The sequence below is a fragment of the Methylobacillus sp. MM3 genome (genome assembly GCF_001645185.1).
Classification (GTDB): Bacteria; Pseudomonadota; Gammaproteobacteria; order Burkholderiales; family Methylophilaceae; genus MM2.
In genome coordinates this window covers 399,146-455,869 of record NZ_LXTQ01000011.1, presented here as the reverse complement: position 1 = coordinate 455,869, position 56,724 = coordinate 399,146, and the positions used below count along the sequence as shown (strand labels likewise).

The 56,724-nt window shown below is 59.1% G+C and carries 54 protein-coding genes and 1 riboswitch (1 of these 55 running past the window's edge); of the genes, 9 read left to right on the top strand and 45 right to left on the bottom strand.

Annotated features, from left to right (window positions below):
• The 6 genes from A7976_RS06455 to A7976_RS06430 form a co-directional block, all read right to left on the bottom strand.
• Positions 1-341 carry the 5' portion of a group II truncated hemoglobin gene (locus A7976_RS06455; RefSeq protein ID WP_067108862.1) on the bottom strand. The gene continues 82 nt to the left of window position 1, outside the view, so the window shows 341 of its 423 coding nt (coding positions 1-341); it begins with the start codon at positions 339-341; its stop codon lies beyond the left edge, outside the window.
• Between the two features lies 1 nt (position 342).
• A complete protein-coding gene (purT, locus tag A7976_RS06450) occupies positions 343-1,539 on the bottom strand; it encodes a formate-dependent phosphoribosylglycinamide formyltransferase (protein WP_067108859.1) in 1,197 nt (398 codons plus the stop codon).
• Positions 1,540-1,594: 55 nt separating this feature from the next.
• Positions 1,595-3,013 (bottom strand): sigma-54 dependent transcriptional regulator, encoded by a 1,419-nt coding sequence (locus A7976_RS06445; protein ID WP_067108856.1) that lies wholly within the window; start codon positions 3,011-3,013, stop codon positions 1,595-1,597.
• 27 nt (positions 3,014-3,040) lie between these two features.
• Entirely contained in the window at positions 3,041-5,353 is a 2,313-nt protein-coding gene (locus A7976_RS06440) for a TonB-dependent receptor (RefSeq protein WP_067108855.1), read from the bottom strand.
• 193 nt (positions 5,354-5,546) lie between these two features.
• On the bottom strand, positions 5,547-8,027 hold the full coding sequence (locus A7976_RS06435; RefSeq protein ID WP_240483814.1) for an ABC transporter permease: 2,481 nt from the start codon (positions 8,025-8,027) through the stop codon (positions 5,547-5,549).
• Between the two features lie 8 nt (positions 8,028-8,035).
• On the bottom strand, positions 8,036-8,722 hold the full coding sequence (locus tag A7976_RS06430) for an ABC transporter ATP-binding protein (RefSeq protein WP_067108851.1): 687 nt from the start codon (positions 8,720-8,722) through the stop codon (positions 8,036-8,038).
• On the opposite strand from A7976_RS06430, the gene A7976_RS06425 reads away from it, so the two are divergent.
• Positions 8,721-9,353: an arylesterase gene (locus tag A7976_RS06425; protein WP_067108849.1), complete on the top strand. Its 633-nt coding sequence runs from the start codon at positions 8,721-8,723 to the stop codon at positions 9,351-9,353. The genes A7976_RS06430 and A7976_RS06425 overlap by 2 nt on opposite strands.
• On the opposite strand, the gene tilS is transcribed toward A7976_RS06425, so the two are convergent.
• The 6 genes from tilS to A7976_RS06395 form a co-directional block, all read right to left on the bottom strand.
• On the bottom strand, positions 9,331-10,656 hold the full coding sequence (gene tilS / locus A7976_RS06420) for a tRNA lysidine(34) synthetase TilS (RefSeq protein WP_067108846.1): 1,326 nt from the start codon (positions 10,654-10,656) through the stop codon (positions 9,331-9,333). The genes A7976_RS06425 and tilS overlap by 23 nt on opposite strands.
• Positions 10,625-11,593 (bottom strand): acetyl-CoA carboxylase carboxyltransferase subunit alpha, encoded by a 969-nt coding sequence (locus tag A7976_RS06415; RefSeq protein WP_067108843.1) that lies wholly within the window; start codon positions 11,591-11,593, stop codon positions 10,625-10,627. Before A7976_RS06415 ends, tilS begins: the two co-directional genes overlap by 32 nt.
• Before the next feature lie 39 nt (positions 11,594-11,632).
• Entirely contained in the window at positions 11,633-15,082 is a 3,450-nt protein-coding gene (dnaE, locus tag A7976_RS06410; protein ID WP_067108840.1) for a DNA polymerase III subunit alpha, read from the bottom strand.
• Between the two features lie 233 nt (positions 15,083-15,315).
• Positions 15,316-15,861 (bottom strand): hypoxanthine-guanine phosphoribosyltransferase, encoded by a 546-nt coding sequence (locus A7976_RS06405; RefSeq protein ID WP_067108835.1) that lies wholly within the window; start codon positions 15,859-15,861, stop codon positions 15,316-15,318.
• The gene (gene galU, locus A7976_RS06400) at positions 15,858-16,739 is read right to left on the bottom strand and encodes a UTP--glucose-1-phosphate uridylyltransferase GalU (protein WP_067108831.1); all 882 of its coding nucleotides are present in this window, start codon (positions 16,737-16,739) and stop codon (positions 15,858-15,860) included. Before galU ends, A7976_RS06405 begins: the two co-directional genes overlap by 4 nt.
• Before the next feature lie 14 nt (positions 16,740-16,753).
• The gene (locus tag A7976_RS06395; RefSeq protein WP_067108819.1) at positions 16,754-18,637 is read right to left on the bottom strand and encodes a nucleoside-diphosphate sugar epimerase/dehydratase; all 1,884 of its coding nucleotides are present in this window, start codon (positions 18,635-18,637) and stop codon (positions 16,754-16,756) included.
• A 187-nt stretch (positions 18,638-18,824) separates the two neighbouring features.
• Between A7976_RS06395 and A7976_RS06390 the strand changes: the two genes are divergently transcribed.
• The gene (locus tag A7976_RS06390; protein WP_067108817.1) at positions 18,825-19,133 is read left to right on the top strand and encodes a hypothetical protein; all 309 of its coding nucleotides are present in this window, start codon (positions 18,825-18,827) and stop codon (positions 19,131-19,133) included.
• 39 nt (positions 19,134-19,172) lie between these two features.
• On the opposite strand, the gene rimO is transcribed toward A7976_RS06390, so the two are convergent.
• A complete protein-coding gene (gene rimO / locus A7976_RS06385) occupies positions 19,173-20,489 on the bottom strand; it encodes a 30S ribosomal protein S12 methylthiotransferase RimO (RefSeq protein WP_067108811.1) in 1,317 nt (438 codons plus the stop codon).
• 135 nt (positions 20,490-20,624) lie between these two features.
• On the opposite strand from rimO, the gene A7976_RS06380 reads away from it, so the two are divergent.
• The 3 genes from A7976_RS06380 to A7976_RS06370 are packed head-to-tail and all read left to right on the top strand — an operon-like array spanning position 20,625 to position 23,163.
• The gene (locus A7976_RS06380) at positions 20,625-21,665 is read left to right on the top strand and encodes a hypothetical protein (RefSeq protein ID WP_240483813.1); all 1,041 of its coding nucleotides are present in this window, start codon (positions 20,625-20,627) and stop codon (positions 21,663-21,665) included.
• Entirely contained in the window at positions 21,662-22,411 is a 750-nt protein-coding gene (locus tag A7976_RS06375) for a 1-acyl-sn-glycerol-3-phosphate acyltransferase (RefSeq protein ID WP_067108808.1), read from the top strand. Before A7976_RS06380 ends, A7976_RS06375 begins: the two co-directional genes overlap by 4 nt.
• Positions 22,405-23,163, top strand: coding sequence for a glycosyltransferase family 2 protein (locus tag A7976_RS06370; RefSeq protein WP_067108806.1), 759 nt, complete (start codon positions 22,405-22,407; stop codon positions 23,161-23,163). Before A7976_RS06375 ends, A7976_RS06370 begins: the two co-directional genes overlap by 7 nt.
• Here A7976_RS06370 and fabG read toward each other — a convergent pair.
• The 13 genes from fabG to A7976_RS06305 are packed head-to-tail and all read right to left on the bottom strand — an operon-like array spanning position 23,160 to position 34,212.
• Positions 23,160-23,879 (bottom strand): 3-oxoacyl-ACP reductase FabG, encoded by a 720-nt coding sequence (gene fabG / locus A7976_RS06365; protein ID WP_067108801.1) that lies wholly within the window; start codon positions 23,877-23,879, stop codon positions 23,160-23,162. The genes A7976_RS06370 and fabG overlap by 4 nt on opposite strands.
• Positions 23,876-24,337, bottom strand: coding sequence for a 3-hydroxylacyl-ACP dehydratase (locus tag A7976_RS06360; RefSeq protein ID WP_371440606.1), 462 nt, complete (start codon positions 24,335-24,337; stop codon positions 23,876-23,878). The genes fabG and A7976_RS06360 overlap by 4 nt, the downstream gene beginning before the upstream one ends.
• Entirely contained in the window at positions 24,331-25,128 is a 798-nt protein-coding gene (locus tag A7976_RS06355) for a beta-ketoacyl synthase chain length factor (protein ID WP_067108799.1), read from the bottom strand. Before A7976_RS06355 ends, A7976_RS06360 begins: the two co-directional genes overlap by 7 nt.
• Complete coding sequence (locus tag A7976_RS06350) at positions 25,125-26,321, bottom strand: beta-ketoacyl-[acyl-carrier-protein] synthase family protein (RefSeq protein ID WP_067108797.1); 1,197 nt, start codon at positions 26,319-26,321, stop codon at positions 25,125-25,127. The genes A7976_RS06355 and A7976_RS06350 overlap by 4 nt, the downstream gene beginning before the upstream one ends.
• Positions 26,322-26,349: 28 nt before the next feature.
• Positions 26,350-27,153: a polysaccharide deacetylase family protein gene (locus A7976_RS06345; RefSeq protein WP_067108791.1), complete on the bottom strand. Its 804-nt coding sequence runs from the start codon at positions 27,151-27,153 to the stop codon at positions 26,350-26,352.
• Entirely contained in the window at positions 27,153-27,803 is a 651-nt protein-coding gene (locus A7976_RS06340) for an alpha/beta hydrolase (RefSeq protein WP_067108788.1), read from the bottom strand. The genes A7976_RS06345 and A7976_RS06340 overlap by 1 nt, the downstream gene beginning before the upstream one ends.
• Entirely contained in the window at positions 27,796-30,135 is a 2,340-nt protein-coding gene (locus tag A7976_RS06335) for an MMPL family transporter (RefSeq protein WP_082878016.1), read from the bottom strand. The genes A7976_RS06340 and A7976_RS06335 overlap by 8 nt, the downstream gene beginning before the upstream one ends.
• The gene (locus A7976_RS06330; protein ID WP_067108785.1) at positions 30,132-30,707 is read right to left on the bottom strand and encodes a LolA-related protein; all 576 of its coding nucleotides are present in this window, start codon (positions 30,705-30,707) and stop codon (positions 30,132-30,134) included. Before A7976_RS06330 ends, A7976_RS06335 begins: the two co-directional genes overlap by 4 nt.
• Positions 30,694-31,638, bottom strand: coding sequence for an acyl-CoA synthetase (locus tag A7976_RS06325; RefSeq protein ID WP_067108783.1), 945 nt, complete (start codon positions 31,636-31,638; stop codon positions 30,694-30,696). Before A7976_RS06325 ends, A7976_RS06330 begins: the two co-directional genes overlap by 14 nt.
• Positions 31,635-31,934: a hypothetical protein gene (locus A7976_RS15265; protein WP_067108777.1), complete on the bottom strand. Its 300-nt coding sequence runs from the start codon at positions 31,932-31,934 to the stop codon at positions 31,635-31,637. The genes A7976_RS06325 and A7976_RS15265 overlap by 4 nt, the downstream gene beginning before the upstream one ends.
• Positions 31,931-33,274 carry an AMP-binding protein gene (locus tag A7976_RS15260; protein WP_067108775.1) on the bottom strand — a complete coding sequence of 448 codons (1,344 nt, stop codon included), beginning with the start codon at positions 33,272-33,274 and terminating at the stop codon, positions 31,931-31,933. Before A7976_RS15260 ends, A7976_RS15265 begins: the two co-directional genes overlap by 4 nt.
• 9 nt (positions 33,275-33,283) lie before the next feature.
• A complete protein-coding gene (locus tag A7976_RS06310) occupies positions 33,284-33,928 on the bottom strand; it encodes a hypothetical protein (RefSeq protein ID WP_067108773.1) in 645 nt (214 codons plus the stop codon).
• Positions 33,928-34,212: a phosphopantetheine-binding protein gene (locus A7976_RS06305; RefSeq protein ID WP_067108767.1), complete on the bottom strand. Its 285-nt coding sequence runs from the start codon at positions 34,210-34,212 to the stop codon at positions 33,928-33,930. The genes A7976_RS06310 and A7976_RS06305 overlap by 1 nt, the downstream gene beginning before the upstream one ends.
• 178 nt (positions 34,213-34,390) lie before the next feature.
• Here A7976_RS06305 and A7976_RS06300 point away from each other — a divergent pair, with 178 nt between their 5' ends.
• On the top strand, positions 34,391-34,612 hold the full coding sequence (locus tag A7976_RS06300; protein ID WP_067108759.1) for a hypothetical protein: 222 nt from the start codon (positions 34,391-34,393) through the stop codon (positions 34,610-34,612).
• Here A7976_RS06300 and A7976_RS06295 read toward each other — a convergent pair.
• Genes A7976_RS06295 through rluD form a run of 3 tightly spaced genes read right to left on the bottom strand, consistent with a single transcriptional unit; the run spans position 34,550 to position 37,164 of the window.
• Positions 34,550-35,338, bottom strand: a complete 789-nt coding sequence (locus tag A7976_RS06295; protein WP_067108756.1) for a ZIP family metal transporter — start codon at positions 35,336-35,338, stop codon at positions 34,550-34,552. The two genes, A7976_RS06300 and A7976_RS06295, sit on opposite strands and share 63 nt — an antisense overlap.
• 45 nt (positions 35,339-35,383) lie before the next feature.
• Positions 35,384-36,121, bottom strand: coding sequence for a peptidoglycan editing factor PgeF (pgeF, locus tag A7976_RS06290; RefSeq protein WP_067108753.1), 738 nt, complete (start codon positions 36,119-36,121; stop codon positions 35,384-35,386).
• Positions 36,118-37,164 (bottom strand): 23S rRNA pseudouridine(1911/1915/1917) synthase RluD, encoded by a 1,047-nt coding sequence (rluD, locus tag A7976_RS06285; protein WP_067108751.1) that lies wholly within the window; start codon positions 37,162-37,164, stop codon positions 36,118-36,120. Before rluD ends, pgeF begins: the two co-directional genes overlap by 4 nt.
• Before the next feature lie 36 nt (positions 37,165-37,200).
• Here rluD and A7976_RS06280 point away from each other — a divergent pair, with 36 nt between their 5' ends.
• The gene (locus A7976_RS06280; RefSeq protein WP_067108748.1) at positions 37,201-38,001 is read left to right on the top strand and encodes an outer membrane protein assembly factor BamD; all 801 of its coding nucleotides are present in this window, start codon (positions 37,201-37,203) and stop codon (positions 37,999-38,001) included.
• 62 nt (positions 38,002-38,063) lie between these two features.
• Here A7976_RS06280 and hisC read toward each other — a convergent pair whose 3' ends face one another.
• From hisC to A7976_RS15060, 7 genes are all read right to left on the bottom strand, one after another.
• Positions 38,064-39,167, bottom strand: coding sequence for a histidinol-phosphate transaminase (gene hisC / locus A7976_RS06275; RefSeq protein ID WP_240483812.1), 1,104 nt, complete (start codon positions 39,165-39,167; stop codon positions 38,064-38,066).
• A 79-nt stretch (positions 39,168-39,246) separates the two neighbouring features.
• Entirely contained in the window at positions 39,247-40,101 is an 855-nt protein-coding gene (gene motA / locus A7976_RS06270; protein ID WP_067108744.1) for a flagellar motor stator protein MotA, read from the bottom strand.
• 99 nt (positions 40,102-40,200) lie between these two features.
• Positions 40,201-40,288: riboswitch (cyclic di-GMP riboswitch) on the bottom strand.
• A 54-nt stretch (positions 40,289-40,342) separates the two neighbouring features.
• Complete coding sequence (pheA, locus tag A7976_RS06265; RefSeq protein WP_067108736.1) at positions 40,343-41,410, bottom strand: prephenate dehydratase; 1,068 nt, start codon at positions 41,408-41,410, stop codon at positions 40,343-40,345.
• Between the two features lie 15 nt (positions 41,411-41,425).
• Complete coding sequence (locus A7976_RS06260) at positions 41,426-42,610, bottom strand: phosphoglycerate dehydrogenase (RefSeq protein ID WP_067108731.1); 1,185 nt, start codon at positions 42,608-42,610, stop codon at positions 41,426-41,428.
• A 31-nt stretch (positions 42,611-42,641) separates the two neighbouring features.
• Positions 42,642-43,724 (bottom strand): 3-phosphoserine/phosphohydroxythreonine transaminase, encoded by a 1,083-nt coding sequence (serC, locus tag A7976_RS06255; protein WP_067108730.1) that lies wholly within the window; start codon positions 43,722-43,724, stop codon positions 42,642-42,644.
• A gap of 34 nt (positions 43,725-43,758) precedes the next feature.
• On the bottom strand, positions 43,759-46,305 hold the full coding sequence (gyrA, locus tag A7976_RS06250) for a DNA gyrase subunit A (RefSeq protein ID WP_067108729.1): 2,547 nt from the start codon (positions 46,303-46,305) through the stop codon (positions 43,759-43,761).
• Between the two features lie 39 nt (positions 46,306-46,344).
• Positions 46,345-46,530, bottom strand: coding sequence for a hypothetical protein (locus tag A7976_RS15060; RefSeq protein WP_131801006.1), 186 nt, complete (start codon positions 46,528-46,530; stop codon positions 46,345-46,347).
• Between A7976_RS15060 and tpx the strand changes: the two genes are divergently transcribed.
• A complete protein-coding gene (gene tpx, locus A7976_RS06245; RefSeq protein ID WP_067108728.1) occupies positions 46,529-47,032 on the top strand; it encodes a thiol peroxidase in 504 nt (167 codons plus the stop codon). The genes A7976_RS15060 and tpx overlap by 2 nt on opposite strands.
• A gap of 107 nt (positions 47,033-47,139) precedes the next feature.
• Positions 47,140-47,742: a peroxiredoxin gene (locus A7976_RS06240; RefSeq protein ID WP_067108726.1), complete on the top strand. Its 603-nt coding sequence runs from the start codon at positions 47,140-47,142 to the stop codon at positions 47,740-47,742.
• 84 nt (positions 47,743-47,826) lie between these two features.
• On the opposite strand, the gene A7976_RS06235 is transcribed toward A7976_RS06240, so the two are convergent.
• The 9 genes from A7976_RS06235 to A7976_RS06195 all read right to left on the bottom strand — a co-directional run bounded on the left by A7976_RS06235 (position 47,827) and on the right by A7976_RS06195 (position 56,714).
• On the bottom strand, positions 47,827-48,999 hold the full coding sequence (locus A7976_RS06235; protein WP_067109161.1) for an O-succinylhomoserine sulfhydrylase: 1,173 nt from the start codon (positions 48,997-48,999) through the stop codon (positions 47,827-47,829).
• A 165-nt stretch (positions 49,000-49,164) separates the two neighbouring features.
• Positions 49,165-50,709, bottom strand: coding sequence for an amidophosphoribosyltransferase (gene purF, locus A7976_RS06230; protein ID WP_067108721.1), 1,545 nt, complete (start codon positions 50,707-50,709; stop codon positions 49,165-49,167).
• A 32-nt stretch (positions 50,710-50,741) separates the two neighbouring features.
• The gene (locus A7976_RS06225) at positions 50,742-51,233 is read right to left on the bottom strand and encodes a CvpA family protein (RefSeq protein ID WP_067108719.1); all 492 of its coding nucleotides are present in this window, start codon (positions 51,231-51,233) and stop codon (positions 50,742-50,744) included.
• Positions 51,234-51,260: 27 nt separating this feature from the next.
• Complete coding sequence (locus tag A7976_RS06220; RefSeq protein WP_067108716.1) at positions 51,261-51,923, bottom strand: SPOR domain-containing protein; 663 nt, start codon at positions 51,921-51,923, stop codon at positions 51,261-51,263.
• An 8-nt stretch (positions 51,924-51,931) separates the two neighbouring features.
• Entirely contained in the window at positions 51,932-53,236 is a 1,305-nt protein-coding gene (gene folC, locus A7976_RS06215) for a bifunctional tetrahydrofolate synthase/dihydrofolate synthase (RefSeq protein ID WP_067108713.1), read from the bottom strand.
• Positions 53,229-54,095 carry an acetyl-CoA carboxylase, carboxyltransferase subunit beta gene (accD, locus tag A7976_RS06210; RefSeq protein WP_067108710.1) on the bottom strand — a complete coding sequence of 289 codons (867 nt, stop codon included), beginning with the start codon at positions 54,093-54,095 and terminating at the stop codon, positions 53,229-53,231. The genes folC and accD overlap by 8 nt, the downstream gene beginning before the upstream one ends.
• Before the next feature lie 9 nt (positions 54,096-54,104).
• The gene (gene trpA / locus A7976_RS06205) at positions 54,105-54,905 is read right to left on the bottom strand and encodes a tryptophan synthase subunit alpha (RefSeq protein WP_067108707.1); all 801 of its coding nucleotides are present in this window, start codon (positions 54,903-54,905) and stop codon (positions 54,105-54,107) included.
• Positions 54,902-56,104 carry a tryptophan synthase subunit beta gene (gene trpB, locus A7976_RS06200; protein WP_067108704.1) on the bottom strand — a complete coding sequence of 401 codons (1,203 nt, stop codon included), beginning with the start codon at positions 56,102-56,104 and terminating at the stop codon, positions 54,902-54,904. Before trpB ends, trpA begins: the two co-directional genes overlap by 4 nt.
• The gene (locus A7976_RS06195) at positions 56,091-56,714 is read right to left on the bottom strand and encodes a phosphoribosylanthranilate isomerase (RefSeq protein ID WP_067108701.1); all 624 of its coding nucleotides are present in this window, start codon (positions 56,712-56,714) and stop codon (positions 56,091-56,093) included. Before A7976_RS06195 ends, trpB begins: the two co-directional genes overlap by 14 nt.
• Positions 56,715-56,724: the final 10 nt, after the last annotated feature.

Genomic DNA, 56,724 nt, shown 5'->3' with positions numbered 1-56,724 from the left:
TCAACACCGATATCATGCATCGCACGTATCATGCAGTACATCCACTGGTCGCGTTCCGACTCGCCGATGGTAAACGGCAAATGGCGCGCGCGCAGGAAAGGATGGCCGTAGCGCTCGATATAAAGCTGAGGGCCGCCAGTCCAGCCGGTCAGGAACATGAATAGCTTTTCCCGTGCTTCCGTCAGATCCTGTGCATGCATCGCACGAATGCCGGCCGCCTTCGGGTCAGTATCCATGATGTCGTAAAAGCGTTCGACCAGTTCACGCACTTTTTCAACACCGCCCAGCAATTCATAAAACGTGGCCTTGCTGCTGCCAGGTTCGCCTACTTTATCCAACATATCAGAGAGCTCCCGGTTTCACGCGACTAGCCGCCAGTTTGGCGCGTTCGCGCGCTTCACCGGTGTCCTTGCCGGTCGCCAGCGCCACGCCCATGCGGCGGCGTTCGAAAGACTCGGGTTTACCGAACAGGCGCAGGTCGGATTCCGGCACGGCCAGCGCCTCGGATACGCCTTCGAAAGCCAGATTCCTGCTATCCACACCGCCATAAATCACTGCGCTGGCACCCGAGGCGCGCAGGCTGACATTTACCGGCAGGCCGAGGATCGCGCGGGCGTGCAGTTCAAATTCGGAAAATCGCTGGCTCGCCATGGTAACCATGCCCGTGTCATGCGGACGCGGACTGACTTCGGAGAACCAGACTTCATTCCCCTTCACAAACAACTCCACCCCGAACAGCCCCAACCCGCCGAGGTTATCGGTGACGGCCTTGGCGATTTCTCGCGCACGCTCCAGCGCCTCGGGGCTCATGGCTTGCGGTTGCCAGCTTTCCACATAATCGCCTTTGACCTGCACATGGCCGATAGGCTCGCAGAATTGGGTTTCGACTTCTCCTGCCGATTTGGCGCGCACCGTCAACAAGGTGATTTCGTAATCGAAGTCGATCTGCCCTTCGACGATGACCTTGCCCTGATCCACCCGTCCGCCCTTGGCAGCGTAATCCCAGGCGGCGGCCACCTGCTCGGGGCCGGTGATGCGCGACTGGCCTTTGCCGGAAGATGACATCACCGGCTTGATAAAGCATGGATAACCAACTCTGCCGTCAATTGCGGCCTGCATTTCGGCAAGGCTGGAGGCGAAGGCGTAAGGGGATGTGGGAAGCTTGAGTTCTTCCGCGGCAAGACGGCGAATGCCCTCGCGATTCATGGTGAGCTGCACGGCACGGGCGGTAGGAATGACCTGCGACAGACCAGCAGCTTCAATTCCTGCAAGTGTATCGACGGCGATGGCTTCGATTTCCGGCACGATCAAGTGGGGTTTTTCGGCTTCAATCAGCGCACGCAGCGCCTTGCCGTCGGTCATGTCCACAACGTGCGCACGGTGCGCCACCTGATGCCCCGGCGCATTCGCGTAACGGTCGACAGCGATCACTTCGACTCCCAGGCGTTGCAGGGCAATGATGACCTCCTTGCCCAGCTCGCCACTGCCGAGCAGCATGACGCGTGTGGCGGAAGGGCTTAGTGGGGTGCCGATTTTCATGGGAGACTCCGCAGCAAATTGAATACTGCGATTTTACCACGCACGCGTGGGGTTCTCAGCCGTCCTTGAGCCCGTGCTTTTCCATGCGATAGCGTATGGTCATGCGGGTGATGCCAAGCAGTCGCGCGGCTTCCGAGACATTTCCGCCCGACTGCTTCAGTGCGTTTACTATGAGCGTTTTCTCCGCTTCTTCAAGCGTCGTGGCGACCGGGGATGCGGCCTTATCCAGAGTGGAAATCCCGGAAAGCAAAGGCAATGCAAGATCGGCCGCATTAATTTCATGGCCCCGGCTCAACAATACACCGCGGCTGATCTGATGTTTCAGCTCACGAATATTACCCGGCCAGGGATATTCGCGCATGGACTGCATGGCATCGGCGGAATATTCGCGATGCGGCAAACCGTAACGGCGTGCAGTTTGCTGCGCAAAATGCCGCGCCAGCAGCAGAACATCGCCGCCGCGCTCGCGCAGGGGCGGCATTTCGATATTCAATACGTTGAGCCGGTAATAAAGGTCGGCGCGGAAATGCCCATTCAGCACCATCTGCTGCAGATCGCGGTTGGTCGCCGCGACGAAACGGGCGGGCACCGGCCGCTCCCTGGTAGAACCGAGACGGCGCACCATGCGCCGTTCGAGCACATTGAGCAGTTTTGCCTGCAAGGTCAGCGGCAACTCGCCGATTTCGTCCATGAACAGCGTGCCGTCCTCGGCAGCCTCGATCAGTCCGCAACGCGAGCCTTGCGCACTGGTGTAAGCGCCCTTTTCATGGCCAAACAGTTCGCTCTCAATCAGATCGGCTGGCAGCGACGCGCAATCCACATGCACAAAAGGCCGCTCGCTATTATTGCAGGAGTGATGCAGCAAGCGCGCGGCAACATCCTTCCCGGTGCCGGTCTCTCCGGTGATGAGCACAGTCGGCGGCGCGACATCGGCCACGGAAACAAGTCTGGCAATGCGTTGAATCTGATTCTGCACGGCCTGCATGGCCGGGCTTTCGCCGATGAACTCGACGCCTTCCGCAGCATGGCTATCACGCTGGCGCGAATGGTCGAGCTGGTGTTTGAGTGTTGCAGAACGCTGAGCCTTGCCGATGGCGAGCAGCAGTTCTTCGAGATCGACAGGTTTTTTCAGATAATCGGTAGCGCCCTGCTTCATCGCACTGACGGCGTCATTCACTTCCCCATAGGCCGTCATCACGATCACCGGCAAACCTTTGGCGATCAGTTCCGCCAGAAGCTCCATGCCGTTGCCGTCCGGCAAGCGCATGTCCAGCAACACGATATCGGGCATGAATTGGCGGATCACCGCCCGGCCGCCGGCCAGTGTGTCCGCCCCTTCACAATCGTAACCTGCCTGACGCAGCCGCTTGATGACGGCGCGCGCAAACAGGGTTTCGTCTTCTATCAGCAGGACGCGCAACTTTCCCGAGATCGGCGATGCCGGGGACTGGAAATAATCGTTGCGCACCTGCATAGTCAATAGCTCAATTACTGAACATTCTTACTTTTTCCCGCCAAACTCATAGCGAACTCCTACCCATGCTGCGCGAGGAGCTCCTGGGGATACAAGCACAGAGCGATCGTCGTCCCCATCCATGAAAGTACCGTCGGCCTCGAAGAAGGTTTCGCCCAGCATGCCGCCGGTGTAATACTCCTTGTCGAACACGTTGTTGACCTTGGCGAACACTTGCCAGCCGGTGTCGGCGAAGCGATAGCGGGTATCGAGGTTGACGATGGTATAACCGCCTACCTTGGCGCCTTCGCCATGGTCATCGTTGTTTTCGTTGCCGTGCGCATATTGGTCGGAGAAGGCCACGATGTTGGTACCGATGGTCCACTGCGGAAGCGCTTCCCATTCGCCGCGGAACTTGAACTGATGGCGCGGGATGCCCGGGATGTTGTCGCCCTTGCCGACATGGATTTCGTCGCCGACGGCGCTGTTGTTGACTTCGTTGACGAGGTCGAACTCGGACTCGTACGTTGCCTTCACATAGCTGTAACCTGCAAACCAGCGGAACTTGCCGAACTCGCCATCCAGGCCGAAGTCACCGCCAACGCGACGCGTTTTGCCGACGTTGTCGAAATAGCCAGCTCCCGTGGAGCTGGAAGCGATGAACTGGATGTCGTCAGTGTTCTGCGTGCGATAAAGGCTTGCGCTATAGCCGAGTGCAGGACTCAGCTTGCCGCGAATGCCACCTTCAAAGGTCTTGGAAACCACCATATCCAGCGGAGGATCGCCTGCCATTGCGTTGGGAAGCTTGCAAGGCACATCGGGGTTTGCGCATCCCAACTCAATGGAAGTCGGAGCGCGGCTGCCCTCGTTATAGCTGGCGTAGAACGACAAATCCTTGGTCGGTGTGATAGCGAGGCCGATGGCCGGGTTGATGCGATTGAAGCTGTGTTCAGCGGTCAGGGACTCTTCATCGCCGACCGGGTGCGTGATGCCATCCAGCTTGTCCTTGTTATCGACCTTGGTATGATTGTAGCGGCCGGACAAGGTCAGGTGATAGACGTCGTTGAACGAGTACGTATCGGTTGCAAACAGGCTCCATGTCTTGCTGACACCGCGCAACTTCACGTCTGCTTCGTCATTGAAAATCCCGGTACCGCTCACGCCGCGGCTGGCCGTGATGTCACCCAACTCGCTGGACTGGCGGAAATCGGTACGACCGTGATCGTAGCCAAGGCCTGCAATAAACAGATTCTTGTGACCCATCAGGTCTTGATCGAAGTTCAGTTGCGCAGTAAAGCCATAGCCGACTCGACGTGAGTTGCTGCGGTTGAGGGCGCCGCCGCAGTCCTCTTCGGGATTTCCAGAGTCTACGCAAGTCGGGTCGAAATTAGCATCATCCACATCGTCGTTGACGTCACCATTCAGGCTGCGCGTACGCGCATTGCGATAGTACATGTTGCCGCTGAACATCGTGTGGTCGCTCAGCCAGTGGCTGCCGTTGAAATTCAGGAATGCGAGCTTGTTCTCGGTCTGGTCTGGCTTGGTGTTGATCACGTCCCAGTCCTGTTCGCGCAGGAATTCCTTTTGCACCAGGCCGTTGCCGATCAAGTCATTATCTGCCAGCGACATCGTCAAGTTGAGATCGGTGGTCTCGCTCTGCCAGCCGATCTGACCGAACATCTGCCTGACCTCCGAAGGCGAGGCGTCACGCCAGCCTTGTTCATCGAAATAGTTACCGGAAAAATAATAATCCACGCCGTTCGCCGCAACGCCGCCGAACTCGGCTTGCGCGTTATAGCGATCCCAGGAGCCGGCCGAGAGTTCGACAGCGCCACCCTGATGCGTAGCGCCGCGCTTGGTCTGCATGGAAATCGCGCCACCCAGGGTATTCAGGCCGAACAGCGGATTGGAGCCCGGAATAAGCGACATATTGGATATCGCGTTCATCGGAATCAGATCCCAGCTCACCACGTCGCCGAAAGGTTCATTGATGCGCACGCCGTCCTGGAACACGGACAAGCCTTGCGGGGTGCCCAGCAGAGGCGAAGCCGTGAAACCGCGGAAATTCACATTCGGCTGGAATGGATTGTTCTGGGTTTCGTTGACATTCACGCCATTCATGTTCTGCGACATGAAGTCGGCAATGGTGAGGCTTTGCTGATTGCGCATTTCCTCCCCCTTTACGGTCTGCACGTTGGCAGGCACCTGCTCGATAGGCAGGCCGATACCGGCGAGCGGCGTGGTGCTGATGACCTCGACGCGCTCGCTCTCTACAACTTCTGCCGAAGCGATTTGCGGTACGGCGCAGATGGACGCCACCAGCATGGCTATCGTCCGCAGACGAAAAACTTGGTCTTGCATGAGTACTCCCCCGATTTCGATGAATCCGATTGTTAAAAGCCCGTTACATAGATCAAGTTTCGTACCAAGATTTAACAATTACTTTCATCTGTTATTTTTCATATGCTTACTGAGTATCATGGCCGTTGCAGAGGCAGTTTAACGCAAAATATGGTTGTTTACAGCCATCAATGTGGCTGTAAACAACCGATTGCTAAACGCTTTGCAGCACCTGCCTCGGCGATACATGCACAATTCGCCGCACTCCCAGCCATGCCGCCGCAGGCACCAGCAGCAGTCCGGCACCGATGGTCAGCATCGCCAACCACGGATTGAAGGCATAAGGGATTTGCAGCAGGCGGTCGCTGATCACCCAGGCAAGCAGACTGGCGCCTATGGTAGCCACCAACCCGGCCAACAGGCCTATTCCGGCAAATTCGACAAGCACCGTGGCGCGCACCTGCCGGCGGCTGGCGCCGAAGACGCGCAGCACGGCGACTTCGCGGATACGCTCGTCCTGCGTCGCCGACAGCGCGGCGTAGAGCACCGCAATGCCGGTCAGCATGCAGAAAGCGAATACGAATTCCACCGCGAGCGTCATCCGGTCCATGATGCCGCGCAATTGCGCGAGTATGGCTTCGACGTCGATGATGGTGAGATTGGGCTGGCTGCGTACCAGCCGGTTGAGCACGTCCTCGCGGCCCGCCGGCAAATGAAAACTGGTGATATAGCTGGCCGGAAATTTTTCCAGCACGCCGGGCGGAGTGACTGCAAAGAAATTGGCGCGCATCGAATCCCATTCGACCTTGCGCAGGCTCTGGATTTTCAGATCGATGCGCTGGCCGCCGATGTCGTAAGTGAGCCGGTCGCCGAGTTTGATGCCCAGCGTGGTTGCAATGCCCTCTTCAAGCGAAATCAGCGTCTGCCCGCGTTCGCTCGCCGTCCACCAGCGACCGGCGACGATGCGATTGTCCTTCTGCATGGTTTCCGCCACCGAGAGATTCCATTCGCGCTCGGCGAGGCGGCGCGCGCGTTCGTCAACATAGCGGCCGGTATCGAGCGGATGGTCGTTGATCGCCACCAAACGGCCGCGCACCATCGGGAAAATTTCCGGCGGTGCGAGTTGCTCCTGCACGAAAAACTGGCGCATCGACTCCATTTGGCTAGGCTGGATGTTGATGACAAAACGATTGGGTGCATCCGGCGGCAAGGATGCGTGCCAGTTATCGAGCAAATCGCCGCGAACGATGGTCAGCAATGCCATCGCCATCAAACCCAGGCTGAACCCGGCGACCTGCGCGATGCCGACGCCAGGGCGCTGCAACAGATTGGCGATACCGACGCGCCAGGTGCCTCCCGAAGTCGCTGCCACTTGGCGTAACAAATATCCCGTTCCGGCAGCCACTGCGCACGCCACCAGCAATAGCGCGACCAGACCGCCCAGTACGATCCAACCCAGCTTCGCATCGCGCGCGCTCCAGAACACCAGTCCAAGCATCACGGCGATGCCCGGCAGCCAGGCCAGCCATGACACGACAGCGTTTTCGCCCAGATCCTTGCGCAGAATGCGCAAGGCCGGCACACCGCGCAAGCGCAGCAGATGGGGCAACATCACGCCCAGCATGGCCGCCATCCCTGCAAGCAGGCCACCGAAGGCTGGCGTCCAACCCGGTGCCGGAAGTTTTTCGAGAAACAGGCCGCCAGCCAGACGGGCCAGTACTTCCTGTGCGGCAAAACCGAACAGACAGCCCAGCAGGCTCCCAGCAAAACCCAGCACGAAGGCCTGAACCAGGAACACTTGAAGGATACGGTTTTGCGAAGCGCCGAAACAGCGCATCAAGGCGCAGGTATCGAGATGGCGACGCACATAACGCAAACCAGCCAGCGACATGGCAACCATGGACAGAATCACGCTCGCCATGGAGGCCAGACCGAGAAACTGACGGGATTTCTCCAGAGCGCTGCGGATTTCCGGCCGGGCACCGCTCACGTCCTCAATGCGCGATCCGCGTTCAAGCCGACCCTGCGCCCATTGGCGGAACTCGTCGAGCGCCGCCGGTTCACCGGCCAATAACAGTCGATAGCGGACGCGACTACCGTACTGGATCAGCCCGGTACTCGCCACGTCGTTGGCATTCATCATCAGGCGGGGGGCGATGCTGAACATATCGCCGCCGCGTGCCGGCTCTTCCTGCAATATCGCAGCGACTTTTAGCTGCCGCTCGCCCACGGCCAGCGCATCGCCTTTTTTGGCGCCAAGCAGGCTGGCAAGGCGCGGTTCGATCCAGATTTCACCTGGTGCCGGCACGCCATCGGCCTTGCGCGCATCTCCAAACGGCTCATCGGCGATCGTCAACCTGCCACGCAATGGATAGGTGGGACTGACCGCCTTGATTTCGGCCAAACGCCCCTCTTCGCCCAGCATTATCATGCTGGGGAATTCCATTGTTTGTGCAACTCGCAGGCCGAGCTTGTGCGCCTCTGCCGTAAATTCTTCAGGCAAAAGGCGATCCGATACCACAACAAGATCCCCGCCCAGCAGCATCCCGCCCTGTCTTCCCAACGCCGACTCGATACGGTCGGCGAAAAACCCCACAGCAGTCATCGCGGCCACCGCCAGCACCAGTGCAAACAACAAAACACGGATCTCGCCAGCACGCCAGGCGCTACGTAATTGTTTGAGCGCAAATGTCATATCACCGCTCATTGCTTCAACCTGCCACCTTCCAGATGCAGGCGGCGCCCGCAACGCTCGGCCAGCGTCGCATCATGCGTGACCAGCACCAGTGTCGTGCCCGACTCCGCATTCAGGCCGAATAGCAGATCGATGATGCGTTGCCCGGTAGCGGCATCGAGGTTACCGGTCGGCTCGTCGGCAAACAGAATCGATGGGCGCGGAGCGAAGGCACGAGCGATGGCAACGCGCTGCTGCTCGCCTCCCGATAGTTGACGCGGGTAATGCGTCAATCTTGGCGTCAATCCCACCCTTTCCAGCGCCGCACGCGCACGCTCGTCGGCATCGGCAACCCCGGCAAGCTCCAGCGGGAGCAGCACGTTTTCCAGAGCGGTCAGCGACGGGAGCAACTGAAACGACTGGAAAACAAATCCCATATGGCGGCCACGCAACGCGGCACGGCCATCTTCATCCAGCTGCGCCAGATCTTCACTGCGAAAAATAACGCGGCCGGCACTGGGAACATCCAGCCCCGCCAGCAGACCAAGCAAAGTGGACTTGCCTGAGCCCGAGGCGCCGAGAATGGCGACGGTTTCGCCCCCCAGCACGCGGCAGCTGAAATCCGAGAGGATCGCGAGTTCGCCTTCGCTGCTGGTAACATGCTTGCTCAAGCCAGTCGCTTCGATTTCGATATTTTCTTGAGAATCCGGAACCATGTTGCGTAGATTTTTCCTGTTGTTGATATTGAATTTTCCGCTGTGGGCTTTCGCCGCGCCGACCATCCTCGTATACGGCGACAGCCTGTCGGCTGCGTACGGTATCCCTAGAGACCAGGGATGGGTGGAATTGTTGCAGCAACGGCTGGTTGAGAAAGGCTACAGCCATCGCATCGCGAATGCCAGTGTTAGCGGCGAAACCACCAGCGGCGGCCTTTCGCGCTTCAACGACACGCTGCAGAAGACGCAACCGTCACTGGTCATTATCGAACTCGGCGCCAACGACGGCCTGCGCGGCCTTCCTGTCCCGGACATGAAACGCAACCTTGCTACCATGATCGAGGCCGCGCGCAAGCAGGATGCCAAGGTCATGCTGCTCGGCATGCGCATTCCGCCCAACTACGGCCCGGGTTATACGCGTGAATTCGCCAACACCTACCAACAACTGGCCCAGCAATACAAATTGCCCTTGCTGGAATTCTTTCTCGATGGGGTGGCCGGCAAGCGTCAGATGGTACAGGATGACGGACTGCATCCCACAGCCGAAGCGCAGCAGCACTTGCTGGATAACGTATGGGCAGTCCTGCATCCCATGCTGGGCAAGCCGGTCAGTCGCGCTTCCAGCAGATAATCCAACCCTCTTCGCCCTCGGCCGCCTGCAAATCGCAGGCGACACCGATGCCGGGCACTACCGCCAACCGGTCTGCCGCATAGATCAGCGGCAGGGATTGACGTTCCCAAGGCGGCATGCCGGCTTCCTGCAACAGATGCCGCAAACTGCGTGTCGGCCGCCGGCTATCCGGACGAAAGCGCTCGCCGCCCGAGCGCGAGCGGATTTCAAGTCTACCTGCAACGTGGTTGGCTGAGATGCCTTGTCCCACGGCGCATTCGAACGTCAGGGTTCCTCCGGGCAACTTCATCTCGGGTTCGCCCCGCCAGGTGCAATGCAAAGGCTGCGCGCCCGCATTTTTTTCGAATACCGCCATTTCGCGATAGCGCCTGACTTCACCGTCTTCCAGCACCACACGCAACTGCGCATCGGCTCGCGCGTTCAACAATTGCCGATGCACCTCCTGTAATCGACGGGTGCTGGGCGGCGCAGCGAGATGGCCGGCAAGCCAGTAGCGCAGCAGATTGCGTCCACGTGGGCCGGAAAGCACGCGCAGCCCGGCGATAGCCAGGCCGCCCTCTTTTATGTAGACAGCCGCATCCGCAGCCGCAACCTCGTCCAGCAGCTCGGCTGCTTCGGCGAAATGGCCGGCGCTGCGCGCCAGCGTCGTACGGCAGGCCGGGAAGCGCTTTTCGATTTCGGGAAAGACATGATGCCGCAGGAAATTGCGGTCGTACGCCAGATCGAGATTGCTTTCGTCTTCGATCCACTGCAAGCCGTGCGCGTTGGCATAGGCTTCCAGGGCGCTACGTGACACATCCAGCAAAGGCCGCAACATTGCGGGGCGACCGCTGGAAACCTGCGGCATGGCTGCCAACCCTTTCACGCCCGCACCGCGCAACAATTGCAATAGCAATGTTTCGGCCTGATCGTCCCGGTGATGTGCGAGTACGACGGCATCCGCGGGCTGTGCGAGCAATATGCGATAGCGCGCTTCGCGTGCGGCAGCCTCTATACCCAAACCGCTATCGCGAGGCACATGAACACACTCGGCCGAAAAAGCAACTTCACAAGACGCACACAAGGCGGCGCAGAACTCCGCCCAGTCATCAGCGTTGGGGCTGATGCCGTGATTGATATGTAGTGCGCGGAGTTGAAATGCATGGCGATTGCGCGCGCTCACCAATAGATGGAGCAGCACGCAGGAATCGAGACCGCCGGACAGGCCAAGGACGAGCGTCTGGCCGGTCTTGACGGTATCGTGAAGAAAGGACTCTAAACGTTCAGGCAGCTCACTTTGCCGTGGCTTCTTTGAACTTGCCATAGCTCATGAGTCGGTCGAGGCGGGCTTCGAGCAGGTTGGAAGTGGACTTCACCTGCAGCATGTGCAACTCGTCCTTGAGGGCGCGGCGCAAGGTTTGCATCATCACTTCCGGCTCGCGGTGCGCGCCGCCCAACGGTTCGGAGACGATGCGATCAACCAGGCCCAGCGTCTTCAGGCGGCCGGCGGTGATCGCCAGCGTTTCCGCGGCTTCCGGTGCCTTGTCGGCGCTCTTCCACAGGATGGAGGCGCAGCCTTCCGGCGAGATCACCGAATAAGTGGAATATTGCAGCATCATCAGATGATCGACCACGCCCAGTGCCAGCGCGCCGCCGGAACCGCCCTCACCGATGATGACGCCGATGATCGGGGTCTTGAGTTCGGCCATCACGTACAGGTTGCGTGCAATGGCTTCGGACTGGCCTCGCTCTTCCGCGCCGATGCCGGGATAGGCACCCGGAGTGTCGATCAGGGTAATAATCGGCAGCTTGAATTTTTCCGCCAGGCGGAACAGGCGCAATGCCTTGCGATAGCCTTCCGGGCGCGGCATGCCGAAATTGCGGTAGATTTTTTCCTTGGTGTCGCGGCCCTTCTGGTGGCCGATCACCATCACCGGCTGGCCTTCAAAACGCGCGATGCCGCCGACGATGGCCGGATCGTCCGAATAGGCGCGGTCGCCGTGCAACTCGTCGAAATCGGTAAACAGGCCGTTGATGTAGTCCAGCGCGTAGGGGCGTTGCGGATGGCGCGATACCTGCGAAATCTGCCACGCGCCAAGTTTGCTGTAGATGTCCTTGGTGAGCGTTTGGCTCTTTTGCTGCAGGCGGTCGATTTCGTCGGAAATATCCAGCGCAGAATCGTCCTGCACGTAGCGCAGTTCCTCGATTTTTGCCTCGAGCTCGGCAATGGGTTGTTCGAAGTCTAGGAAGCTTGTTTTCATAAATGTTCTCGTCTGCCGCGATCGGCTTGCAACAGGGGGCTAATGATACAGGATTTTGACGTTTTCTTCGGAAAGCCATGCACGCAGTCCGTGCAATAGCTCATCATGTAATTCGACGCGCCATTGATCGCCCAGCGCTAGCTCGCAATGCGCATTGGAATTGCGGTAATCGATCTGCACGCGGCAGCCGGGCGTGCTCTCGGTATCGCGGGATTTTCGATATGGCATCAGTAATTCGCCCAGCTTGCGCGCATCCGCCTGACCGTTGCAGGAAAGCCTGAGCAGGCTGGCGTAGGCGCTGCGGGCGGAAGCAATGTCGAACAATCGCCGCGCGTTGACACGCAAACCGCCGGTAAAGTCGTCATTGCTGACCTTGCCTTCGACGAACAACAACTGGTCTTCCTTCAAAAGCGCGGCACTCGACATCAACAGCTCGCTGCCGACGGCCACTTCAATTTGCGCGCTGGCATCGTCGATGGTGACGAACGCCATCTTGCCGCGGCCAGTCATGCGCGCGCGCAAGCCGACCACCACGCCGGCCAGCAGCTGCGGCTGATCCTGCGGCTTGAGCGCGGCGAGATTGTTGCGCACGAAAGCGGATAGCTCCTTGCGATAGGCCACATATGGATGGCCGCTGAAATAAAAGCCGAGCGCGGCTTTTTCCTGCTGGAGCTTTTCCTGTTCCGGCCAGCAAGGCACTTCGGGCAACTTGTGCTGACCGACCTCCGGCATGTCGCCGAACAGGCTGTTCTGCCCTGCCGCCGCCCCGCTCTGCTCGGCGGCTTCGATCGCCATGCCCACGCCTGCCAGCAAAGCGGCGCGGTTGGGTTCCAGTTTGTCGAATGCGCCGGCACGGATCAGCGATTCGATCACGCGGCGGTTGACCTTGCGCAGATCGAGACGCAGGCAAAAATCGAACAGATCCTTGAATGGCCCCTCGGCTCTGCGCGCAGCGAGTATGACTTCAATCGCCGACCAGCCCGTGCCCTTGATCGCACCCAGGCCGTACAGCACCTGCTTCTCGTTGAGCGGCTTGAAGCGGAATTCACTCTGGTTGATGTCCGGCGCCAGCACTTCCAGACCGTTGGCTATGCAGTCGTCATGGAAGATATGCACGCTGTCGGTGTTGTTCATGTCCGCCGACATGGTCGCAGCGAGGAAGGCCGCCGGATAATGCTTCTTGAGATAGGCCGTGTGATAGGCCACCAGCGCATAGGCTGCCGCATGCGACTTGTTGAAACCGTAGCTGGCGAATTTTTCCATCAGGTCGAACAGGAATTCGGCGTCGCGTGGCGCGGTGCCGTTCTTTTCGGCGCCCTCGACAAAAATCGCGCGCTGCTGTGCCATTTCCTCAGGCTTCTTCTTGCCCATCGCCCGACGCAGCATATCGGCGCCACCCAGGCTGTAGCCGGCGACCACCTGCGCGATCTGCATCACCTGTTCCTGGTACACCATGATGCCGTAGGTTTCACGGAGGATGGGTGCCGTCGCAGGGTGCGGGTATTCGACCTTCTGCAGGCCGTGCTTGCGGCGGCAGAAGTCGGGAATCAGGTCCATCGGGCCGGGACGGTAAAGCGCGACCAGCGCGATGATGTCCTCGAACACGTCCGGCTTGGCCTGCTTCAGCATGTCCTTCATGCCGCGGGATTCCAGCTGGAACACGGCGGTGGTATTCGCAGACTTCAGCAGATCGAAGGTCGGCTTGTCGTCCAGCGGCAGGGTTTCGAACGCCAGCGGCTCCAGCCCCTGCGCCGTGCGCTGCGCGTTGGTGCTCTCCAGCGCCATATCGAGGATGGTCAGTGTGCGCAGGCCAAGGAAGTCGAACTTGACCAGCCCGACCGCCTCCACGTCGTCCTTGTCGTACTGACTGACGACGCTTTCGCCACCCTGCTGGCAATAAACCGGCGAGTAGTCGGTGATTTTTCCGGGCGAGATCAGCACGCCGCCGGCGTGCATGCCGATGTTGCGGGTCAGGCCTTCAAGGCGCAGCGCCAGTTCCAGCAGCTCATTGACTTCTTCTTCCTTCTCGCGCCGTTCCTTGAGTTGCGGCTCTTTTTCCAGCGCGTCGGAGAGCGAGATGCCGAGTTCGTTGGGAATCAACTTGGCGATGCCATCGACGAAGTTGAACGGCAGATCGAGCACGCGGCCGACGTCGCGGATCACTGCCTTGGCCGCCATGGTACCGAAGGTGGCGATCTGCGAGACCGCCTCCAGTCCGTACTTGTGACGCACGTATTCGATGACGCGGTCGCGCCCGTCCATGCAGAAGTCGATGTCGAAGTCGGGCATGGATACCCGCTCCGGATTGAGGAAGCGCTCGAACAGCAATGCGTAGCGCAGCGGGTCGAGGTCGGTAATGCCGAGTGAATACGCGACCAGCGATCCCGCGCCGGAACCCCGGCCCGGACCGACCGGCACGCCGTTGTGCTTGGCCCAGTTGATGAAGTCCGCCACGATCAGGAAGTAGCCGGGGAAGCCCATCTGCACAATGATGCCGACTTCGAAATCGAGCCGCGCCTCATATTCCGCGCGCCTGGATTCGCGTACTTCCGGGTCCGGGTAGAGCACTTCCAGGCGGCGCTTCAGGCCTTCATGCGCCTGCACCGCAAGAAATTCGTCCAGACTCTCGCCGTTGGGCGTAGGAAATTGCGGCAGATAATTCTTGCCCAGCGTCAGCGACAGGTTGCAGCGCTTGGCGATTTCCACGCTGTTGGCAAGCGCTTCGGGGATATCCGAGAACAACTCGGCCATCTCGGCCTGGGTGCGGAAATACTGCTGCTCGGTAAAATGGCGCGGGCGGCGGCGGTCGGCCAGCACATAGCCTTCGGCGATGCAAACCCGCGCCTCGTGCGCCTTGTGATCGTCGCTATCCAGGAACTGGATCGGGTGCGTCGCCACGACGGGAAGATTCATCTCCGAGGCAAGATCAAGTGCACGGGCGATGCAGGCTTCCTGCTGCGGATGACCGGCGCGTTGCAATTCGATATAGAAACGGTTCGGAAACAGCCGCTGCCACTGCTTCGCCAGTTCCTGCGCAATGAGCGCATTGTCTTGCAGCAGCGCCTGGCCAATGTCTCCGGCCATTCCGCCGGAAAGCAGGATCAGCCCTTCGGTGCCTCCCTCGGAAAACCATTCCCGGCGAATTTCCGCGTGGCCGCGATGCTGATTTTCGAGGAAGGCCCTGGAAATCAGTTCGCAAAGACGCAAGTAGCCGGCATGGTTCTGGCAGAGCAGCAGCGCGCGATAAGGCTGGTCGCGATTGACTTCATTTTCGAGCCAGATATCCGCGCCGATCAAAGGCTTGACGCCCTTGCCGCGCGCGGCCTTGTAGAACTTGACTGCGCCGAACAGGTTGGAGAGGTCGGTAAGCGCCAGCGCCGGCATCTGGTCTTGCACGGCGCGTTTGACGTAATCGCCGATGCGCACCATGCCATCCACGACGGAATACTCGCTATGGCAGCGCAGGTGGATGAAAACAGGGTCGGACATAGGCCGGATTTTACCGCAAAACCGAGGCGGCTTCAGGGCAGAATCAGACGGAAACCGGCACCTTTAACGGTTGACAACTGCGGCAATCCTCCCGCCGTCCCAGGCACAGCCGGCAATCCAGCCGTGCCTGGAGTGTCCGAGTCACCCATGATTGTCAATCGCAAGCGGAAACTTGAACTATCACCAGAAATCCGCCGCCAACAGGCCCGATTCCGGATTTTATTCGGCAGGGCTTATTTCTTCAGTGCATGAATCGCCGGCAGGTTGCGCCACCATCCGTAGACATCCATGCCACAGCCGAAAACGTATCGGTCAGGCACCCTGAGGCCGACGAAATCCGCTTTTACCGGCTTTTCCCGGCCGGTTTCCTTTTCCGTCAGCACCGCGATCATCACGCGGGCAGCACCGGCTTCCAGGCACTTCTTGCGTACGGCGGCCAGGGTATGCCCCTCGTCCAGGATATCGTCCAGCAGCAGCAAGGTACGGCCGCGCACGTTTTCGCCCGGCGACATTTTCCAGACCACGTCCTGGCCTCCGGTCGTGCGATTATGATAGCGACTGGCCTGTACGTAATCGAATTCCAGAGGAAACCTGAGCAGTGGCAGCAATTGGCCGGCAAAGACTGTCGCACCGCTCATGACGCAGAGCACCAGTGGCTCGCTGCCCGCCATCGCGACCGATACCTCGGCCGCCAGCTTTTTAATGGCCGAAGCGACGTCCGCTTCGTTGAAAAGAATTTCGGATTGCTCCAGGATTTGCCGGGGAGAGGCTTGTGTCATGGCTGGCCTTTTGCGGCAAACTGGCCGAGATATGCAGTAAATTCCTGGCCGATGACCGGATGCCGCATCGCCAGTTCGACATTGGCTTTCATGTAACCCAACTTGCTGCCGCAATCGTAACGTTTTCCCTGGAATCGATAGGCAAGCACGCGTTCTTCGCGCATCAGCGAGGCAATGCCGTCAGTCAGCTGGATTTCGCCGCCCTTGCCGGGCTGCAGGTTTTCCAGGTGCTCGAATATCCTGGGAGTGAAAAGATAGCGTCCGACCACTGCAAGATTGGAAGGTGCATCTTCCGGCTGCGGTTTTTCGACAATACCGTTCACTTGCAACAGGCGCGGCGCAATGTCGGCAGCATCCACGATGCCATAGCTGGCAGTTTCGGAAGGAGCAACATCTTCCACTCCCAGAATCGAGCTTCTGTGCTGACGATACATCTCCATCATCTGGGCCATGGCGCCCGGCCTGCCGTCGATAAAATCGTCCGCCAGGATCACGGCGAAAGGCTCGGGCCCGACCACGGGACGGGCGCACAGCACCGCATGCCCCAGCCCCAGGGCCTCCGATTGGCGCATGTAAATGCAGTTCATGCCGCGCGGCAGCATGGATCGCAGCTCTTCGAGAGTCTGCATGCGCCCGCGCGCTTCGAGTTCGACTTCAAGTTCGTAGGCTTTGTCGAAATGATCCTCAATGGCGCGCTTGGTGCGGCCGGTGATAAAGATCATCTCGGTGATGCCGGCTTCGGCTGCCTCTTCCACGGCATATTGGATCAGCGGCTTGTCGACGATAGGCAGCATTTCCTTGGGGCTGGCCTTGGTGACCGGGAGAAAACGCGTTCCCAGTCCGGCGACAGGGAAGACGGCTTTGGTAGGCCTGTTCATTTTTTCTTTCTTGCTTAATGCAGGGTAACGGATGCGGGGGCGGTCACCGGCCGATTGGCGATGCCATTGACGTCACCGGCGTACTCTTCCACCCAGAGCTTGAGATCTTCCTTGACTGCGTGCTCGTCCATCGCAACAGCGGCGCTCACCCAGCGCAGCAGGCCCGAAACCCATTCCGCATCCGCCGTTCGCGCACGCGCAATGCGCAGTTTGGCGTGTGGCGTAGGCAGGCTTTGTTCGTCGTCAGCCAGCAGTTCTTCATAGAGCTTTTCGCCGGGACGCAAGCCGGTGTAGACAATCTTGATCTCGCCATCCTCGAAGCCGGAAAGACGGATCATTTCCTTCGCCAGATGTGCAATCTTGATGGGTTCGCCCATATCCAGCACAAAAATCTCGCCGCCCTTCCCCATCAGGCCGGCCTGCAAAACCAGCTGCGATGCTTCGGGGATAGACATGAAATAGCGCGTCACCTCCGGGTGCGTCACCGTTAACGGGCCGCCCTTGGCGATCTGCTCGCGGAACTTGGGGATGACGCTGCCGGAAGAGCCGAGCACATTGCCGAAACGCACCATCACGAAACGCGTTCCCAGCGGGTCTTGCAGGCCTTGGCAAACGAGTTCCGCCAGGCGCTTGCTTGCGCCCATCACATTGGTCGGGTTAACCGCCTTGTCCGTCGAGATCAGCACGACCTTCTCGACCCCGGCCGCCTTGCAGGCCGTCGCCAGGGTATGGGTCCCCACCACATTATTCGCCAGCGCCTCGCTGACATTGCCCCACTCCATCAGCGGCACATGCTTGTATGCCGCGGCATGGAACACCACCGACGGCCGGTAACGGTGCAGCACCCCCGAAACGCGTGAAGCATTCTTGACGTCGCCGATGACGCAGACGATGCGCAGTTGCGGAAGCGTTTCGCGGAACTCCTGCTCGAGGCGATAAAGCGCATACTCATTCAGCTCGAACAAGACCAGCATTTCAGGCTGATAGCGCGCGATCTGCCGGCAAAGTTCCGACCCGATGGACCCTCCCGCGCCAGTCACCATCACGACCTCACTGCCGATCAACTCATGCAAGCCTGCATCGTCCAGTTCGACCGGATCGCGTCCGAGGAGGTCTTCCACTTCCACCCGGCGTACCTGTGAGATGCTGACTCGGCCGCTGACCAGATCGTCGAACGAAGGCACCGTCAGGGTTTCGATACCGGCCGCGGCGCAGATATCGAGCGCGCGGCGTCGCTCCGCATGAGTGGCGGACGGCATCGCAATAATGACGTGCATGACGCCATTTCGTTGCGCCCACTCCGGCAATTCCTCCAGCGTGCCCAATACGCGCACGCCATGGATCTGCCGATCGCGGAAGGCGACTTGATCATCCAGCAAACCCACCACCTGCCAGTCATGATTACGCGCCAGCTCCTTGGTCAGCATCGCGGCGGCATCGCCCGCACCCATGATCAGCACCGGCTTGCCTTGTGCTTCCATCAAGCCATACAGGCGATGCTCTTTCCATGAGCGATACGCAAAACGGCTGCCGCCCATGAACAGCACCAACAGCAGAGGATCGAGCGCCAGCACGGAGCGCGGCACAACCACTTGGGTTTGCTGCATCATCAGCAATACCACGGGCACCATTAACGCACTGATGCCGACGGCGACCAGAATGCGTTTCAGGTCCGGCAGACTGGCGAAACGCCACATGCCGCGATAAAGACCAAACCGCCAGAAAATCAGGGCTTGAAGAGGAACGACCCAGAGCAGGGTCTGCAACATGTTATGAACGTAATTTTCGGGAATCGAAAAATTGAATCGCAACAGAAACGCCATGCTCCACGCAAACGCGGCCACGGCCACGTCGTGTCCGAACACCATCACGATTCTTGCATTTTTTATTCTGCGCATCCGATGAACTCCCCCGGTCAGATGCCGGGCATTATGCACGATTTGAACGACAAGTTTTAAAGTATGCCAGTAGCCGTAGCCATATGGGAAGCCCGAAAAGCGAGACCATGAAGAATCACCTAAATTTTTTAATGGGATGGATGGTTTTTGTTAAACTTCATGCATCGAGACGCCGGAGGGAGAGAATATGATCGTCAAGGCGGGAGAAATCTACGGCAAGCGCCGTGCCGGCAAGCTCAGCATGTACAACGTGCTCAAGGTCACCAAGAAAACCGTGACCTTGCAAAATATTGACAACCCGCTCAGCCTGTTCGAAACCACCGTCGAAAAACTGCAGCAATCCGGCTACGAGCTCATCAGCGAAACGCCGTTCATCGATACCAGCAACCACGGGAAAAAGCGCAAGGCCGTGCGCCGCCCCAGCCGCTGCCCTTATACCCTGGATTTTCTCGAAGGCCGCGCCGACTGCGAGAAACCGCAGCTGCCTTCCACCTGACCATCAACCGGCAAGCCCGTTCGGCCTGCCGTTATTTAATTATGCCGGACCGGCAAACAGGTCATGCTCGTCGGCATCGGTAATCGTTACTTCGACCAGATCGCCCGGAATCAGACCTGCGCCACCTTCCAGATATACCACGCCATCGATTTCCGGTGCATCCGCAGCGCTTCGGCCGACTGCATTTTCTTCATCCACAGCATCCACCAGCACCAGCATGGTCTGGCCGATTTTCTGCTGCAGCTTCTCGGCGCTGATGCCAGCCTGCAGCTCCATGAAACGTGCTAGCCGCTCCTGCTTGACCTCTTCCGGCACCGCGCCCGGCAACGCGTTGGCTGTCGCGCCCTCCACCGGCGAATAGGCAAAGCAACCGACGCGATCCAGCTGCGCTTCCTGCATGAAATCCAGCAATTGCACGAAATCGTCTTCGGTCTCGCCCGGGAAACCTACGATGAAAGTACTGCGGATGGTGATGTCCGGGCACACATCACGCCAGGCGCGGATGCGCGCCAGATTGTTCTCGCTGCTGGCGGGACGCTTCATCGCCTTGAGGATGCGCGGGCTGGCGTGCTGGAAAGGCACATCGAGGTAAGGCAGAATCTTGCCATCCGCCATCAGGGGGATCACTTCGTCCACATGCGGATACGGGTAGACGTAATGCAGGCGCACCCATACATCCAGGTCCGAAAGCGCATTGGCGAGCTCGGTCATGCGCGTCTTCACCGGTCGCCCGCCCCAGAAGCCAGTACGGTATTTCACGTCCACGCCATAGGCTGACGTATCCTGCGAAATCACCAGCAGTTCGCGCACACCTGAATTCACCAGGTTTTCCGCTTCCTGCATCACTTCGCCTATCGGGCGGCTCACCAGATCGCCGCGCATGCTGGGGATAATGCAGAACGTGCAGCGGTGATTGCAGCCTTCGGAAATCTTCAGATAGGCGTAATGCTGCGGAGTAAGCCGGATACCCTGCGGCGGCACCAGGTCGGTGTAGGGGTCGTGCGGCTTGGGGCTGTGCGTGTGCACTGCCTCCATCACCTCTTCCAGTGCATGCGGACCGGTAACGGCCAGCACGCTCGGATGCGCGTTGCGCACCACATCACCCTTGGCGCCGAGGCAGCCGGTCACGATCACCTTGCCGTTTTCGGCCAGCGCTTCGCCTATGGCATCCAGCGACTCTTCCACGGCCGAGTCGATGAAACCGCAGGTATTGACCACCACCAGGTCGGCATCCTGATAACTACCAGAAATTTCGTAGCCTTCGGCACGCAATTGAGTGAGGATGCGCTCGGCATCGGAAGAAGCCTTGGGGCAACCAAGAGAAACGAAGCCGACTTGGGGAATGTGTTTGGACATGACTACAACCGCATGGAAATTGGCGGATTATACAGGCACTTAGCGAACTGGCCCAATCGGACCATCGAGCAAGCGGGTTGATACGTTATAATTTCCGCATTCGTTTCGAAACCCAGCCTCAGGGCATATAGATAATTGAGCGACTCTTCCAATACGGTTTTGCGAAACGCAAATCTCTCTCTTCCAGCGCTATTCGGTGCAACAGAATCGTCACTGCAACATACGCTCGGTGCTATCTGCTTTGCAGAGCGCACGGACCAGACCTGCCCGGCCGCAGATAATCCCTTCCTGCATGTCGCCATGCCGATTCTGGATGGCGAGCCTGTGTGTGAGTTATGGCTCGGCGATGGCATAAACGCCACAGTGAAACAAGGCGGGGTACGTTATCGGCGTAGCGAAAACCTGCTGTTCGGCGTTATCGAGCTGAATGAAGCCGATACCGATCCGATACCCCTGCAACAGGCCACCGAATCCGCATATCGACAGATATTTGCGCTGCTGGACGAACTCGAACTTCCGTTCGTTTATCGTTTCTGGAATTACATGGCGGACATCAATGTCGTCAGCCACGGACTGGAACGCTACCGGCAGTTCAACCTCGGCCGCCAGGATGCATTCCTGGCCTGCGCACGCGATGTGGTCGGCGAGCTCCCGTCCGCGTGCGCGCTGGGCACGGCTGAAGGCCCGTTGCAAATCGCCTTTCTCGCCGGCAGCACTGCTTCGCTCGCCATCGAAAACCCGCGCCAGGTCAATGCCTACGCCTACCCTGAAGACTACGGTCCGCGCAGTCCGACCTTTTCCCGCGCCAGCTTGTTGCGGCTTCCCGAAAGCGAAGTGCTTTTCATTTCCGGCACGGCCAGCATCGTCGGGCATCGCACCCTGCATTCGGACGATGTATCTGGCCAGACGCGAGAAACGCTGGCTAATATCGAAGCCGTCATACTTGAAGCCAACAGGGTGATGCATCATCGCTGGTTCGACCCCTCGCAGCTTTTTTATCGGGTCTACGTGCGCCATGCTGCCGACATAGAGATTATCCGCAATGAGTTGCGCCGTCTCACCGGAAACCATGCCAATGCGGTATTCCTGCAAGCCGATATCTGTCGCGACGATTTGCTGCTTGAAATCGAAACCACGGCTTTTTCCTGTGATCGCAAAAACACGGACAGGCAATGAGTGCCGCAATACGTCTGCTGGTGGGAATATACGATTACCTGCTGCTCTACCTCGGTCTCGCCTGGCTGGGTTTACTGTGCCTGGGCTGGACGCTGATCGCCACCGTGTTGCAGCCGCTGATGCCGCGACGCCCGGCCCTCGCGCTTGGCCGCTTCGTCATCATGGCCGGTTTCCGCATTTATCTCGCCAGCCTCAAGCTTTCGCAGCGCTGCCGCTTCGACCTGAGCGCGCTCGATGCCTTGCGCAACGACGGGCCGCTGATTATTGCCCCCAACCACCCCGGTCTGCTCGATGCGGTGATGATCATCTCACGCCTGCCCAATGTCTGCTGCGTGATGAAGGCGGAATTGATGAACAATGTATTCTTGGGAGCCGGCGCGCGCCTGGCAGGATATATCCGCAATGAATCGGTGCATCGCATGGTGCTGCAGGCCTGCGAAGACTTTAAAAACGGCAGCCATCTGCTGCTGTTTCCGGAGGGCACCCGCACCACGCGCCATCCCGTCAACACGCTGACCGGCAGCGCGGGGCTGATTGCCCGCCAGGCCGGCGTTCCGGTGCAAACTGTCATCATCGAGGCCAACACGCCCTTCCTGAGCAAGGGCTGGCCCTTGTTCCGCAAACCGACCATGCCGCTGCATTTTCGCGTACGCCTAGGCCGCCGTTTCGACCCGCCACAAAACATCCGCCTGTTCACAACCGAACTTGAGCAGTACTTTGCAGAAGAACTCGCGCAGCCATGCTAGCCTCCACCACGCATCTCGTCCTCATCCCCAGCTACAACCCCGGCCCCAAGGTCTATGACACCGTACGCGCGGCACGCCGTTTCTGGAATCCGGTATGGGTCGTGATCGACGGCAGTACCGATGAGTCTGTGGCAGGTCTGAAGGCCATGGCCAGGGAGGACGCAAACCTGCGTGTCATACATTTGCCGCAAAACGTCGGCAAAGGCGCAGCCGTATTGCACGGACTGGATATTGCGGCGGCAGCCGGTTACTCGTACGTATTGACGATGGACTCCGACGGTCAGCATCCGGCCGACCTGATTCCCGTGTTCATGGCCGAATCAATCAAGCAGCCCGACGCGATGATACTGGGCATGCCGGTTTTCGACGCCAGCGCCCCCAGCATTCGTATCAAGGGCCGCAAAATCTCCAACTGGTGGGCCAATCTGGAAACGCTGTGGGCAGGCATAGGCGATTCGCTCTTCGGCTTTCGCGTTTACCCCATCGCACCGTTGAGAATAATCATGCGCCGCCACCCCTGGATGCGCCGTTTCGACTTCGACCCCGAAGCCGTAGTGCGGCTAAGCTGGCGCGGCGTAAAGGCAGTCAATATCCCGGCACCGGTGCGCTACTTCGGCGCAGAGGAAGGCGGCGTATCGCATTTCAATTACCTGCGCGACAACGTGCTGCTGACGTGGATGCATACGCGGTTGTTTTTGGGTTTTGCACTACGCCTGCCCCTTTTGATCAAGCGACGGCTAGCAGGGCGCTAAAGCATCCCGCCATTGATCGAAATCACCTGCCCCGAAATATAGGCAGCTTCATCCGACGCAAGGTATGCAACCAGGCTGGCGACCTCCCCCGGCTTACCCGCGCGCTTCATGGGCACCATCTGCTTGATCATCCCGGGGTCGAATGTTCCCTCGGTCATTGCAGTTTCGATTATCCCCGGCGCAACGGCGTTGACGGTGATTCCGCGACTGGCCACCTCCTGCGACAAGGACTTGGTGGCGGCATTGAGCGCGCCCTTGGCGGCGGAGTAATTGGTCTGGCCGCGATTGCCGGCGATGCCGGAGATGGAGGAGATATTGATGATGCGCCCCCAGCGGCTGCGTATCATGGGCATCATCAGGGGTTGGGTGACATTGAAAAATCCGTTCACGGAGACGTCGATGACGCGGTGCCATTGGTCGGGGCGCATGCCGGGAAAAACGGCGTCGTCATGGATGCCTGCGTTGTTGACAAGGATCTGGATCGGCGCGTCTTCGATCAGCGGGAGCAAGGCGGCACTGACAGCGGCGCTGTCGGTGACATCGAAACTTATCGCTTCGGCGCTGCCACCCGTGGCGCGGATTCCCTCAACCAGTTCTTGTGCAGCGTCCACGCCGCGATTGGCATGCACGTACACATGGCAGCCGTCGGCAGCAAGACGGCGGCAAATGGCGGCGCCGATACCCCCGCTGCCCCCGGTGACAAGCGCTTTCTTCATTTCATGCTCCCTGCATTCGGTAACAGCGCGTCGGCATTGATCACCACTGCCGCGCGACCTTCCAGCAGCAACCGGTCGGCCGCACTGACGCTGAACTGGTAAAGAATGTTGTTTTCGTTGCTCATGATGCGGCTGGCCTGCACCGTCAAGTCTTCGGAAATATCGTCCAGCCGTACCACATGGACTTGCACGCCACGCACGCTGACGAGGAATCCCGCTTTCGGCGCGGCATTGTCGGGCGGGGCCAGCAAGGCGCCATGCACGGCCATCGCCTGCGCGGCATACTCGACGCCGCAGGCGGCGCCCAGCCGGCCATGAGCGCGCAAGGGGTTGTCCTCCGCGCGATGGCTGCTGGCGCGGCATTGGATGTTTTCCTCATCCCAGCTTTCCACGCCGTCGAGCAAACACATGCTGCCCTGATGAGGAATGCGGCTGGCGATCCAGTTGCGGTCTAACACGGGCTGACTTCCACGGCGATGCGGGTTTCTTCCAGGTAGTCGAGCACCACATGAGCGCTTTCGCCAACGGCTATCGCATGCAACAACGGCAAACCGCGAGCGGCCGGAATACTGAGGCGCAGCTTTTCCAGCCCGCCATCAGCGAAACGATCTACAGGTCCGTCGCTGAGCGTCACGCTGATACGCGCCACAGCCTGCGGCGTATGCTCGGGTGCCAGCACCAATGAAATTCCCAGTAGATCGCTCAAAGGCCGTACGCTGAAAACCGGTTCGGGGTAGTCGGTGTCGCCAGCGATCAGGATGCAGCGGTTGCCATCTACCGCGACCTGCACCATTGCTTCCAGCAATCCCGCCCCGAAACTGGCATCGAAAGCGCACAGCACCGCGGACGATGCCATCGCGCCGGTGGCGATGCTCCAATAGCCGGAAGCGGCGTTATGCACTGAGTTGTGAAAACGCGTCGGCGAGACCTGCCGATCATCGGAAGCCAGCATTTCGCAAATCGTATGGCAGTTGTGGCCATCGCCGTGCGAGGCGGTAAAGACGCTGGGCAAATTGCTCGCTTCCACCCCGGCGGTGGCCATCGCTTCCGTCGAGGTCGCCAGCGCCAATTTGACGATTTCGCCGCAGCGGCGGCGTTCTGCGGGCGGCAGCAGCACAGGCGGCGGAATCACGGTTTTCTGCGGCTGATAGGCTTGCCGGCCGGCAAGAATCTCACGCCCTTCGGACCAACCGGACAGACCGGGACCGAGCAGGCCGATGCCTTCGATGTAAGCAATCAGCGATGTCATCGCGCGGCCCTCCCGAAAATCAGGCTGCAATTCGTGCCGCCGAACCCGAAGGAATTGCTGATGACGCTCGCCACCGGCTGTTCGCGGTTTTCCAGCAGGTAATTCAGCCCGGCTTCGGGGTCGATCTGCGTCGTATTGAGTCCGCCGGGCAGCAGGCCATGCCGCAGCGCCAGCAGGCTGATCACCGCCTCGACGCCGCCTGCCGCGCCCAGCGTATGACCGGTCGCGCCCTTGGTGGAACTGCAAGGCGTGGCAGTACCGAATACCGCCCTTACCGCCTTGCTCTCCGCGGTATCGTTGCTCGGCGTTGCAGTGCCATGCAGGTTGATGTAGTCGATGTCGCTCGGTGCCAGGCCGGCCGTTGTCAGGGCCTGCTCCATCGCGATACGTGCGCCCAAGCCTTCGGGATGCGGCGAGGACATGTGATAGGCATCGCTCGATTCGCCGATACCGAGCAAGAACAAATCATCGGGTTCTGGATGCTGCGGTGCACGCTCCAGCAACGCGAACGCTGCCGCCTCGCCAATGGAGATGCCGTCGCGGGCTGCGTCGAACGGGCGGCAAGCCTGCGTGGAAAGCAGTTGCAGCGAATTGAAACCGTACAATGTCGTGAGGCACAGCGTATCCACCCCGCCGACCACGGCAGCGTCGATCAGCCCGGCCTCTATCATGCGACGTGCCGAACCGAAGACCTTGGCACTGGACGAACAGGCCGACGAAATCGCCACGGCCGGGCCGTGCAAGCCGAAATAGTGGCGGGTGAAATCGGCGACTGAAAAGGTATTCTGCGTTTTGCTGTAATGAAAATCGGCGGGCAGTGCGCCGGTTTCCGGATCGCGCCGGCGATAGGCCAGCTCCGTCTCAAGGATGCCGGAGGTGCTGGTGCCGACGAATACGCCGACACGGTCATCGCCGTAACGTTCGATAGCCGTCCGCACCGCTTCGGCAAAACCGTCCTGTTCCAATCCCAGCTGAGCCAGACGATTGTTGCGGCAATCGAAATCTTTCATCTCAGCGGGCAGTGCAACGTCATCCACGTCGGCGACCTCACCGATGAAAGTAGACAAATCCACAGTATCGAAATCGCACGGTTTCAGGCCGGGAGTGCGCTGGCGCAGTGCTGCCAGCGTTTCATCCAGTCCGCGTCCAATGCTGCTCGTGGCGGTGAAGTGAGAGATAAGTAATGGATTCAAAGGTAAACCATCATTTGTAAAAAATTCATTATAGGGCCGCGTCGCGCAGGGTGACAAAACGGAGCCCGGCCGCATGCGCCGACGCTATCAGGTCCGGCAGTACCTGCAAGACAACCGGCTCGCCGGAAGCGGCTCTAGCCGCGTTGCCGTCGTGCAGCAGAAGTATCGCACCCGGTTTCACGCCGCGCGACAGCCGGGCTCGCACCTGCGTTGCATCGCGCGTGCAGGTGTCGAACCCGCGCACCGTCCAGCTCGCCAGTTGCAGCCCAAACCGCGCCAGAACCGGCTCCAGGAATGGGTTGCGCAACCCGGCCGGAGCACGGAAGAACCGCGGGGTCATGCCTGCGATGCGACTCAGCGACTCTTGCGCGGCCGCGATTTCGCGGGCATAGCCTGCCGGCCCCAGCAGCGAGAAATTGTGGCGGTGATGCTGAGTGTGATTTTCGATGGCATGCCCGTGCCGCACGATTTCGCGGCACAGCTCGGGGTGCTGTGCGGCCTTGCTGCCGATACAGAAAAAGGTCGCTTTCACGCCGTGGCCTTGAAGCAATTCCAGCACTTGCGGCGTCACTTCAGGATCGGGGCCGTCGTCTATGGTCAGAGCGATTTCGTTGCGGCGCATGGCTGCATCCGGCAAACGCGTCCAATTAGCGCCCAGCCCGCTGCTGCGCGGCAAGAGACCCAACAACGTGATGACCATGTGATTGGCCGCCACCGTCGCGAGCGCCCATGGCCACAGCGCAAAGTCGATGACGACGGCCAGCAGCGCCGACAGGTGCAGCGCGATGGAAAAGCCAAGGAATGCGGTAGGCCGCCAGCGATGCTTATTCATCAAGCCCCTCCGAAGCGCCGCTCGAGAAAACGATGCCACAAATCCCGCCACGCCGGCCAGTCGTGGCCGCCGGCGATGCAGTCGACATGCCTCGCCGGCAAGGCTTCCGCCATCATCGCATGGCCGGGAGCAAAGCGATCTTCCGCGCCGTAGCCCAGATGCACTTCAATGCCACTCTTCTCATGCGATTGCAGCCAACGCCAGTTGCGCCGCTCGGTGTCATCCTTCGCCAAGTCGCCGGGCTGCCAGGCGATGATGCCTCCTGCCGTGGCGATTTCACTGGTGGTCATGCGGTTGCCCGGGTAGGGCGCCATCAGGAAGAGCCCTTCCACACCTCCCGGATAGCGGTCGGCGTAAGCCATCGCAACATAGCCGCCGATGGAAATCCCGGCCAGCCATATATGGCGATAGCCAGCGGCCAGGGACGGCGCGATCAGGCTGGCGTGCAGCTGCGGCAGTGCCTGTTCGCCGGCTACGTGGTCGAACAGCAAGCCCGCCAACAAAAGGTCCATATCAATGCCGCGATTGCGCACAGCATCGACGAAACCTTCGCGCACGAAATCTTCCGGCTGATGCAGTGCGCCGGGCAGCAGGATGGTCAGCGTTTCCGCTTGTCTGCCGGGCTGGGCGAAGTCGGCGAGGCTACGCATGAGCCCGCTTGGCAAAAATCGCCGAGAACAGCAACGCCAGGATCACGCCCGGCGCAACGGTGACGCCCATGGCCTGCAGCACCGGCACGGTGGAAAACGCCAGCAGGCCGAAACCGAGCACGGTGGCGACGTTGGCCAATAGCAGTGACGCCATCGTGCGCGGTTGCAAGCTGGCGGCGTCGCTGTGATCGAAGAACAGCGCGTAATTGGAACCGATGGCGACGATCAGCAGCAGGCCGATCAGGTGCAGGATCATCAGGGGTTGCCCGAACAGCGCCAACCCGGCCGTCACGGTCAGCACGGCCGCAGCCAGCGGCAGGACGACGCGCGCAACGCGCGACGGTGAGCGCAGCGTCACCAGCAGCAGGGCAATAATCGCTGCCACACCTGCCAGCGACAATAGAATGGCCTCTTGCAGATAACCGAAATACAAATGATCGGATTCGGCTTTCAGATCGACGAACACCGCGCCCGGAACCTGATCCAGCGCGGCTTGCACCGCGGCGGTATCGATGGCACTGTTTTCCGGCGCTGTGAGCGGCAGCAACGCATTCCAGCGATCATGCTGGCGGACCAGCAGCGCCTCGACCGCCATTGCCAGCGAAGTGCCTTCGAGATCGACACGTTGCAGCAGAGGCATCTGGCGCGCTGCCTCTACATCGGCGAGAAAGGGCTTGAATAATCCTGGCCGCACCGGCAAATCTTCCGTCGCTTCATTAAGGCTTGCTTCAAGTACGTCTGATGGCGGCAGGCTGACTTGGCGGGCACGCTGTGTTGCCTCGCTGGGCAAATAACGACTGGGGCTTTCGAAGCCGGCCAGCGCACCGTTGGTAACCAGCGGCTGCAAGGCAAGCGACACCTGTTCGGCGGATTGCAGCGCCGCCTCTTCGCTCTGGCCATCCACCACCACCAGGTAACGCGCATCGGGCGCACCCATGGCGGCACGCAGACGGGTATCCAATGCCTGATCCGCGGCAGAAACGGGGCTCAATGCGGCCAGTTCGCGATTCCACAAATGATCGCGATGCTGATAAAGCACGACGCAGGAAACCGCCAGCAACAGCAGTGCAATCCAGCGCAAACGGCCTGCCTGATGCGACAGCAGTGCCAGCGCACCGCCAGCGGCGGAAACGTCGCATATCCGGAAATCGGCAGGCAAAAGATGCGGCAACACAAAACGCGTCATCGCCGCGGCCGCCAGCAGGCCGGCAATCGAATACAAGCCAAGCTGCGCCAGACCGGGAAAGCCCGAGAACAGCAGCGCGGCAAAACCGAACACCGAAGTCAGCACGCCCAGCCGCACGGTCGGCCAGACGCGGCTCACCCAGCCGGAACGATCCGCCCCGCCCTGCTCCGATTGCAGGAAAAGATAGATCGAATAATCCACCGCTTCGCCGATCAGCGCCGTGCCGAAGCCGAGCGTGATGCCATGCACCACGCCGAAACCGAGGCTGACCGCGGCGACCCCCGCCAGAATGCCGGTCGCCACAGGCAGAAAGCCGAGCAGCAAGGCCCGCGGTGAACGGTAAACCGCCAGCAGCAGTGCGGCGATCAGCAGAGAGCTGACGATGAAGATTACCCGCACCTGATGTTTGATGGTGTCGCGCGCCAGCACCGAAAATACGCCGGGGCCGGTCATGTGCAGCTCAGCGCCTTTTACGCCTTGGGCTGCCTGCTCGAATGCCGTCTGGACAGCGGCCATCGCATGCTGCTGGGCATCGGTATCGGAACCGGCCGCGTGGGTCTGAAGCAGCAACAATGCAGTTTTTCCGTCTTGCGACGCCCATGCGCCTTCGATCATGCGCGGCTGGCGGCTGCTTTCCATGCCCTCGATCAATTGCAGCATTTCGCCGGTGGGATCGCGCGGCAGCAATTGCTTGATCAGCAGGCCGGCGGGCGAGGCAAGCCGGTCTATGCTTTCGCTTAAAGCCTCATGCAGTCCGGCGACGCCAAAACGCTCCGGCGTCACGGTCGGGCTCAGCAGGTAGCGATAGTTGAACAGGGTTTCGCGGTCGCGCTCGGTAGTCACCGGCTCGCCGTTATTGACCGCGACGAATGCCGGGGCGGATCGCAGGCGTTGTGCCATATTTTTGGAAATCGCGGCGCGCGATGCTTCGTCCGCCCCTTCGATGCCAACCAGAATCAGTTTGGAAGCCAGCCCGTCGCGCAACTGATCCATCAACAGCTGCTGCTGTGCCGTCGGCGTGCGCGGCAGGAAGGCGGACAGGTCGGCGGTGAAATGGCTGCGCGCGATGATGACGATGCTGGCTATGATCAACGCCAGCCATACGGCAATCGCAGCCCGGCCGGAATGCGGAAAAGTCAGCTTCAAGGCGCGGACATCTGCGTGATGGTCATCAGCGAGCTGTCGCCATCCGCTTGTCGAATTTCGATGGTGCGTAATTCATGGCGCTCACCGGCGATGCGAATGCGCTCGACGACTTTCTTCATCCGGTCTGCCAGCGGCAGCAGTTCCAGCGTCCAGCCCTGCTCGCCCCCTTCCAGATTCAGGTGGTAGGCGCGTTCCAGCGCTGCGCGGTCGCCTGCCAGCGTGCCGCGTATGCTCTCGATAAAGGCGGCAATTTCAGGATAGTTCTGCAAGGGCAGCACGTGCCGCTTGCCTTTCTGCTCGATGGTCAGCGTGCCCTGCTCCAGCACCATGCTTTCCGGACGCGGCTTGAGCGTGCGCTTTTCGAGGCGGCCGGGCGCGGTATAGAACAGCTCGCCCGAGGACTCGACCGGCCTGTCGAGAATGGCGATGGATTTCTTCTCGATAAAACTCGCATGACCGGAGCGGGTTTGCGCCAGGCCGTTCATCAGCTGGTCGATACTCCACTCACCCGCCTGCAGTGAGGATGAAACAAGCAGGCAGGCCAGCATGAGAAATGATTTAACGATGTTCATGGGGTTGCGCACTCAGGGATGTCGGGACGGATTGCCAGTAATCGAAAAAATTGAACCAGTTGTAAGGCGCATCTAGACAGTAATGGTTCAACAGGCCGGCATAGCGCTCTATTGCTTGCTTTACGGCAGCCTCGCGCTGGCCGCGTGGAACATCGGTAAAATCGGCCAAGGTCTCGAAATGCACGCGGTAGCGATTGCCGCCGAGATACAGCCCGACCATGAACACCACTGGGCGCCGCATCAGTGCGGCCATGCGGAAAGGGCCGACAGGCATGGCGGCCGGTGCGCCGAGGAGATCGACTGGCATCATGGGCTCATCGCCCAGGGTGCGGTCGCCCAGCATGCCGACTAGCATGCCGGCATCCAGTTTATCCTGCACCCTGAGCATGGAATCGATGCGCCCCAGGGGAATGACATCCAGCGCGGCCTCGGAGTTGATCGCCGCCAGCATCTTGTTGATTTTCTGCGCATTGTCTTCGTGCATCACCATCGCCACATGCAGCCCCGGCACTTGCCGTCCAATGGCGCGAATGACTTCGAAGCTGCCCAGATGCGCACCCATGAGAAACACGCCGCCGCCCGCCTCGATCAAGGGATTGATATGTTCCAGCCCTTGAATGTCGATATCGAACAAGTCATAGCGTCGATCCACCAGATAGATGCGATCGTGTATCGTCGCGGCAAAACTGAAAAAATGCCGGTAGAGGTCACGCCAGCCGGCGGGTCGACCCAGCACGCGCGTGAGATAGTCGCGCGAGGCGTTGCGGCTCGAAGGCGAGAACAGTACGAAATACAGCGCCACCAGGTGCAGTACCGAACGTGCGATACGCCGCCCCAACCGCAACGATATCCAGCTCATAAGGCGCAGCATGGGCATGTTGCTGCGTTCGCTCGATTGCAGCCAGACGGCCTTTTTCTGTACGGTATTCATGATTCAGTGACGGGTGTGATGCTGCCGGAAACGATATGCCGCTCACCTTCGCGGATGTCAAAGCGAATCGCGCCGCTGGCCTGGGCTTCGTGCTCGATGATAACGCGCGCGCCCGGCCCCAATGGGCTCAGGAATTTGACTGAGCCGATCTGCCACGCGCCATCATGGCCGATATCATCGGCAATCGCATGCATCGCCTCATCCAGCAGCACGACGCCAGGCACGATGGGCATATCCGGGAAATGCCCGGCAAACGCGGGATGATAGTCAGGGATGTTCAGCATGGTTTTCTTCATGCCGCATCCCGGTTGAAACGGTTTTCGATCAGGTTCTTGAGCGCTTCGCGCGGCAGCTTGCCCGTGCTGTTGCGCGGCAAGGCATCGACGAATAGCAGCGGGCGCGGCAAAAAGACCGGATCGATGCGCTCGCGCAGCGCTTTCAGCAACGTTTTCGCATCCAGCCCAGGCGCGACCACACAGGCGGCGAGACGTGTGACATGATCGTGCGACACTTCGTCCGGCATGTAGAACGCGCCATCGACGACACCGGGGATCGCGGTCAGTTGCACATTCAGATGCGCCAGCGAACTGCGCTTGCCGGCAATATTGATCAGATCCTGCAAGCGGCCATGCAGCAGGAATCGTCCAGCTCCAGTCAGTTCGATCTTGTCGTTCAATGCAACGGGATGCTCCACGTGACCGCCTTCGGCCCATACCCCACCCTCACGCGAAACCAGCCGCACATTCGGAAACAGACTCCACTCCAAGGTTCGCGTCGTGCGACGCGTGGCAATTTGTCCGGTTTCGGTACAGCCGTAGATTTCCAGCAAGGGTGCATTGAAACCGGACTCCACAGCCTGCGCCAGTTGCGGCGACAGCATCGCGGTCGCAGACAGCACCATCTCGACGCGCGGCAACGGCAGACCGGCCTCCAGCAGTGTCCGCAAATGCAAGGGGGTGGAGACCAGCAGGCGCGGCATCGTTATCGCGTCCAGCGTCTCGCAAATATCAGCCGGATAGAACGGTTGCGCGCTGCACAAGGCGTTTGCGGACTGCAGCGGCAGCAGTACGGTCGATTCGAAACCGTACATGTGTTGCGGCGGCACCGTGCCGACAATGGCATGGCTCACGCCGGACTTTAACCCGAGTTGTTCCGCTTGCGCCCGGACGTTGCGCACCAGTCCGCCCCAGGTTTTGGGGTGCGGCATCGGCATGCCGGTGGAGCCGGAAGTGAATACGATGGAAACCACCTGCTCGATATCGATGTGCGGTATGCGCGCTTCCAGCGGAAAAGCATCGGGAATCGCTGGATAAGGCAATTGCGGCAATGCGATATCGCATTGCTCACTGTCATGCAGGCAAAACACATCGGCGGCAAACAGCTGCAATTGCTGCACCGTTTCCGGTGTATGCGTAGGCGGCAACAGGCTCACCTTATCTGTCATCATGGCTGCGGCCAGCCCCACGGCAAAGCGATAGCGATCGCGGCAGACATTCAGCACATGCCGGCCAGCAGGAAGCCGTTCGGCAAGATATGTAGCATCTCGCAGGAATTGCGCAACCGACACCGGCGCATTGCCGCGCCAGGCGACTGTGTCACTCAAGGATGTGTGGGAAAGCAGTGGAGAGGTCGCCATAGCTCAAGCCTACCCATGCGGGCGGGAAGATTTCAGATAAGCATTGACCGCATCGAGGATGTGACCGTGCGAGGCATCTGACAATACGCGACGGCGCACCAGGTATTCTGCGACGAACATCAACGCGACCAGCGGCAATACCATGAAATTGGCATACACCGACCAGACCGTCAAAGGCGTCAGTAAAAACAGCAAGGTCGAGATGGCTGCGAGCAGACCGAAAAAACCTGCCCAGGCAACCGTCACTTGCCGCGCATAGCGCTCATGCGCCGCCGACAATGGGCCATGCACCATTTCCGCAAACGTCACGCACAGCGGCGTGCGTCCACCGACCAGCGTACGGCCGAAGGTCGCCAGCAAGGTCAGCAGCAAGCCCATGTCCTGAATCCAGAAAAGCAGGCCGGAGTGATGCGCAATCGTCGACCAGACTCTCCAGAATAACAATCCACTTACCCCGAGCAGCAACAAACCGCCCAGTCGCCAACGCGTATTCGACAGCATGGCCAATCCGATGAGGAACACCGGCGCCATCGCCAGAAAAGCGCCCATGATACCGGGCCGGCCGGAGGCATTGACGTGATGCATCAGCACGGCATAAGCCGCAATAGCGACGGCAACACCTACGCCCCTGGCGGTTCGGAGGATGTCAGGCATCAGCGGGTTTTGTGTGCAGCCACATACTCCGTAAGACTGCGTAACGAACCGAAAATGCGGTGATTGTCTTCGCTGTCCGCTTTCAACTGCAGGCCGTAGCGCTTGGAGACTACCAATGCGACCTCAAGGATATCGATGGAGTCCAGACCCAGGCCATTGCCGTAAAGCGGTTCATCAGGCTGGATTTCTGCGGCGGAAACGTCAAGATTCAATGCCTGCACCATCAGCTCGGCAATTTCAAGCTGTAATGCAGCTTCCTCTGTGGGCGTATATTTTTCTGTCATGACAACTCTTTGTTTGTTTGAGGCTTATATCCCTGGAACACACTTGCCACAAGGCGCTTCAAGAATGAATATATTTTACCGCGTTTTAAACCCAGCCAGTATTTCGAAGGAATCAAAACGGTAGTGTATTTGCGCCGCTTCGTTTTTTGAATGATCCGGTCGTGCTAATCTCTTGCGCATGTATATCGTTGCAATCGCCTGGCTTTATGTCACCCTGATGATGGCGCTGACAGAACCCAGCATCGTCGCCGGGCTGCTCACATTCCTGTTCTATGGTTTGCTGCCCTGCGCCCTGCTGATCTGGATCATCGGCACGCCGCAACGCCGGCGCAACCGCCTACGCGTGATGGCCGAGCAGGAACTTGACCAGCCAGATCGATCCGATACCAAGGCCGATTAAGGTCACCTGCTGTACCGTGGCGCGCAGCTCCGGGCGTTTGTGCAGGCCGGGAATCAGATCCGCGACCGCCACATAGATCATGCTCGCCGCAGCCAGCCCGAGGATAGTCGGGATCCAGTTCTGCACCGTTTGCAGCGCAAAATACGCAATCACCCCGCCAACCAGCGTCGCCAGGCTGGACAGCAGATTGAAGATGAACGCCTGGCGTTTGGTGTAGCCGGAATGCAGCAGAATCAGGAAATCGCCGACTTCCTGCGGGATTTCGTGCGCGATGATTGCCAGCGCCGTCACCGCCCCCAGCTTGAAGTCCGTCATGAACGCCGCCGCGATCAGGATACCGTCCACAAAGTTATGGAAGGTATCGCCTATCATGATCATCATGCCGCTGCGGCCATGATCGTGCCCATGGTCATGCACCGGCGCGGGGGCCGCATGCGCCTCGCACTCGTCGCCGTGGCAATGACGCCAGAGCACCAGCTTTTCCAGCACGAAAAACAGCAGTATGCCAAACAGCACCGTCGCTGCCATGTTGTCCATGCTGCTGGAAAGCTCGAAGGCATGCGGCAGGATTTCAAGGAATACCGCGCCCAGCAGCGCACCAATGGCGTAGCTGATCAGCATTGGAATCCATGCGGTACGCGCATTGAGCGCCACGAGGCCGGCAGCAGTGACGCTAAGCACGCCTCCGAACAGGCTTGAAACGAGAATCCAGCTGAATACGGACATTGTTGTTATGCAAAGGTGAGAAAAGTTGGGATTATACGGGACGTGTCAAGCAGGGCTTAGCCAGATTAGCGAAGCCATGCGCCCGGTGCGTCCGTCGCGGCGATACGAAAAAAAACGTTCCGTATCGGTATAACTGCAGAAATCACCGCCATAAATGCGCTGTATGCCCAATGACAGCAAGCGCTGGCGCGCGAGCAGATAAAGATCGGCCAAGTACTTGTCGCCACGCGCATTGAAGGCAAACTCACTCGCCGGGTCGTTGCGCAGGAAAACCTCGCGTACCTCAGGCCCTACTTCGAAGGCCTGCGGCCCAATGGCCGGCCCAAGCCAGGCCATCATCGATGATGTCGGAACATCCATGGCGATGATCGTATCCTCGATCACGCCATCGGCGAGGCCGCGCCAACCGGCATGCGCCACGCCCGCTACCGTACCGACATCGTCACACAGGAAAACCGGCAGGCAATCTGCTGTCATCACTGCGCACACCGCATTGGCACGGCGCGTGATGCAGGCATCCGCGCGCGGCTCGCATCCGGCAGATTCGGCCAGGATCACCGCGGTACCGTGCACCTGCTCCATCCAGACCGGTTCGCTCGGCACCAGCGTGTTCAACAGGTTGCGGTTGGCGGCGACGGTATGGGCATCGTCCCCGACATGCATGCCGAAGTTGAGGCTGTCGTAGGGCGCCGTACTGAGGCCCCCCAATCGTGTAGTCTGGATCGCCCTGACTTTCGGCGGTGCCGGCCAGTCAGGAATAATCAAAGACTCGGCCAGCGTCACTCCACATCCTCTTCGTCTTCGAACTCATCCTCGAAATCGTCCTCGTCATACACTTCGAACGGGAGTTCGAAATCTTCCTCGCTCACGTCTTCTTCAAAGCGCATGGCTTCCAGTAGCGCCTTCATGTCCGCCGGCAATTCTGCCTGCCACTCCATGAATTCGCCGGTTACGGGATGGATCAATCCGAGCCGTACCGCGTGCAGCGCCTGCCGCTTGAAGCCCTTCAACGCGTCGCGCAGCGTTTGCGACATCACACGATGCGGCACGATGCCGCGCAGTCCATAGACCGGATCGCCCACCATGGGCGCGCCTATGTGCTGCATGTGCACCCGGATCTGGTGCGTACGCCCGGTTTCAAGACGGCAGCGCAGATAGGTGTGCACCGCGAAGCGCTCCAGCACTTCATAATGCGTAACCGCCGGTTTGCCGCCGACGCGCGTCACCGCCATGCGGGTGCGCGAGCGCGGGTCGCGGCCGATCTGCGTTTCCACCGTGCCGTTCTTCCACACCTCGCCCCAGACGATGGCGCGGTACTCGCGCTTCACGGTGCGCGCCTGCAACTGGCGCACCAGGCCGGTCTGGGCGGCGATGGTCTTGGCGACGACCAAGAGGCCGCTGGTGTCCTTGTCCAGGCGATGCACGATACCGGCACGCGGCAGATCCTTCAGCTGCGGCGCGTGGTGCAGCAGCGCATTGAGTAAAGTTCCCTGCCAGTTGCCTGCGGCGGGATGCACCACCATGCCGACGGGCTTGTTGATCACCAGAATGTGCTCGTCTTCGTAAACGATATCGAGCGGAATGTCTTCGGCTGAGAAAGCACTTTCATCCGGGCTGGGTTGCGGCCGCACTTCAATCTTTTCACCGCCCCATACCTTCTGCTTGGCGATGGCGGCCTGTCCATCGACGCGCACCAGATCCTCCTTGATCCAGGCTTGCAGACGGGAGCGGGAATAGTCCGGCAGCAGCTTGGGCAGGGCCTGGTCGAGGCGCGATCCGGCAAGCGATTGGGGAATTACGAGGGAGATAGGCTGGGTTTGGGTCATCGGTTATAATCGGGCAAACGTCTTGGGACTAATTAAATGAAACGTAGTGTAGCCTTAATTCTTGCTCTGTTCCTCTCAGCATGCGCCATTTTCGGCGATCCCACCGAAATCGATGAAACCAAGGGCTGGTCCGTTCAGCGTCTGAATACCGAAGCCGAAACTTCGATGCGCAACCGCGACTACGACAAGGCTATCGGCTATTACGAAAAACTGAAATCGCGTTATCCACACGGCCGCTATGCGCTTCAGGCAGAGCTCGAAATCGCCTACGCGTACTACAAAAAAGGTGAAGCAGCTTCGGCCATTGCCGCCGCGGATCGCTTCATCAAGCTGCACCCGCACCACCCTAACGTCGACTATGTCTACTACCTGAAAGGCCTGGCCACCTTCAACGAGCGCGGCATCGTCGAAAAACTGACGGCTCAGGACATCAGCGACCGCGACCCGAAGGCATTGCGTGAATCGTTCGCAGCATTCAAGGAACTGATAACGCGCTTCCCCAACAGCAAATACGTCAAGGATGCCACGGCGCGGATGACTTACCTGGTCAACACGCTGGCCGCGCACGAACTGCACGTGGCACGTTACTACATGAAACGCGGTGCCTACGTCGCGGCGGTCAATCGCTGCAAGTTCGTGATCGAAACCTATCCCGAAACACCGGCAGTGGAAAATGCATTGATCATCATGATCAGCGCCTATGACCTGCTTGGCATCGAAGACCTCAAGCAGGACACCATGCGCGTATTCAAGACCAACTATCCCAACAATCCTTTCAACGGCACGGCTGCGCCGCCGGAACAGAAATCCTGGTGGAAATTCTGGGAAAGCCTGTAATTCCTCTCCGCTTTAAAAGGACGCCTCTGCGTCCTTTTTTATTGCCTGCTTTTCCTGCCCGATCAGGCTGCGAGTATCTCTTCCATCGCTTGCAGGAAACGTGCGTTCTCTGCGGGAAGGCCAATGCTGACGCGCAGCCAGTCCGGCATTTCATAGGCAAAAATGGGACGCACAATAATGCCTCTTTCGAGCAGCTTGCGGTTCACCGCGGCCGCATCCGGCACATGGAAACTGACGAAATTGCCGAATGACGGAATGTAGCGCAGTCCCAGTTTCGATAAACCTTCGATCATCTGCTTCATGCCGGCATCGTTCAGGTCGCGGCTGCGGCTGACGAAATCGTCATCCTGCAAGGCCGCCGCAGCCGCCGCTTGCGCCACGCTGTTGACGTTGAATGGCTGGCGCACGCGATTCATCATGTCGGCCACCGCCGGATGCGCCAGCGCAAATCCGACGCGCAAGCTGGCAAGGCCATAGGCCTTGGAGAAAGTACGCGTCACGATCAGGTTATCGAATTCCGACAGCCAGGCGATGCTTTGCGACTTCTGCGCATCGGAAAGATATTCGTCGTAAGCTTCGTCCAGCACAACCAGCACATGCTGCGGCAAATCGCGAAGAAAGGCATGAAGCTCGGACTTATCAAGCAGCGTGCCGGTCGGATTGTTCGGGTTGGCAATAAACACCATGCGCGTTTTTGCCGTAATAGCGACACGCATCGCCTGCAGGTCGTGGCCGAAGTCCTTGGCCGGAGTGCTGATTCCAATGGCACCGACCGCCTGCGTCACGAGCGGATACACGGCAAAGGCATGCTGCGAATAGATGGCTTCGAGCCCCGGCGCGAGGAAAGCGCGCGCGGCAATTTCCAGTACATCATTTGAACCGTTGCCCGGAACGATTTGCGCCGCCTGCACCCCGAATTTTTTGCAGATTGCCTGCTTCAATTCGAAGGCATTGCCGTCGGGATACAACGCAATACTCGCCAGCGCATCCGCAATCGCCCGCTTCGCCAGCGGGCTGATGCCCAGAGGATTCTCGTTGGACGCCAGCTTGACGATGCCGGCCTCGTCAAGCCCGAGTTCTCGGGCAAGCTCCGAAATCGGTTTTCCCGGCTGGTAAGGGGCAATGGAGCGGATATGGCTCGGTGCGAGCTCGCTCAACGTATTCAATGCGGACTCCTGCGATTCGATAATCAGATCGGAAATAAAAAAGCGGCTGCCGCCGCAACCGTATTTTAACCGAAATGCACTATCGACGCGGCACGCAATAGTTTTCGACTTCCTGGAAGGAGGGACGCAGGTCCGGTGCGATTGTCATGCGTCCGAACTCAATGACGGTCTTGGGCGGATAGCCGTTCAGATAAGCCACGATGCAGGTTTTGAGGCAAGCAAAAAACTGCTCTTCTTCCTCGGCCAGATTTTGCAGGAGCTTGGCGACCGGCCCGATAAAACCGTACGCCATCAGGATGCCCAGAAACGTACCTACCAGAGCCGCGCCGATCTTGTGCCCAAGCTCTTCGGGAGGTCCGCCGATAAACGCCATGGTGACAACCACTCCCATGACGGCGGCGATGATACCGAAAGCCGGTAGTGATTCGGCGAGGTGGGTGAAGGCATCGGCGGGCTTCCTGGCAGCATGGCTGGCCGTTTCGAGATCGATATCCATCAGATTCTCGATTTCATAACTATTCATGTTGCCGGTTACGATAATGCGAAAGTAATCGCAGATGAACTCGCGCGTTCTGGCATCGGAAGCGACTCTGGGATATTTTGCAAAGATCGCGCTTTTGCCTGGCTCTTCAATGTCAAACTCAATCGACATCAGCCCATCCTTGCGTACCTTTGCCAGCAAGGCATGCATCAGCGCCAGTGCATCTAGGTGGTACGCCAGATTGTAATGCGAGCCTTTGAGGGCCAGCGGCAGGCTATGCATGCATTCGCGTATCGTCCTGCCGGGATTGGAAATCAGGAAAGCGCCCAGCCCGGCACCGCCGATGATCAGCATCTCCGCAGGCTGAAACAACGCCAGCAAATGACCGCCAGCCCAAAGATAGCCGCCGGCGATACAGCCGACGACGACGAGAAACCCCAAAATCAGATTCATGCATTTACACCTTATTATTGTTAAGGCGCAAAACCGGAATAGCTTGGATACCCGAATCGGATGACGAGGTGCATGGCATGAAGCGATGCATGCGTTGAATCTGGCAATCCCGCTGTCATGGAGGAAAAACCTCTTTAGACCGGTGATTTTGCGCCCTTGCCTTTCGGCAAGTTTGCCTTTATCAGTTATTTGATTTTGTGAATTCTACCCGAAAGAACCCACAGTGAAAATGGAATAGTGTTCAGATCACTGCCACGGGATAAGAGCCCATCACCTTCAGGAAAGCCGCCCTGTCATCAACCTCCTGCAACGCGGCGGCCACGCGCGCATCTTCACGATGCCCTTCGATATCGACAAAGAATACGTATTCCCACAAGCCCGTGTGCGCGGGGCGCGATTCGAATTTTGTCATGCTGACATCATGGCGAGCCAACGGCTCCAGCAAGGAAACCACCGCGCCCGGAACGTTGCGTGCGGCCATGGCCAGCGAGGTCTTGTCCTTGCCGGAAGGCGCTACATCATGGTTCGACAGCACAAGGAAACGCGTGGTATTCCGCGGATCGTCCTCGATGTTCTCGGCCAGCAGATTGAGACCGAACAGTTCGCCGGCGCGGCGGCTCGCAATGGCAGCCGCACCCGGTTCAATGGCGGCCAGACGCGCGGCTTCGGAGTTGCTGGCGACCGCCTGGCGCTCGATGCCGGGCAGATTGCGGTTCAGCCACTCATGGCATTGCGCCAGCGACTGTGCGTGCGAATAGAGCTTGGTCACACCGCTCTTGTCGGATGCTTTCGACAAGAGATTATGATGCACCGGCAACGCTATCTCGCCGCAAATATACAAGCTTGTCAGGAGTAGAAGATCCAGCGTGCGGCCGATACCGCCTTCGGTGGAGTTCTCTACCGGCACCACGCCATAATCGACCGCACCGGTTTCCACTGTCTGGAAAACCTCATCAATGGAAGCGCATTGCACCGGCTTGGAAAGCCCGCCGAACTGTTTGTTGGCGGCCTCTTCGCTGAACGTGCCGAGTGGGCCGAGAAATGCGACGGATAATTCCTTTTCAAGCGCACGGCAATTCGACATCACGGTTCGAAAAATGGCGGTGACCGCTTCGCCCGACAAAGGGCCCGGATTCTGATCCAGCAGACGGCGCAGCACCTGCGCTTCGCGCTCGGGGCGATAGATCGGTCCGCCGTTTTTCAGATTGCCGATGGTATGTGCCAACTGCGCGCGACGGCTGACCAGCTGAAGCAGCTGCTCATCGATGCTATCGATTTGTTCCCGGCACTTCTTAAGTTCTTCGCTCATGCAATGCTCTGTATTTTAATTTTCTATGACTGGTAATGTCCGTACATTCAGTACGCCGTCGATACTGCTGATTTTCGCCACGACTTCTTTTGGCACCGGGCTATCGAGATCGACCAGCGTATACGCCATTTCCCCGCGCGACTTGTTGACCATATTGTGAATGTTCAAGCCTGCTTCGGCCATTGCCGTGGAAATCTGCCCCAGCATATTGGGCACATTGGCATTGGCAATCGCCATCCGGAAGGCAGATTCGCGCGGCATCTGCACGCTGGGAAAATTCACCGAATAGCCGATATTCCCATTCTCCAGAAACTCGCGTACCTGCTCCACCACCATCACTGCACAATTATCCTCGGCCTCTTGCGTTGAAGCACCGAGATGCGGCAACGCAATCACGCCGGGATGCGATTTCATGCGGACCGTCGGGAAATCGCATACATATGCGCGCAATTTCTTGCTCTCCAGCCCATCCAGTACTGCCTGCTCGTCGATCACACCCTCGCGGGAAAAATTGACCAGCACGGCGCCGTGCTTCATCAGCCCAACCCTCTCGGCATTCACCATCTGCCGTGTCGCATCGACCAGTGGCACATGCAGCGTGATGAAATCGCTGTGGCGGAATACGTCATCTATGCTGTGCGCCCGCTTCACGTCCGATGAAAGCCGCCAGGCCGCATCCACGGTGATATCCGGATCGTAGCCCTGCACTTTCATGCCCAGCTTGAGCGCCGTATCGGCGACCATGCCGCCGACCGAGCCCAGCCCGATAATGCCCAGCATCCGGCCCGGCAGTTCAATGCCGGCGAAGGGCTTCTTGCCCTCTTCGACCTGCGCCGCCAGCGAGGCGTCGTCGCCTTGCAAGGCGGCTACAAACTTCATCGCGGGAGCGATATTGCGCGCCGCCATCAGCATGCCAGCCAACACCAGCTCCTTCACCGCGTTGGCATTTGCGCCCGGAGTATTGAACACCACCACCCCGCGCTTGCTCATTTCGGCAACGGGAATATTGTTGGTGCCTGCACCGGCTCGGCCGATGGCCCTGACAGTGGGAGGAATATCCATCTCGTGCATGCGTGCGGAACGCACGAGGATGGCGTCGGGATTCGTCACTTCGCTGCCGGTTTCATAGCTTTCCGCCGGCAAACGCTTCAAACCGTGCGACGAAATCTTGTTGAGGATCAGTATGCGATATTTGCCCACGACTCCCTCCCTTTGCCGCCTTGCGGCGGGCTTATGAATTGCTTTGTTCGAACTCCTTCATGAACTCGACCAAGGTCTTCACGCCCTCTTCCGGCATGGCGTTGTAGATCGACGCACGCATGCCGCCCACCGAGCGGTGGCCCTTCAGCTGCATCAAACCGAGCGCACTTGCCTGCTTGAGAAACGCGTCGTCCAGCGCCTGATTTGCCAGCGTGAACGGAATATTCATGCGCGAGCGGTTTTCCTTCGCGGTCGGGCAACGGTAGAAATCGGTGCTGTCGAGATAATCGTACAACAGGTTGGCCTTGCGCAGATTGACCTTTTCCATCTCGGCCAGACCGCCCCGTGCCTTCAGCAGCTTGAACACCAGGCCAGCAATGTAGATCGCATAGGTGGCCGGCGTGTTGTACATGGAGTCGTTGTCGGCCTGCAGCTTGTAGTCGAACATCGTCGGCGTGCCGGGCAGCAGATCGCCGATCAGGTCATCGCGCACGATGATGATGGTAAGGCCGGCCGGACCGATGTTCTTCTGCGCGCCGGCATAGATCAGGCCGTACTTGCTGACGTCCATCGGGCGCGACAGGATGTGCGAAGACATGTCCGCAACCAGCGGCACATTGCCGGTCTCCGGCGTCCAGAAAATTTCCACGCCGCCTATGGTCTCGTTCGAGGTGTAGTGCACATAGGCCGCATCAGGGTCGAGCTTCCACTGATCCTGCGTCGGGGCGTAGCTGAAGTTTTTATCTTCGGAGCTGGCGACCACATTCACGTCGCAGTAGCGCTTCGCTTCGCTGATCGCCTTCTTTGACCACTCGCCGGTATTAAGATAATCGGCTTTTTTCTTGCCGCGCAGCAGATTCATCGGGATTGCGGTGAACTGCATCGAAGCGCCGCCCTGCAGGAACAGCACCTTGTAATTGGCGGGAATATTCAACAATTCGCGCAGATCGGCCTCGGCCTCGGCCTGAATGCTCATGTACTCCTTGCCGCGATGGCTCATCTCCATCACCGACATGCCAGAGCCGTGCCAGTCCAGCATTTCCTCGCCCGCCTGCTTCAGCACTTCCTTGGGCAGCACCGCCGGACCGGCGGAGAAATTGTAAATCTGCGTCATAGCCAACCCTCCTTTTAGGGCCTGTTCACACTAATTACTCTTCTTCGTCGTCGGTTTCGACCACTTTTTCCAGGCCGGAAAGCTTTTCGCCTTCGCCCAGGTTGATCAGCGTCACGCCCTGCGTGGCGCGACCCAGCTCGCGGATTTCCTTGACGCGGGTGCGGATCAGCACACCGCCGGTGGTGATCAGCATGATCTCGTCTTCATCGCTCACCAGTTTGGCGGCCACGACCTTGCCGTTACGCGCCGAGGTGGCAATTGCGATCACACCCTGCGTACCGCGGCCGGAATGGCGGAAGTCGGCCAGCACGGTGCGCTTGCCGTAACCGTTTTCAGTGGCGACCAGCACGGTCTGCTTGTCGTCCTCGGCGATCAGCAGCGACAGCACCTGCTGCTTGGCCTGCAGCTTCATGCCGCGCACGCCGCGCGTTGCACGGCCCATCGGACGTACATCTTCTTCGTCGAACCACACTGCCTTGCCACCGTCGGAGACCAGCACCACATCGTTGGCACCGTTGGTGACTTCGGCACCAATCAGGAAATCGCCATCATCCAGGTTGATGGCGATGATGCCGGCCTTGCGCGGGTTGGAGAACTCGGTCAGCGCGGTCTTCTTCACGGTTCCCTGTGCGGTCGCCATGAAAATGTAATGGTTTTCGTCGAATTCCTTGACCGACAGGATGGCGTTGATCTTTTCGCCTTCTTCCAGCGGGAACAGATTGACGATGGGCTTGCCGCGACTGATGCGGGAACCTTGCGGCACTTCGTAGACCTTGAGCCAGTAAACACGGCCGCGGCTGGAGAAGCACAGGATGTAATCGTGTGTATTGGCAACGAACATCTTGTCGATAAAATCGTCTTCCTTGGTCGCCGCCGCCTGCTTGCCGCGTCCGCCGCGACGCTGGGCGCGGTATTCGGCCAACGGCTGCGATTTGACGTAGCCGGTGTGCGACAGCGTCACTACCACGTCTTCCGGCGTGATCAGATCTTCCAGCGAGATGTCCTGCGCGTTGTGCTCGATCTCGCTGCGGCGCTTGTCGCCGAACTGCGCCTTGATCGCGGACAGTTCGGTTACGATGATCTGCGTGACGCGCTCCGGCTTGGCCAGGATATCCAGCAAGTCAGTGATGACATCCATTACTTCCTTGTACTCGGTGACGATCTTGTCCTGCTCGAGACCGGTCAGGCGCTGCAAGCGCATCTGCAGGATTTCCTGCGCCTGCACGTCGGAGAGCTTGTAACCGTTGGCCTTGAGGCCATAGGCTTCATCCAGCCCTTCCGGGCGAGATGCATCGGAGGCAGCACGCTTCAGCATTTCCTCCACCACCGGCGATTTCCAGATGCGATCCATCAGCGAAACCTTGGCCTCCGGCGGCGTTGGCGCGGCCTTGATCAGCGCGATCATCTCGTCCACGTTGGCCAGCGCGACCGCCAGGCCTTCCAGCACGTGACCGCGGGCGCGCGCCTTGCGCAGCTCGAATACGGTACGGCGCGTGACGACTTCGCGGCGATGACGCAGGAAGGCTTCCAGCATCTGCTTGAGGTTCAAGAGGCGCGGCTGACCGTCCAGCAGAGCCACCATGTTCATGCCAAAGGTATCTTGCAGTTGGGTTTGCTTGTAGAGATTGTTCAGCACGACTTCCGGCACTTCGCCACGCTTCAGTTCGATCACCATGCGCATGCCGGATTTGTCGGATTCGTCGCGCAGATCGGAGATGCCTTCGATCTTCTTCTCGTTGACCAGCTCGGCGATTTTCTCGATCAGCGACTTCTTGTTCACCTGGTACGGCAGTTCGTCGACGATAATCGCCTGGCGCTCGCCGCGGCCGATGTCCTCGAAGTGCGTCCGGGCACGCATCACCACGCGGCCGCGGCCGGTGCGGTAGCCTTCCTTGACGCCGACGGTGCCGTAAATGATGCCGGCAGTCGGGAAGTCCGGCGCCGGGACAATGTCAATCAGCTCGTCGATCGTGATCTCGGAGTTTTGCAAAACCGCCATGCAGGCGTCGATGATTTCATTGAGATTATGCGGCGGGATGTTGGTCGCCATGCCCACCGCGATCCCGGACGAGCCGTTGATCAGCAGATTGGGAATACGCGCCGGCATGATCAGCGGCTCGTGCTCTGAACCGTCGTAGTTCGGCCCGAAATCGACCGTTTCCTTGTCGAGGTCGGCAAGCAGTTCGTGCGCAATGCGCGACATGCGGATTTCCGTGTAACGCATCGCGGCGGCATTGTCGCCATCGACCGAGCCGAAGTTGCCTTGGCCGTCGACCAGCATGTAGCGCAGCGAGAAATCCTGCGCCATGCGCACGATGGTGTCGTACACCGCGGTATCGCCGTGCGGGTGATATTTACCGATCACGTCGCCGACGATACGCGCCGACTTCTTGTAAGGGCGATTCCAGTCGTTGGAAAGTTCGTGCATCGCATAGAGTACGCGGCGATGCACCGGCTTCAGACCGTCACGAACATCGGGCAATGCGCGGCCCACGATCACGCTCATCGCGTAATCGAGGTAGGAACGGCGCATCTCTTCTTCTAGGCTGACGGGGAGTGTTTCTTTGGCGAACTGATCCATAAATCCTATTGATTCAGCGAAGGCATAAAAGCTTCGATTCTAGCATGAGAAGCGCTCTCCATCACGGCCAAATACCTCTTGCGTCAGGAGTTTCGACTCTTCACGACAACAGAATAAAAGGCCTTGATTTAAAATCCCTTTTTTATTCATTGTTGAATTAGCACCCGGCCTGCCGCATGATGCTTGTTTGGTTTCAACAACAACAGTCTCAAGGAGAACCAACATGGCAAGCACCGTCAATCTCAAAGGCAATCCCGTCGACGTCGCCGGCGACTTTCCCAAGGTCGGCCAAACCGCCCCCGATTTCAAACTGGTAAACCAGGATCTGCAAAACGTTACCCTCGCGGATTTCGCAGGGAAACGCAAAGTCCTGAATATTTTCCCAAGCATCGATACTCCCACCTGCGCTACTTCGGTACGCAAATTCAACCAAGCTGCAAGTGACCTGCCGAACACCGTCGTACTCTGCATTTCCGTTGACCTTCCCTTCGCCCAGAAACGTTTTTGCGGCGCGGAAGGCCTGAGCAACGTCACCACGCTATCGACCATGCGCGGCCGCGAATTTCTGGAAAACTATGGCGTAGCCTTGGCTAGCAGCAAACTGGAAGGTGTTGCGGCGCGTGCTGTTGTCGTGCTGGATGAGAACAACAAAGTGCTGCATAGCGAACTGGTCAACGAAATCACCACCGAACCCAACTATGATGCCGCAGCTGCGGTTCTGAAATAATCCGGCACGGAATCTCGCAACAAGCGATAGAAATTCGGCATCGGTTGAATTAAGCTGTCGGATTATTCAACCCCCATTCAACCTAATCCAAATAAGGAGAAATTCATATGGCCGTTCTCGTTGGAAAAGCCGCACCGAGCTTTACCTCTGCCGCCGTCATGGGCGACAACAGCATCAACGACAACTTCACACTGGCTGAGCATATCAAGGGCAAATACGCCGTCGTGTTTTTCTATCCGCTCGACTTCACCTTTGTCTGCCCGTCCGAACTGATCGCATTCGATCATCGTCTGGAAGAATTCAAGAAACGTGGCGTGGAAGTCGTCGGCGTATCCATCGACTCGCACTTCACACACCTGGCGTGGAAGAACACCCCAGTCAACGCCGGCGGCATCGGCAAGGTCGGCTACCCGCTGATCGCCGACATGAAGCATGACTACTGCAAAGCCTATGACGTCGAAGCCGATGCAGGCGTCGCCTATCGCGGCTCCTTCCTTATCGACAAGGCCGGCATCGTTCGCCATCAAGTCGTGAATGACCTGCCGCTGGGTCGCAACATCGACGAAATGCTGCGCATGATCGACGCACTGCAATTCACCGAAGAACATGGTGAAGTCTGCCCGGCCGGCTGGAGCAAAGGAAAGGCTGGCATGGACGCCAGCCCGGAAGGCGTTGCCAAGTATCTGGCTTCGCACGCTGCCGAACTGTAATCAAGTCAGGCATTGAAACGACAACGGGGCCAATGGCCCCGTTGTCGTTTCAGAATACTATCGGTCACCGAACAGCTTGAACTTCTAGCCTTTCAGCCCGCGCTCCAGGTCTGCCTTGATATCATCGATATGCTCCAGGCCAACCGCGACGCGCACCAGTCCATCGCCGATTCCGGCAGCCGCCCTCGCCTCTGGCGTCACTCGGCTGTGCGTCGTCGTCGCCGGGTGGGTAATCGTACTCTTGGCATCGCCCAGATTAGCCGTGATCGACACCATCCGGGTGGCGTCGATCAACTTCCAGGCGCCGTCCCTCCCTCCCTTGACGTCGAACGACACAATGCCGCCGCCGGCCTTCTGCTGCCGCATGGCCAACGCGTACTGCGGGTGGGATGGCAGTCCGGGGTAATACACCCGCTCCACCTGCGGCTGCCCTTCCAGCCACTGCGCCAGCGCCAGCGCATTGCGCGAGTGGGCTTCCATGCGCAGGCTAAGCGTTTCCAGTCCCTTGAGGAACACCCAGGCATTGAATGCGCTCATGGTCGGGCCGGCCGTACGCAGGAAACCGTACACCGGCTCCAGCACGTCTTTCCTGCCGAGGACCGCGCCGCCCAGGCAGCGCCCCTGCCCGTCGATATACTTGGTGGCAGAGTGAATGATGATATCCGCGCCAAGATCGATCGGTTTCTGCAAAGCCGGGGTGCAAAAGCAATTGTCCACCGCAAGCAGCGCACCGGATTTTTTCGCCAACGCGGCCAGCGCCGCAATGTCGCAGACTTCGGTGAGCGGATTAGACGGTGTCTCCACGAAAAATAGCTTGGTATTCGGACGCACCGCAGCCGCCCATTCCGCTTCATCGGTCAGCGAGACGAAAGTGGTCTCCAGCCCCCAGCGCTTGAGTATGTTGCCGAACAATTGCACGCTGGTGCCGAAGATGCTGCGCGAGGCCACGATATGATCGCCCGCCGAGCACAAGCCCATCACGCATGCCAGGATCGCAGACATGCCGCTGGAGGTGGCGACGCAGAACTCCGCGCCTTCCAGCGCCGCCAGTTTGTCCTGGAACATGGTAACCGTAGGATTGGTGAAGCGCGAATAGATATTACCCGGCTCCTGCCCGCTGAAGCGGGCCGCAGCCTGAGCGGCACTGGTATACACGAAACTGGAAGTAAGAAAAATCGCTTCGGAATTTTCCCCGAATTCGGTATGTGCGCTTCCTGCACGAACCCCTAGCGTTTCCGGATGGTTGGAATAATCCATGGCTTGTCCTTCTGCCTGCTTCAGGCAATAAAAAACCCGTTTCAGCAATGGCTAAAACGGGCTCCTTTGGCTCGCTTTAGCTGCATTTGTAATGCGCCCGCAAGCTGAAACTGTCAAATCGGCGCAGTCATCACGATAAAACCGTGGCCTTGCTTTGTCAACCTGTCAGGCGGCCTCTTCTTCCTCGCGACTGTTCGAGCCCACCAGGTTCAGGTCAAGCTGCGTGCTTGAATTGGCCGGCTTTGCGATCTTGTCCATGTCGCCCCGGGCGGATTCGATCTCGGCCAAGTACGTTTCAGTAATGTCGCCAGTCACGTAGCAGCCATTGAAGCAGGAGCAATCGAACTGCTTGATCGCCGGATTGCTGCGCTGAATGTTGTGTACCAAGGCATCGAGATCCTGGTAAATCAGCGCATCGGCGCCGATCTCGCGGCAGATTTCATCATCGCTACGGCCAGTGGCGAGCAACTCATCGCGCGAAGGCATGTCGATGCCGTACACATTGGGGAAACGCACGGGAGGTGCTGCGGAAGCGAAGAACACCTTGTTCGCACCCGCTTCACGCGCCATTTGCACGATACGTTGGGAGGTCGTACCCCGCACGATGGAATCGTCCACCAGCAGCACGTTCTTGCCCTTGAATTCCATGCCGATGGGGTTGAGCTTCTGACGCACGGATTTCTTGCGCAATGCCTGACCCGGCATGATAAAGGTGCGGCCGATGTAGCGATTCTTGATGAATCCTTCGCGATAGGTCAGGTTCAGCGCATTGGCCAGCTGCAGCGCGCTCGGACGACTGGTGTCGGGAATGGGAATCACCACGTCGATATCCAGGTGCGCCCATTCGCGACGGATTTTTTCCGCCAGGCTCTCGCCCATATGCAAACGGGTCTGATATACGGAGACGCCGTCAATGACGGAGTCGGGACGCGCCAGGTAAACATACTCGAAAATACATGGGCTCAGCACCGGATCCTCGGCACACTGGCGCGCATGGAAATTGCCATCCATGTCGATAAAGATGGCTTCGCCAGGGGCTACGTCGCGCACCAGCTGGAAGCCCAGCACATCGAGCGCCACGCTCTCGGAAGCCACGACATATTCCACACCTTTCTCGGTTTCAGACTTGCCGATGACCAGCGGGCGGATGCCGAACGGGTCGCGAAACGCCAGCAGCCCGTAATTGGCGATCATTGCGACTACGCCGTAAGCGCCCTTTACGCGCTTGTGCACGCCGGATACGGCATCGAAGACCATGTCTACATCCAGCGCGGTATTTCGAGCACTGCTCTCGATCTCGTGCGCCAATACATTCAGCAGCACCTCGGAATCGGAGGTGGTATTGATGTGGCGCAAATCCTGGCGGAACATCTCGCGCTTCAATTGTTGGGAGTTGGTCAGGTTGCCGTTGTGGCCGAGCACAATGCCGAATGGGGAATTCACATAGAACGGCTGAGCCTCTGCGGCAGATGAGGAGCCTGCCGTTGGATAACGCACATGGGCGATACCGACGTTGCCGATCAGGTTACGCATGTGGCGCGTCTGGAACACATCCTGAACCAGACCGTTGTTCTTGTGCATGTAAAACGTGCCGCCATCGCTGGTGACGATGCCCGCGGCATCCTGCCCGCGGTGCTGCAGCACCAGCAACCCGTCATAAAGCATCTGATTGACGGGGTTCTTGCCGACGATACCGATAATTCCGCACATGCGTGTAATCGCTCCTGCTTGAAACGCTAAAGTTAGTCGTAATTAATATGCTTGGCAATGCCTTCCGGCAGCCAAGGCAAGGCGCTGATCACCAGCGCTTCGAACGGCGCGCTGAACATCGCATCGCGCCAGAAGGTCTCGCGCGGAAGCGTGGTCAAGCCACCGAGTAACACGATAATGCCGACGATCAGGACACCCCGCGCCAAACCGAAAAAAGCCCCCAACACGCGATCCAGCCAGCCAAGGCCAATTTTCTTGAACACTTCTGCCAACGCAATTGCCAGAAGGCTGCTGATCAGCAAAGTGATCAGGAAAAGTATCAGGAACGCGGCCAGTAACCGCAATGACTCGCCCGGTATGGCCTGAGGCAGCATAGGGGCAAGTTGCAGCGTGTAAAGTCTGGCAACGAAAAAAGCTGCGACCCATCCGGCCAACGAAAGCGTTTCACGCAGGAAACCGCGCAATATGCTCAGCAGTATCGAAAGCCCGATAATACCGAGCACCGCATAATCAAAAAATGTCATGGCTCAGCAGGCCTTTCCCGGCCTTGCTTACTTCACAACCACAATACCAGTGGTACCCGCAGCCTTCAGTTTGTCGCGTACTTTTTCAGCCTCTGCACGCGTCGCATAAGAGCCGACGCGTAAACGAATCTTGGTGCCGCCAGGCATACCCAGCTTTTCCGTGTATGACTTGAAACCGGACGCTTCCAGCTTGCTTTGCAACTGTTTTACATTTCCAGCATCGGAAAACACGCCGATCTGTACGGTATATCCATCATTGGTCATGGCCTGCCTGGCAGGCGCCGCAGGTTGGGCTGGTATGGCCGCAGGCGCCTCCACCTTGGGCTCCGGCATAACCGGGGTTTCTGGTTGGGGAGCCGGCTCAGCCTTAGGCTCCGGCTCCGGAGCGGGGGTCGGAGCAGGTTCGGCTTGCGGCAGAGGTGATTCGACAGGCGTATCCGGAGATTGGTTCGGTTGCGGCGAGCCTTCGGCTCCCGGCTCCACAGGCACGATGCGAGAGGCGAAATCGTTACCGTCCTGGCTGGGGATGTTGACGGCGATTTCCGGCTGCGGAGTTTGCGCCTCACGATCATCCAGCACCATAGGCAGCACCGTCACCATCAGCAGCACTAGCGCCACAGCGCCCACCAGGCGTCGCCTGGCACGTTTTCTCAACTGGATTTCCTGCTCGCTCAACTTCTCAGTCGCCATGAATATTCCTAAGATGCGGGACGGACGGTGGGCAATATGCGCAACACATCGGCCACCGTGTAGAAAGAACCGAATGCCGCAATTCTATCATTTTCACCCGCACTCATACAGGCCCGGCGGAATGCGGAAATCACATCCTCGTGACAGCGCACGACAACATTGGGCGATGCAGCTTGCAGATGTGCCTGCAACACCTCTGCCCGCGCGCCACGCGCTTCATGTATGTCGGCCACGAACCAGGCGTCGATTTCTCCGGCCAGTTCCTGCACCACGCCTGCAATGTCCTTGTCGGCCAGCATCGCAAATACCGCCAGCGTCTTTCCGCGATGCGGGGATTTTCGGAGATTCTCCGCGAGGCCCCTGGCTGCATGCGGATTATGCGCCACATCGAGAATGACCTCCGGCGTACCCGAAAACACCTGGAATCGCCCCTGCAGCGCCACATGTCGCAAACCGGCACGTAATGCCGCTTCCGAAACCGGCAAGCAGGACTGCATGGCATGCACGGCCGCCAGCGCACAACTGGCGTTATAAAACTGGAACTCTCCGCTCAACGCGGGTAGCGGCAGATCGGATATCCGGATGGCACCCGACACGAAATCCCATTGATCATCATGCTTTTCGAAATTGAAATGTCTGCCGACCTGGCTAAACTCGGCACCGATATCGAGGGCATGCGCTATCACGGTATCGGGCGGCAACGAATCGCCGCAAATCGCCGGAATGCCCTTGCGGTAAATACCCGCCTTCTCCCGGCCTATGCTTTCACGGCTGGGGCCCAGGTAATCCATATGATCGAGATCGACGCTGGTCAATATGGCACATGAAGGGTCGAAGACATTCACCGCATCCAATCGTCCGCCGAGCCCGACTTCAAGCACTGCGACCTGAACATTGCTTTCGATGAACAGCCACATCGCGGCCAGCGTACCGAACTCGAAATAGGTCAGCGCCATATCCTGGCGCGCGTGCTCGACGGCCTCGAATGCGCGGCACAACGCATCGTCAGAAACCTCGACACCGTCGATGCGGACGCGCTCGTTATAGCGTAACAGATGGGGTGAGGTGTAGCAGGCAACGTGATAGCCTGCTTCGAGATAGATACACTCCAGCATCGCGCAGGTCGAACCCTTGCCGTTGGTTCCGGCGACGGTGATGATAGGAAACTGCGGTTCCAGCCCGAGTCTGCGCGCAACCTCGCCAACCCGGTCGAGACCGAGCGCAATAGACTTTGGATGCAGCTGTTCTAGGTAGGAAAGCCAGCCGGCGAGATCGGCCGGCGTGGCATGCGAATAAGTAGCAGGATCAGGCAAGGGCAGTATGGTGCATCAGATTACCGATCAGCTTGGCGAGCTGATCGCGCATTTCGCGCCGGTCTACAATCAAGTCGATTGCACCGTGCTCCAGCAGAAACTCGGCACGCTGGAAGCCATCCGGCAGAGTCTCGCGCACCGTCTGTTCGATCACGCGCGGGCCGGCAAAGCCGATCAGGGCCTGCGGCTCGGCGATGATGATATCGCCCAGCATCGCAAAACTGGCCGAAACACCTCCCATTGTGGGATCGGTCAGAACCGAGATGAACGGCAATTGCGCCTTGCTGAGTTGCGTCAGCGCAGCACTGGTTTTTGCCATCTGCATCAGCGAAAACAGGCCTTCCTGCATGCGGGCGCCGCCGCTGGCAGAAAAACAGATAAAAGGCGCTTTCTGTTCAATGGCGACCGAGACGCCGCGAGCAAAGCGTTCGCCAACGACCGAACCCATGGAGCCGCCCTGGAACTTGAACTCGAACGCAGCCGCCACTACCGGCACCGTCTTGATCGCGCCCTGCATCACAACCAGCGCGTCGGTTTCGCCGGTATCGGCCTGGCTCGCCTTGATACGGTCGGCGTAGCGCTTGCTGTCCTTGAATTTGAGCGGATCGAGCGGCGTGATTTCCGCCCCGATCTCGAAACGACCTTCCGCATCCAGCACGAAATCCAGGCGGGTACGTGCCGAAATGCGATTGTGATAACCGCACTTGGGACAAACTTCCTGATTGTTTTCGAGATCGGTACGGTAAAGCACGGCCTCACAGGAAGAACACTTGCTCCACAGCCCTTCCGGCACTGTCTTGCGGTTGGCGCCGAGGCCGCGTTTGATTTTCGGGGGAAGAAGTTTCTGTAACCAGCTCATGATTGCCTTTTAATTCGAATCGATCGCGGCGCGCAGCTCTTGCGTCAGTTTTGCAAGATTCGCGGCTACGTTCTGTTCGTTGGAGTTTTCGACTTCCTGAACCATGCGGCTGCCGACGACCACGGCATCCGCAATGCTGGCCACCGCCTTGGCGGTAGCGGCATCGCGCACACCAAAGCCTACACCGACCGGCAGCAGGGTCTTGCCGCGAATTGCAGCCACCTTGTCGGCCACATCGGCTAGATCGAGGTTTGCAGCGCCAGTCACGCCGCGCAGGGAGACGTAGTAAATGAATCCGCGGGCCGCAGCAACGACGGCGTCCACGCGCTCCGGCGCCGAGGTCGGTGCCAGCAGGAAAATCGGATCGATGTTGTATTGCGCAAGATGCTCAAATGCTTCGCTGCTTTCCTCAGGCGGGAAATCCACGGTCAGCACGCCGTCCACGCCCACTTCGGCGCAGCGCTGCGCGAATTGGGCCCAGCCCATCGCTTCGACTGGATTGCCGTAGCCCATGAGCACTACCGGCGTATTCGTATTCGTTTTGCGGAATTCCGCCACCATGCTCAGCACGTCGCGCAAACCGATCTTGTGCTTGAGCGCGCGCTCCGAGGCGCGCTGGATGGTCGGGCCGTCCGCCATCGGGTCGGAGAACGGCACGCCCAACTCGATCATGTTGGCACCGCCCTGCACCAATGCATGCATCATCGGCACGGTCTGTTGCGGATTAGGGTCACCGGCAGTAATGAACGGAATAAGCGCCTTGCGCTGTTGTTGTTTGAGTTGCTCGAAAACAGCCTTAATACGACTCACAGCGTGATTCCCTTGATACGTGCAACAGTATTCATGTCCTTGTCGCCGCGGCCGGACAGGTTGACCAGGATGGCTTTATCCTTGCCCATCGTCGGCGCGATCTTGATGGCGTGGGCCAGCGCGTGGCTGGATTCCAGCGCGGGAATGATACCCTCGAACCGGCACAGCGCGTCAAAACCGTCGATTGCTTCGTCATCGTTGATGGCAACGTATTGTGCGCGATGGATGTCCTTGAGCAGGCAATGCTCCGGCCCGACGCCAGGGTAATCCAGACCGGCCGAAATGGAATGGGTTTCGATGATCTGCCCGTTTTCGTCTTGCATCAGGTAAACCTTGTTGCCATGCAGCACGCCGACCTTGGCATTTGCCGTGAGCGGGGCCGCATGCTGGCCGGTAGCAAGACCGTGACCGCCGGCTTCGACACCGATGAGTTGCACGTTCTCTTCTTCAATATAAGGGTAGAACATGCCGATGGCGTTGGAACCGCCGCCGACGCAGGCAATAATCACGTCCGGCTGACGCCCGATCATCTCGGGCATTTGCACCTTGGCCTCATTGCCGATGACGCACTGGAAATCGCGCACCATCATCGGATACGGGTGCGGACCGGCCGCAGTGCCGAAAATATAGAATGTGCTTTCGCAGTTGGTCACCCAGTCGCGGATGGCTTCGTTGCAGGCATCCTTAAGGGTCTTGGAACCGCTTTCGACCGGCACCACGGTCGCCCCCAGGAGCTTCATGCGGAACACATTCGGCGCCTGACGCTGCACGTCTTCCGCCCCCATGTACACCACACACTCCATGCCGAAGCGTGCCGCTACGGTAGCGGTTGCCACGCCGTGCATGCCGGCACCGGTTTCGGCGATGACACGCTTCTTGCCCATACGTTTTGCCAGCAAAGCCTGGCCGATGGCGTTGTTGATCTTATGCGCGCCGGTGTGATTCAGGTCTTCGCGCTTGAGATAGATTTGCGCGCCGCCGAAATGCTCGGACAAACGCTTGGCGTGATAAACCGGGCTCGGACGGCCGACGTAATGCTTCAACTCGTAGGCAAACTCGGCCTTGAAATCGGGGTCGTCGCGGAAATGCAGATACTGGCGGCGTAGCTCGTCGACCGCCGGAATCAGCGTTTCTGCCATGTAGATGCCGCCAAACTGGCCGAAATGGCCTTGCGCATCGGGAAAATCATACTTGCCCATCAAGAACTCCTCGCATGAACGCAGCCACCTTGTCTGCGTCCTTGATTCCTTTTTCGCGCTCCACGCCACCGCTTACATCGACTGCATACGGGCGTGCGCGGCGTATCGCCTCGCCTACGTTGCCGGCATCCAGCCCTCCGGCCAATATGATCGGCTTGGGCAAGTTCTCCGGAATCAGCGTCCAGTCGAACGTTTTTCCCGTGCCGCCGGGGGTGCCCGGCATATAGGTATCCAGCAGCAAGCCTTTCGCATCGGCGTAAGCGGCCGCGTATTGTAGCAAATTTGTCTCGGGCCGGACGTGAACGGCCTTGATATAAGGCATGCCAAACTGGCGACAGTACTCCGGCGATTCGTCGCCATGGAATTGCAGCAGATCCAGATGTACCCGGGCCAGGACTTCACGCACATACGCTGGCGGCGCATCGACAAACAACCCGACCGCACTCACGAACGGCGGCAATTGTGCCGCAATTGCGGCAGCTGCGTCCGGAGCAACGTAACGGGGGCTTGACTCGTAAAATACCAGCCCGATAGCGTCGCAGCCATGCGCAACGGCTGCCTTCGCATCTTCGGCGCGGGTAATGCCACAAATTTTGACGCGAGTGCGCAAAGGACGACTC

What these genes read in the sequence shown, in the direction of transcription:
- rluD (WP_067108751.1), bottom strand. Translation starts at nt 37,164, where the DNA reads ATGACCCAAACCCAGCCTATCTCCCTCGTAATTCCCCAATCGCTTGCC.
- serC (WP_067108730.1), bottom strand. Translation starts at nt 43,724, where the DNA reads ATGACGCAGATTTACAATTTCTCCGCCGGTCCGGCGGTGCTGCCCAAG.
- A7976_RS06425 (WP_067108849.1), top strand. Translation starts at nt 8,721, where the DNA reads ATGTTGCGTAGATTTTTCCTGTTGTTGATATTGAATTTTCCGCTGTGG.
- A7976_RS06390 (WP_067108817.1), top strand. Translation starts at nt 18,825, where the DNA reads ATGATCGTCAAGGCGGGAGAAATCTACGGCAAGCGCCGTGCCGGCAAG.
- A7976_RS06225 (WP_067108719.1), bottom strand. Translation starts at nt 51,233, where the DNA reads ATGACATTTTTTGATTATGCGGTGCTCGGTATTATCGGGCTTTCGATA.
- A7976_RS06440 (WP_067108855.1), bottom strand. Translation starts at nt 5,353, where the DNA reads ATGCAAGACCAAGTTTTTCGTCTGCGGACGATAGCCATGCTGGTGGCG.
- dnaE (WP_067108840.1), bottom strand. Translation starts at nt 15,082, where the DNA reads ATGTCCGACCCTGTTTTCATCCACCTGCGCTGCCATAGCGAGTATTCC.
- A7976_RS06430 (WP_067108851.1), bottom strand. Translation starts at nt 8,722, where the DNA reads ATGGTTCCGGATTCTCAAGAAAATATCGAAATCGAAGCGACTGGCTTG.
- gyrA (WP_067108729.1), bottom strand. Translation starts at nt 46,305, where the DNA reads ATGGATCAGTTCGCCAAAGAAACACTCCCCGTCAGCCTAGAAGAAGAG.
- tpx (WP_067108728.1), top strand. Translation starts at nt 46,529, where the DNA reads ATGGCAAGCACCGTCAATCTCAAAGGCAATCCCGTCGACGTCGCCGGC.
- A7976_RS06300 (WP_067108759.1), top strand. Translation starts at nt 34,391, where the DNA reads ATGTATATCGTTGCAATCGCCTGGCTTTATGTCACCCTGATGATGGCG.
- A7976_RS15060 (WP_131801006.1), bottom strand. Translation starts at nt 46,530, where the DNA reads ATGTTGGTTCTCCTTGAGACTGTTGTTGTTGAAACCAAACAAGCATCA.
- A7976_RS06330 (WP_067108785.1), bottom strand. Translation starts at nt 30,707, where the DNA reads ATGAACATCGTTAAATCATTTCTCATGCTGGCCTGCCTGCTTGTTTCA.
- purF (WP_067108721.1), bottom strand. Translation starts at nt 50,709, where the DNA reads ATGTGCGGAATTATCGGTATCGTCGGCAAGAACCCCGTCAATCAGATG.
- trpB (WP_067108704.1), bottom strand. Translation starts at nt 56,104, where the DNA reads ATGGGCAAGTATGATTTTCCCGATGCGCAAGGCCATTTCGGCCAGTTT.
- A7976_RS06445 (WP_067108856.1), bottom strand. Translation starts at nt 3,013, where the DNA reads ATGCAGGTGCGCAACGATTATTTCCAGTCCCCGGCATCGCCGATCTCG.
- A7976_RS06355 (WP_067108799.1), bottom strand. Translation starts at nt 25,128, where the DNA reads ATGACATCGCTGATTGCTTACATCGAAGGCATCGGCCTGCTCGGTCCC.
- A7976_RS06305 (WP_067108767.1), bottom strand. Translation starts at nt 34,212, where the DNA reads ATGACAGAAAAATATACGCCCACAGAGGAAGCTGCATTACAGCTTGAA.
- A7976_RS06395 (WP_067108819.1), bottom strand. Translation starts at nt 18,637, where the DNA reads ATGCGCAGAATAAAAAATGCAAGAATCGTGATGGTGTTCGGACACGAC.
- galU (WP_067108831.1), bottom strand. Translation starts at nt 16,739, where the DNA reads ATGAACAGGCCTACCAAAGCCGTCTTCCCTGTCGCCGGACTGGGAACG.
- tilS (WP_067108846.1), bottom strand. Translation starts at nt 10,656, where the DNA reads ATGGCAAGTTCAAAGAAGCCACGGCAAAGTGAGCTGCCTGAACGTTTA.
- motA (WP_067108744.1), bottom strand. Translation starts at nt 40,101, where the DNA reads ATGAATCTGATTTTGGGGTTTCTCGTCGTCGTCGGCTGTATCGCCGGC.
- A7976_RS06310 (WP_067108773.1), bottom strand. Translation starts at nt 33,928, where the DNA reads ATGCCTGACATCCTCCGAACCGCCAGGGGCGTAGGTGTTGCCGTCGCT.
- A7976_RS06435 (WP_240483814.1), bottom strand. Translation starts at nt 8,027, where the DNA reads ATGACATTTGCGCTCAAACAATTACGTAGCGCCTGGCGTGCTGGCGAG.
- A7976_RS06325 (WP_067108783.1), bottom strand. Translation starts at nt 31,638, where the DNA reads ATGAATACCGTACAGAAAAAGGCCGTCTGGCTGCAATCGAGCGAACGC.
- A7976_RS06240 (WP_067108726.1), top strand. Translation starts at nt 47,140, where the DNA reads ATGGCCGTTCTCGTTGGAAAAGCCGCACCGAGCTTTACCTCTGCCGCC.
- A7976_RS06405 (WP_067108835.1), bottom strand. Translation starts at nt 15,861, where the DNA reads ATGACACAAGCCTCTCCCCGGCAAATCCTGGAGCAATCCGAAATTCTT.
- accD (WP_067108710.1), bottom strand. Translation starts at nt 54,095, where the DNA reads ATGAGCTGGTTACAGAAACTTCTTCCCCCGAAAATCAAACGCGGCCTC.
- A7976_RS06375 (WP_067108808.1), top strand. Translation starts at nt 21,662, where the DNA reads ATGAGTGCCGCAATACGTCTGCTGGTGGGAATATACGATTACCTGCTG.
- A7976_RS06235 (WP_067109161.1), bottom strand. Translation starts at nt 48,999, where the DNA reads ATGGATTATTCCAACCATCCGGAAACGCTAGGGGTTCGTGCAGGAAGC.
- A7976_RS15260 (WP_067108775.1), bottom strand. Translation starts at nt 33,274, where the DNA reads ATGGCGACCTCTCCACTGCTTTCCCACACATCCTTGAGTGACACAGTC.
- A7976_RS06415 (WP_067108843.1), bottom strand. Translation starts at nt 11,593, where the DNA reads ATGAAAACAAGCTTCCTAGACTTCGAACAACCCATTGCCGAGCTCGAG.
- A7976_RS06220 (WP_067108716.1), bottom strand. Translation starts at nt 51,923, where the DNA reads ATGGCGACTGAGAAGTTGAGCGAGCAGGAAATCCAGTTGAGAAAACGT.
- pheA (WP_067108736.1), bottom strand. Translation starts at nt 41,410, where the DNA reads ATGAGCGAAGAACTTAAGAAGTGCCGGGAACAAATCGATAGCATCGAT.
- purT (WP_067108859.1), bottom strand. Translation starts at nt 1,539, where the DNA reads ATGAAAATCGGCACCCCACTAAGCCCTTCCGCCACACGCGTCATGCTG.
- A7976_RS06340 (WP_067108788.1), bottom strand. Translation starts at nt 27,803, where the DNA reads ATGCGTAGCCTCGCCGACTTCGCCCAGCCCGGCAGACAAGCGGAAACG.
- fabG (WP_067108801.1), bottom strand. Translation starts at nt 23,879, where the DNA reads ATGAAGAAAGCGCTTGTCACCGGGGGCAGCGGGGGTATCGGCGCCGCC.
- A7976_RS06345 (WP_067108791.1), bottom strand. Translation starts at nt 27,153, where the DNA reads ATGAATAAGCATCGCTGGCGGCCTACCGCATTCCTTGGCTTTTCCATC.
- rimO (WP_067108811.1), bottom strand. Translation starts at nt 20,489, where the DNA reads ATGTCCAAACACATTCCCCAAGTCGGCTTCGTTTCTCTTGGTTGCCCC.
- A7976_RS06370 (WP_067108806.1), top strand. Translation starts at nt 22,405, where the DNA reads ATGCTAGCCTCCACCACGCATCTCGTCCTCATCCCCAGCTACAACCCC.
- A7976_RS06280 (WP_067108748.1), top strand. Translation starts at nt 37,201, where the DNA reads ATGAAACGTAGTGTAGCCTTAATTCTTGCTCTGTTCCTCTCAGCATGC.
- A7976_RS06295 (WP_067108756.1), bottom strand. Translation starts at nt 35,338, where the DNA reads ATGTCCGTATTCAGCTGGATTCTCGTTTCAAGCCTGTTCGGAGGCGTG.
- A7976_RS15265 (WP_067108777.1), bottom strand. Translation starts at nt 31,934, where the DNA reads ATGAAGAAAACCATGCTGAACATCCCTGACTATCATCCCGCGTTTGCC.